This window comes from Veillonella dispar (genome assembly GCF_900637515.1).
GTDB lineage: Bacteria > Bacillota > Negativicutes > Veillonellales > Veillonellaceae > Veillonella > Veillonella dispar.
Window position 1 is genome coordinate 1,136,888 of sequence record NZ_LR134375.1, and the last position, 57,671, is coordinate 1,194,558.

At 37.0% G+C, this 57,671-nt stretch carries 59 protein-coding genes, 5 tRNA genes and 1 riboswitch (2 of these 65 running past the window's edge); of the genes, 2 read left to right on the plus strand and 62 right to left on the minus strand.

Annotation, left to right across the window (positions count from 1 at the left end; translation table 11 throughout):
- From miaB to EL171_RS05395, 31 genes are all read right to left on the minus strand, one after another.
- Positions 1–1,224: the 5' portion of a tRNA (N6-isopentenyl adenosine(37)-C2)-methylthiotransferase MiaB gene (gene miaB / locus EL171_RS05245; protein ID WP_039969212.1), read on the minus strand. Its footprint begins 93 nt before the window's first position; the window shows 1,224 of its 1,317 coding nt (coding positions 1–1,224); it begins with the start codon at positions 1,222–1,224; its stop codon lies beyond the left edge, outside the window.
- A gap of 8 nt (positions 1,225–1,232) precedes the next feature.
- The gene (locus tag EL171_RS05250; protein ID WP_005386717.1) at positions 1,233–2,108 is read right to left on the minus strand and encodes an Asp23/Gls24 family envelope stress response protein; all 876 of its coding nucleotides are present in this window, start codon (positions 2,106–2,108) and stop codon (positions 1,233–1,235) included.
- Positions 2,109–2,123: 15 nt separating this feature from the next.
- The gene (locus tag EL171_RS05255; RefSeq protein WP_005386718.1) at positions 2,124–2,951 is read right to left on the minus strand and encodes a PHP domain-containing protein; all 828 of its coding nucleotides are present in this window, start codon (positions 2,949–2,951) and stop codon (positions 2,124–2,126) included.
- 117 nt (positions 2,952–3,068) lie between these two features.
- Entirely contained in the window at positions 3,069–4,787 is a 1,719-nt protein-coding gene (locus tag EL171_RS05260) for a proline--tRNA ligase (protein WP_005386719.1), read from the minus strand.
- Positions 4,781–5,866: a flavodoxin-dependent (E)-4-hydroxy-3-methylbut-2-enyl-diphosphate synthase gene (gene ispG / locus EL171_RS05265; RefSeq protein ID WP_005386720.1), complete on the minus strand. Its 1,086-nt coding sequence runs from the start codon at positions 5,864–5,866 to the stop codon at positions 4,781–4,783. The genes EL171_RS05260 and ispG overlap by 7 nt, the downstream gene beginning before the upstream one ends.
- Before the next feature lie 18 nt (positions 5,867–5,884).
- A complete protein-coding gene (gene rseP, locus EL171_RS05270; protein ID WP_005386721.1) occupies positions 5,885–6,901 on the minus strand; it encodes an RIP metalloprotease RseP in 1,017 nt (338 codons plus the stop codon).
- Positions 6,902–6,909: 8 nt separating this feature from the next.
- Complete coding sequence (locus tag EL171_RS05275; protein ID WP_005386722.1) at positions 6,910–8,055, minus strand: 1-deoxy-D-xylulose-5-phosphate reductoisomerase; 1,146 nt, start codon at positions 8,053–8,055, stop codon at positions 6,910–6,912.
- Positions 8,056–8,073: 18 nt separating this feature from the next.
- Positions 8,074–8,898 carry a phosphatidate cytidylyltransferase gene (locus EL171_RS05280; protein ID WP_005386723.1) on the minus strand — a complete coding sequence of 275 codons (825 nt, stop codon included), beginning with the start codon at positions 8,896–8,898 and terminating at the stop codon, positions 8,074–8,076.
- Positions 8,899–8,901: 3 nt separating this feature from the next.
- Positions 8,902–9,666 carry an undecaprenyl pyrophosphate synthase gene (locus EL171_RS05285; protein ID WP_005386729.1) on the minus strand — a complete coding sequence of 255 codons (765 nt, stop codon included), beginning with the start codon at positions 9,664–9,666 and terminating at the stop codon, positions 8,902–8,904.
- Complete coding sequence (locus EL171_RS05290) at positions 9,647–9,898, minus strand: hypothetical protein (protein ID WP_005386730.1); 252 nt, start codon at positions 9,896–9,898, stop codon at positions 9,647–9,649. The genes EL171_RS05285 and EL171_RS05290 overlap by 20 nt, the downstream gene beginning before the upstream one ends.
- Positions 9,898–10,458: a ribosome recycling factor gene (frr, locus tag EL171_RS05295; RefSeq protein WP_005386731.1), complete on the minus strand. Its 561-nt coding sequence runs from the start codon at positions 10,456–10,458 to the stop codon at positions 9,898–9,900. Before frr ends, EL171_RS05290 begins: the two co-directional genes overlap by 1 nt.
- A 5-nt stretch (positions 10,459–10,463) precedes the next feature.
- Complete coding sequence (pyrH, locus tag EL171_RS05300; RefSeq protein ID WP_005386732.1) at positions 10,464–11,189, minus strand: UMP kinase; 726 nt, start codon at positions 11,187–11,189, stop codon at positions 10,464–10,466.
- Between the two features lie 62 nt (positions 11,190–11,251).
- Positions 11,252–11,932 (minus strand): translation elongation factor Ts, encoded by a 681-nt coding sequence (gene tsf, locus EL171_RS05305; RefSeq protein ID WP_005386733.1) that lies wholly within the window; start codon positions 11,930–11,932, stop codon positions 11,252–11,254.
- A gap of 115 nt (positions 11,933–12,047) precedes the next feature.
- Positions 12,048–12,761, minus strand: coding sequence for a 30S ribosomal protein S2 (rpsB, locus tag EL171_RS05310; protein WP_005386735.1), 714 nt, complete (start codon positions 12,759–12,761; stop codon positions 12,048–12,050).
- A gap of 283 nt (positions 12,762–13,044) precedes the next feature.
- A complete protein-coding gene (gene rpe, locus EL171_RS05315; RefSeq protein WP_005386737.1) occupies positions 13,045–13,695 on the minus strand; it encodes a ribulose-phosphate 3-epimerase in 651 nt (216 codons plus the stop codon).
- Position 13,696: 1 nt separating this feature from the next.
- Positions 13,697–14,560: a ribosome small subunit-dependent GTPase A gene (rsgA, locus tag EL171_RS05320; RefSeq protein ID WP_005386738.1), complete on the minus strand. Its 864-nt coding sequence runs from the start codon at positions 14,558–14,560 to the stop codon at positions 13,697–13,699.
- Positions 14,561–14,568: 8 nt separating this feature from the next.
- Entirely contained in the window at positions 14,569–16,494 is a 1,926-nt protein-coding gene (gene pknB / locus EL171_RS05325; RefSeq protein WP_039969392.1) for a Stk1 family PASTA domain-containing Ser/Thr kinase, read from the minus strand.
- 27 nt (positions 16,495–16,521) lie between these two features.
- Positions 16,522–17,223: a Stp1/IreP family PP2C-type Ser/Thr phosphatase gene (locus EL171_RS05330; protein ID WP_005386740.1), complete on the minus strand. Its 702-nt coding sequence runs from the start codon at positions 17,221–17,223 to the stop codon at positions 16,522–16,524.
- On the minus strand, positions 17,216–18,262 hold the full coding sequence (gene rlmN / locus EL171_RS05335; protein WP_005386741.1) for a dual-specificity RNA methyltransferase RlmN: 1,047 nt from the start codon (positions 18,260–18,262) through the stop codon (positions 17,216–17,218). The genes EL171_RS05330 and rlmN overlap by 8 nt, the downstream gene beginning before the upstream one ends.
- An 18-nt stretch (positions 18,263–18,280) precedes the next feature.
- On the minus strand, positions 18,281–19,636 hold the full coding sequence (rsmB, locus tag EL171_RS05340) for a 16S rRNA (cytosine(967)-C(5))-methyltransferase RsmB (RefSeq protein ID WP_005386742.1): 1,356 nt from the start codon (positions 19,634–19,636) through the stop codon (positions 18,281–18,283).
- Positions 19,629–20,411, minus strand: a complete 783-nt coding sequence (locus tag EL171_RS10065) for a DUF116 domain-containing protein (protein ID WP_039969215.1) — start codon at positions 20,409–20,411, stop codon at positions 19,629–19,631. Before EL171_RS10065 ends, rsmB begins: the two co-directional genes overlap by 8 nt.
- Complete coding sequence (gene fmt / locus EL171_RS05350; protein WP_050755795.1) at positions 20,395–21,405, minus strand: methionyl-tRNA formyltransferase; 1,011 nt, start codon at positions 21,403–21,405, stop codon at positions 20,395–20,397. Before fmt ends, EL171_RS10065 begins: the two co-directional genes overlap by 17 nt.
- Positions 21,398–21,886 carry a peptide deformylase gene (def, locus tag EL171_RS05355; RefSeq protein ID WP_005386746.1) on the minus strand — a complete coding sequence of 163 codons (489 nt, stop codon included), beginning with the start codon at positions 21,884–21,886 and terminating at the stop codon, positions 21,398–21,400. The genes fmt and def overlap by 8 nt, the downstream gene beginning before the upstream one ends.
- A 13-nt stretch (positions 21,887–21,899) precedes the next feature.
- Positions 21,900–24,083: a replication restart helicase PriA gene (priA, locus tag EL171_RS05360; protein WP_005386747.1), complete on the minus strand. Its 2,184-nt coding sequence runs from the start codon at positions 24,081–24,083 to the stop codon at positions 21,900–21,902.
- 62 nt (positions 24,084–24,145) lie between these two features.
- On the minus strand, positions 24,146–25,336 hold the full coding sequence (metK, locus tag EL171_RS05365) for a methionine adenosyltransferase (RefSeq protein WP_005386748.1): 1,191 nt from the start codon (positions 25,334–25,336) through the stop codon (positions 24,146–24,148).
- Positions 25,337–25,385: 49 nt separating this feature from the next.
- A riboswitch (SAM riboswitch) is annotated at positions 25,386–25,486 on the minus strand.
- A 44-nt stretch (positions 25,487–25,530) separates the two neighbouring features.
- A complete protein-coding gene (locus EL171_RS05370; protein WP_005386749.1) occupies positions 25,531–27,195 on the minus strand; it encodes a SulP family inorganic anion transporter in 1,665 nt (554 codons plus the stop codon).
- Positions 27,196–27,259: 64 nt separating this feature from the next.
- Positions 27,260–28,453 carry a bifunctional phosphopantothenoylcysteine decarboxylase/phosphopantothenate--cysteine ligase CoaBC gene (coaBC, locus tag EL171_RS05375; protein WP_005386750.1) on the minus strand — a complete coding sequence of 398 codons (1,194 nt, stop codon included), beginning with the start codon at positions 28,451–28,453 and terminating at the stop codon, positions 27,260–27,262.
- Positions 28,454–28,507: 54 nt separating this feature from the next.
- Positions 28,508–28,723: a DNA-directed RNA polymerase subunit omega gene (rpoZ, locus tag EL171_RS05380; RefSeq protein WP_005386751.1), complete on the minus strand. Its 216-nt coding sequence runs from the start codon at positions 28,721–28,723 to the stop codon at positions 28,508–28,510.
- Between the two features lie 4 nt (positions 28,724–28,727).
- Positions 28,728–29,357: a guanylate kinase gene (gene gmk, locus EL171_RS05385; RefSeq protein ID WP_005386752.1), complete on the minus strand. Its 630-nt coding sequence runs from the start codon at positions 29,355–29,357 to the stop codon at positions 28,728–28,730.
- 8 nt (positions 29,358–29,365) lie between these two features.
- Positions 29,366–29,635, minus strand: coding sequence for an extracellular matrix/biofilm regulator RemA (remA, locus tag EL171_RS05390; protein WP_005386753.1), 270 nt, complete (start codon positions 29,633–29,635; stop codon positions 29,366–29,368).
- Positions 29,636–29,649: 14 nt separating this feature from the next.
- Positions 29,650–30,531, minus strand: a complete 882-nt coding sequence (locus EL171_RS05395; RefSeq protein ID WP_005386754.1) for a YicC/YloC family endoribonuclease — start codon at positions 30,529–30,531, stop codon at positions 29,650–29,652.
- A gap of 127 nt (positions 30,532–30,658) precedes the next feature.
- Here EL171_RS05395 and EL171_RS05400 point away from each other — a divergent pair, with 127 nt between their 5' ends.
- Positions 30,659–32,374 (plus strand): Rqc2 family fibronectin-binding protein, encoded by a 1,716-nt coding sequence (locus EL171_RS05400; RefSeq protein WP_005386755.1) that lies wholly within the window; start codon positions 30,659–30,661, stop codon positions 32,372–32,374.
- Positions 32,375–32,413: 39 nt separating this feature from the next.
- Here the strand turns inward: EL171_RS05400 and EL171_RS05405 are convergent, their stop codons facing one another.
- From EL171_RS05405 to EL171_RS05465, 13 genes are all read right to left on the minus strand, one after another.
- Positions 32,414–32,881: a hypothetical protein gene (locus EL171_RS05405; protein ID WP_005386756.1), complete on the minus strand. Its 468-nt coding sequence runs from the start codon at positions 32,879–32,881 to the stop codon at positions 32,414–32,416.
- Between the two features lie 11 nt (positions 32,882–32,892).
- Positions 32,893–33,384, minus strand: a complete 492-nt coding sequence (gene coaD, locus EL171_RS05410) for a pantetheine-phosphate adenylyltransferase (protein ID WP_005386757.1) — start codon at positions 33,382–33,384, stop codon at positions 32,893–32,895.
- A gap of 4 nt (positions 33,385–33,388) precedes the next feature.
- Positions 33,389–33,940, minus strand: coding sequence for a 16S rRNA (guanine(966)-N(2))-methyltransferase RsmD (gene rsmD / locus EL171_RS05415; RefSeq protein WP_005386758.1), 552 nt, complete (start codon positions 33,938–33,940; stop codon positions 33,389–33,391).
- A 67-nt stretch (positions 33,941–34,007) separates the two neighbouring features.
- A complete protein-coding gene (locus EL171_RS05420) occupies positions 34,008–35,006 on the minus strand; it encodes an NAD(P)H-dependent glycerol-3-phosphate dehydrogenase (protein ID WP_005386759.1) in 999 nt (332 codons plus the stop codon).
- A gap of 3 nt (positions 35,007–35,009) precedes the next feature.
- Complete coding sequence (gene plsY, locus EL171_RS05425; RefSeq protein WP_005386760.1) at positions 35,010–35,606, minus strand: glycerol-3-phosphate 1-O-acyltransferase PlsY; 597 nt, start codon at positions 35,604–35,606, stop codon at positions 35,010–35,012.
- Positions 35,606–36,940, minus strand: a complete 1,335-nt coding sequence (gene der, locus EL171_RS05430) for a ribosome biogenesis GTPase Der (RefSeq protein WP_005386761.1) — start codon at positions 36,938–36,940, stop codon at positions 35,606–35,608. Before der ends, plsY begins: the two co-directional genes overlap by 1 nt.
- 114 nt (positions 36,941–37,054) lie before the next feature.
- On the minus strand, positions 37,055–38,953 hold the full coding sequence (locus EL171_RS05435; RefSeq protein ID WP_005386763.1) for a bifunctional 4-hydroxy-3-methylbut-2-enyl diphosphate reductase/30S ribosomal protein S1: 1,899 nt from the start codon (positions 38,951–38,953) through the stop codon (positions 37,055–37,057).
- Positions 38,944–39,564: a lysophospholipid acyltransferase family protein gene (locus EL171_RS05440; protein WP_005386764.1), complete on the minus strand. Its 621-nt coding sequence runs from the start codon at positions 39,562–39,564 to the stop codon at positions 38,944–38,946. Before EL171_RS05440 ends, EL171_RS05435 begins: the two co-directional genes overlap by 10 nt.
- A 1-nt stretch (position 39,565) precedes the next feature.
- Positions 39,566–40,240 (minus strand): (d)CMP kinase, encoded by a 675-nt coding sequence (cmk, locus tag EL171_RS05445; protein WP_005386765.1) that lies wholly within the window; start codon positions 40,238–40,240, stop codon positions 39,566–39,568.
- 8 nt (positions 40,241–40,248) lie between these two features.
- The gene (locus EL171_RS05450; protein ID WP_005386766.1) at positions 40,249–41,496 is read right to left on the minus strand and encodes a BaiN/RdsA family NAD(P)/FAD-dependent oxidoreductase; all 1,248 of its coding nucleotides are present in this window, start codon (positions 41,494–41,496) and stop codon (positions 40,249–40,251) included.
- On the minus strand, positions 41,493–42,221 hold the full coding sequence (locus EL171_RS05455; RefSeq protein WP_005386768.1) for a pseudouridine synthase: 729 nt from the start codon (positions 42,219–42,221) through the stop codon (positions 41,493–41,495). Before EL171_RS05455 ends, EL171_RS05450 begins: the two co-directional genes overlap by 4 nt.
- Before the next feature lies 1 nt (position 42,222).
- Positions 42,223–42,732, minus strand: a complete 510-nt coding sequence (scpB, locus tag EL171_RS05460) for an SMC-Scp complex subunit ScpB (protein WP_039969221.1) — start codon at positions 42,730–42,732, stop codon at positions 42,223–42,225.
- A 12-nt stretch (positions 42,733–42,744) separates the two neighbouring features.
- The gene (locus EL171_RS05465) at positions 42,745–43,470 is read right to left on the minus strand and encodes a segregation and condensation protein A (RefSeq protein WP_005386781.1); all 726 of its coding nucleotides are present in this window, start codon (positions 43,468–43,470) and stop codon (positions 42,745–42,747) included.
- Between the two features lie 166 nt (positions 43,471–43,636).
- Between EL171_RS05465 and EL171_RS05470 the strand changes: the two genes are divergently transcribed.
- Positions 43,637–45,469 carry a phosphoethanolamine transferase gene (locus EL171_RS05470; RefSeq protein ID WP_005386790.1) on the plus strand — a complete coding sequence of 611 codons (1,833 nt, stop codon included), beginning with the start codon at positions 43,637–43,639 and terminating at the stop codon, positions 45,467–45,469.
- Between the two features lie 122 nt (positions 45,470–45,591).
- On the opposite strand, the gene EL171_RS05475 is transcribed toward EL171_RS05470, so the two are convergent.
- The 18 genes from EL171_RS05475 to obgE all read right to left on the minus strand — a co-directional run.
- Positions 45,592–46,047, minus strand: a complete 456-nt coding sequence (locus tag EL171_RS05475; RefSeq protein ID WP_005386803.1) for a 2-thiouracil desulfurase family protein — start codon at positions 46,045–46,047, stop codon at positions 45,592–45,594.
- Positions 46,048–46,119: 72 nt separating this feature from the next.
- Positions 46,120–46,208: transfer RNA gene (locus EL171_RS05480), tRNA-Leu, on the minus strand.
- Between the two features lie 14 nt (positions 46,209–46,222).
- Positions 46,223–46,297: transfer RNA gene (locus EL171_RS05485), tRNA-Cys, on the minus strand.
- 9 nt (positions 46,298–46,306) lie between these two features.
- Positions 46,307–46,381, minus strand: a tRNA-Gly gene (locus EL171_RS05490).
- Positions 46,382–46,388: 7 nt separating this feature from the next.
- Positions 46,389–46,464, minus strand: a tRNA-Phe gene (locus EL171_RS05495).
- A 5-nt stretch (positions 46,465–46,469) separates the two neighbouring features.
- Positions 46,470–46,545: transfer RNA gene (locus EL171_RS05500), tRNA-Asp, on the minus strand.
- A gap of 50 nt (positions 46,546–46,595) precedes the next feature.
- Positions 46,596–47,192 (minus strand): MBL fold metallo-hydrolase, encoded by a 597-nt coding sequence (locus EL171_RS05505; protein ID WP_005386804.1) that lies wholly within the window; start codon positions 47,190–47,192, stop codon positions 46,596–46,598.
- Between the two features lie 12 nt (positions 47,193–47,204).
- Positions 47,205–48,692, minus strand: coding sequence for a TrkH family potassium uptake protein (locus EL171_RS05510; RefSeq protein WP_005386805.1), 1,488 nt, complete (start codon positions 48,690–48,692; stop codon positions 47,205–47,207).
- Between the two features lie 12 nt (positions 48,693–48,704).
- Positions 48,705–50,045 carry a Trk system potassium transporter TrkA gene (gene trkA, locus EL171_RS05515; protein WP_005386806.1) on the minus strand — a complete coding sequence of 447 codons (1,341 nt, stop codon included), beginning with the start codon at positions 50,043–50,045 and terminating at the stop codon, positions 48,705–48,707.
- Positions 50,046–50,050: 5 nt separating this feature from the next.
- A complete protein-coding gene (locus EL171_RS05520; RefSeq protein WP_039969222.1) occupies positions 50,051–50,959 on the minus strand; it encodes a CvfB family protein in 909 nt (302 codons plus the stop codon).
- A gap of 1 nt (position 50,960) precedes the next feature.
- On the minus strand, positions 50,961–51,323 hold the full coding sequence (rsfS, locus tag EL171_RS05525; RefSeq protein ID WP_005386808.1) for a ribosome silencing factor: 363 nt from the start codon (positions 51,321–51,323) through the stop codon (positions 50,961–50,963).
- Between the two features lie 12 nt (positions 51,324–51,335).
- Complete coding sequence (locus EL171_RS05530; RefSeq protein WP_005386809.1) at positions 51,336–52,457, minus strand: LCP family protein; 1,122 nt, start codon at positions 52,455–52,457, stop codon at positions 51,336–51,338.
- 12 nt (positions 52,458–52,469) lie between these two features.
- Positions 52,470–53,039 (minus strand): bis(5'-nucleosyl)-tetraphosphatase (symmetrical) YqeK, encoded by a 570-nt coding sequence (yqeK, locus tag EL171_RS05535; RefSeq protein ID WP_005386810.1) that lies wholly within the window; start codon positions 53,037–53,039, stop codon positions 52,470–52,472.
- A 3-nt stretch (positions 53,040–53,042) separates the two neighbouring features.
- Positions 53,043–53,657, minus strand: coding sequence for a nicotinate-nucleotide adenylyltransferase (gene nadD, locus EL171_RS05540; protein WP_005386811.1), 615 nt, complete (start codon positions 53,655–53,657; stop codon positions 53,043–53,045).
- Between the two features lie 139 nt (positions 53,658–53,796).
- Entirely contained in the window at positions 53,797–55,056 is a 1,260-nt protein-coding gene (locus EL171_RS05545) for a glutamate-5-semialdehyde dehydrogenase (protein WP_005386813.1), read from the minus strand.
- A gap of 9 nt (positions 55,057–55,065) precedes the next feature.
- Positions 55,066–56,187: a glutamate 5-kinase gene (proB, locus tag EL171_RS05550; RefSeq protein WP_005386814.1), complete on the minus strand. Its 1,122-nt coding sequence runs from the start codon at positions 56,185–56,187 to the stop codon at positions 55,066–55,068.
- A 67-nt stretch (positions 56,188–56,254) separates the two neighbouring features.
- Positions 56,255–56,539, minus strand: coding sequence for a ribosome assembly RNA-binding protein YhbY (gene yhbY / locus EL171_RS05555; protein WP_005386817.1), 285 nt, complete (start codon positions 56,537–56,539; stop codon positions 56,255–56,257).
- A gap of 8 nt (positions 56,540–56,547) precedes the next feature.
- Positions 56,548–57,671, minus strand: partial view of a GTPase ObgE gene (gene obgE / locus EL171_RS05560; protein WP_005386821.1) — the 3' portion only. It continues 148 nt past the right edge of the window; only the last 1,124 of its 1,272 coding nucleotides appear in the window; the start codon falls outside the window, past its right edge; it ends in the stop codon at positions 56,548–56,550.

The window sequence follows — 57,671 nt, forward strand, 5'->3', positions numbered from 1 at the left end:
CGGGAATAATACCATTTTATTGCCCGATGTGCGACCAAACCACATATCTTCATCACGAGGACTTGGCCCCTCTACAATAATATCAAACACTTGCCCTTCCATAGGTTTATTTAGTTCATAAGAGATTTCATTTTGCACATCCATCAATGTTTGTAAACGTACCCGTTTAACCTCTTCTGGAACTTGATCATCCATAGTCGCTGCTGGCGTTCCAGAACGTTTAGAATAAATGAATGTATAAGCCATATCATAGCGTACATCTTTTAACAATTGTAATGTAGCTAGGAAGTCTTCCTCTGTTTCCCCTGGGAAACCTGCGATAATATCTGTAGTAACTACTACATCTTTAATTTTCTCACGACAGTAAGAAAGTAATTCTTTGTAATGTTCTACTGTATAATGACGGTTCATTTTTTTTAAAATACGGTTTGAACCGGATTGAATTGGTAAATGTAAATGGGTAACGATATTGGAAGATCGCCCAAGTGCATCTATCATAGATTTAGTCATATCTTGAGGATGACTCGTCATATAGCGAATACGTTCAATTCCTGGAATACCATCGAGGGCATCAACTAATGTACCAAAATCAGTACCATCTTTGAAATCTAAACCGTAAGAGTTTACATTTTGTCCTAATAACGTGATTTCTTTAAACCCTTTTGCACCTAGTTCAGTAACCTCTTTTACAATGGCTTCTACAGGACGACTTATCTCTCTACCACGAACGTGAGGAACAATACAATAGGTACAGAACTTATTGCAACCATTCATAATAGGTACCCATGCATAAAAGGTGCCATTAGGTTTCGCTTCCAATTCAGGTAGTACAGAATTATCCATATCCACATTGATTTGATGTGTATGACCGCGTTGAACCTCTTCAATCATTTCATTAATATGTTGAATATTATGAGTACCTAATACAATATCAATATGTGGAGCCCGTTTAAACATTTCCGCTTGATTCTTCTGAGCCATACAACCTGTAACAGCAAGAATCAAGTTTTTGTTTTTACGCTTTAGTCTCATTAGCTCACCTATGCGGCCATAGACCTTTGTTTCTGCATTCTCACGAACTGCACAAGTATTTAATAAAATTAAATCTGCAATTTCTACGTCCTCTGTAGGTGTATAGCCTACAGATTCTAACTGATGCGATAAGCGCTCAGAATCAGCAGTATTCATTTGACAACCATAGGTGTAAATATAATAAGACTTCATTCTAACTCCTATACTTTAACAATCTTACGTTTTGTTTCTATAATATTCTTAACTTTTATAGACATACGTTCAATAGACATGCCTGTAATATACTCAATTTCATTTCGAACAGACTTTTGTACCTGTTGCATCAATGCTTTAACAGGATAACCATGTTCAATAACAACAGCCATATCAACAACTAAACCATTTTGGCCTTTGTCACTCTTTTTGAAAGAAATAACACTTGATTCATCAACACCAACAACTTTTTTTAAGCCATTGCGAATCAATTTAATAATTACATCATCATCGAAGGTAAGACGTCCATAATAGCTGAAAGCAGGACGAACTACAGAACGTTCAAAACCTTCTGATCCAATTTGACCCAATGTATCTTGATCTTGTTTTTTCAAAGTACGGCGACGCCACATGGTTTTAATTGGATCAATCAAATATCCTCTAAAGTGAGGTTTCAATTCCATTGTTGGAACTGGAATAATATGTTTACCTTCTTTAAGACGAGCATGTTGTGCTTTTTCAATTTCTTTAGGTGTAGCTACATCTTCAATGCGAATGTATCGATCTGGATCTTGCAAGCCTAATGCTTTCGTAATTTTCTTAACCATATTATCGGATGTACCAATAATCATAAGCTTATTAGGATTAATTTTATCTAATTGTTCACGCACTGATTTTACTTGTACTTCATCTTGGAAAATAGCACGACGAACAGCTTTTAATCGGCTAGATTCCTTCTTTGCAGAAAAGCCAGCTACAATCTTATTATCATGAATTAAAATGCCATCATCAATGATACATTCAATATTATTTTCATGAGCAACTACGAGCGCACGATGGCTTTTACCAGTGCCACTACTACCTACAAATGCAACGACTTCCATAGTCAACCTCATTATTTATAACAAACTAATAAATTCTGATACATTCTCAGCGGATACCAAGTAATCGCCAAATTGATCTGGTGCTTTTCCTGGAATACCATGATAATCAGAACCACCTGTAATAAACAAGTTATGTTCTTTAGCTAATGCTTTATATCGTTTCACATCATCATCGTTATGTTTAGTATGGTAAACCTCCATACCATCAAAATCATAGGCTAACATTTCTACTACATATTCATCACTAGTTACTAGTTTAGGATGAGCCATAACGGCAAGGCCACCAGCTTTATGAATAATATCAATAATATGCGGAACCGCAACCTTTACCTTAGGTACATAGCATGGACTATCTTTTCGAAGAATACCTTTGAATACCTCATTAATATCCTTAGCATAACCACCATCAATTAATAACTGTCCAATATGTGGACGCCCATAAGCTTGCGTCTTAGGGAATTTTTTAAGTAGGTCATCTTTTGATATAACATATCCAGCATTATTACAACGTTTGATAATCTCATCAATCCGTTCTTCTCGTTTTGCTTTAAAATATTGAATAAAGTCTTTTAATTCTTGATTTGTTTCATCAAAACGATATCCCAGAATATGAATCGATTTATCTTTATAGTCAGCACTAAATTCGCAACCATTAATAATTTTAATAGTTTTCTCTGGATCTAATTGCTTTTGAGCGGCACGCAATGCTTTTATGCCATCAATTTCGTCATGATCTGTTAACGCCATCATAGATAGTTTACATTCTAAGGCAAGACGTAATAATTCTTCGGGACTTTTAACACCATCAGAATAGATAGAATGCATGTGAAAATCAACAAGCATAGAGCACCTCCCATTACAATTATCCTATCTTTTAATTATGACTGATTTAGCTAATTTATTCAAGATGAGATAGAAAAATTGCGACCCTAATGAGCATTCACTAGAATCGCAATTTAATTATAAATCTTGAAGTAATTCAGTAACCTTAGTCGCTACAGAATCGATTGCACATGTAATCGCTTCACCAGACTTACGGATTTGAATTTCTACTTCATTATTTTCAAGTGTATTTTTACTTACTGTAATTCGAAGTGGATAGCCAATTAAATCAGCATCTTTGAATTTTACACCAGCTCGATCCTTACGATCATCAAGTAACACATCTACACCTGCATCTTGTAATGCAGTATAAATTGTTTGACTTGTAGACATCAAAGCTTCATCTTTTGCATTAATAGGTACAATAACGGCTTCAAATGGAGCAATAGCACGTGGCCAAATGATACCATTTTCATCGTGGTACTGCTCAATAGCTGCAGCTAATGTACGAGATACACCAATACCATAGCACCCCATAATCATTGGATTAGGGCGACCATTTTGATCTAAGAATGTAGCTTGTAAAGCTTCAGAGTATTTTGTACCCAATTTAAATACTTGACCCACTTCAATACCTTTAGCATGCTCTAATGTACCACCACAAGTTGGACAAACATCATCATCTGTTATTAAACGAATTGGTGCAACAATGATATCTTCTACATTAAAGTCACGTTTAGGATTAATGTTAATATAGTGTGCATCTTTCTTGTTTGCACCACCACAAACATTGTACGTTTCCATAACAGATTCATCCACAACAATAGCAAACTCTTCTGTTTGTTTTAACCCAACAGGACTTATAAAGCCAGCTGTCAAACCTACTTTTTCCAATTCTTCTGGTGTAGCCATTTCAGGCTCTACGGAACCCAATACAGCATGTTGCACTGCTACTTCATTTACTTCATGGTCACCGCGAACAATAGCTAACACAATTTTACCATCAATAGAAAATACTACGGCTTTAATCGTTTTATGTAATGGTAAATTAAGCATTTCTGCAACATCTTCAATAGTACTTGCATTTGGAGTGTCCACAACAGATAACTCTTGAAGTGCTTCTTCATCCTGTTTCATAATACCAGGTTTACCAATTTCTATATTGGCAGCATAGTCACATTTTGTGCAATACACAATATCAGCTTCACCAGCTTCAGCAATTGCCATAAATTCATGTGTTCCACTACCACCGATGGCACCACTATCAGCTTCTACAGGACGGAATGTAAGACCACAACGCGTAAAAATACGTGTATATGCATCATACATAGATTTATAAGATTCGTCTAAACCAGCTTCATCTACATCAAAAGAATATGCATCTTTCATAATAAATTCGCGACTACGCATCAAACCATAACGTGGACGACGTTCATCACGGAATTTACTTTGGATTTGATATAAATTTACTGGTAATTGACGATAGGAGTTAATCTCATTTTTTACAAGAGTTGTAATCATCTCTTCATGAGTTGGCCCCAAGCAGAATTCATTATCATGACGATCATTAATACGCATCATTTCTGCGCCATATGCGTTCCAACGGCCAGACTCTTTCCAAATTTCTGCAGGTTGTAAGATAGGCATCATGATTTCTTGAGCACTAGCACGATCCATTTCTTCTCGTACAATGGCTTCAATTTTTTTGATACTTCTCCACCCTAATGGCAAAAAGCTATATAAACCATTTGCAGTTTTGCGCATAAAACCTGCGCGAAGCATAAGCTGTTGGCTAACTACATCAGCGTCAGATGGAACCTCACGCAATGTAGGTGCATATAATTTAGTGGCTAACATAAAGACTCCTCATTTAAGCTTTCTAAATATTGATCAATTTCTCTAAATAATGTATCTACTAATTCAGCTTCTGGCACAGTCTTGATAACTTCACCCTTTCGGAAAACAATACCCTGACCATTACCACCAGCAATACCAAAATCAGCTTCACGAGCCTCACCGGGCCCATTTACAACACATCCCATAACCGCAACTTTAATCGGTGCTTTAATAGATGCTAAGCGCTCCTCTACAATTCCCGCCATGTCAAACAGATTGACTTGGCATCGGCCACATGTAGGGCAGGAAATCATTGTAGCACCAAAGTTGCGTAATCCCAAGTTACTTAAAATACTTCGGCCTACTTCTATTTCATGTATTGGGTCACCCGTTAAAGATACCCGTAATGTATCACCAATGCCGTCTAATAATAAAGCACCAATACCCATAGCAGACTTAATGGTACCTTGTTTTATCGTCCCAGCCTCAGTAACACCTAAATGTAAAGGATAAGGAATCTTATCGGATAACTTACGATAGGCTTCTACCATTAAAGGAACTTCCGTTGCTTTAATGGATAATTTCATTTGGCGATAGTCAAGCTTTTCAAGAATTCGCACATGTTCTAATGCAGTCTCTACCATGCCATCTGCTGTAGGATGACCACCATGAGCATCGAGGATATGCTTTGGTAAAGAACCAGCATTGACACCTATACGAATTGGAATTTGTTTAGGTTTAGCTTTTTCAATAACAGCTAATACTTTATCCTCTCCGCCAATATTTCCTGGGTTAATACGCAATCCATCAACATTATTCTCAATAGCTTCTAAAGCTAATTTATAGTCGAAATGAATATCAGCAATTAAAGGAATATCAATACCAGCACGAACTGCTTTTAAAGCTTTTGCAGATGCCATTGTAGGTACTGCAACACGTACTAATTCACAACCAGCCTCAGCTAAGCGATTTATTTCAGCAATAGCCTTTTCCGTGTGAACCGGATCAGTGGTAATCATAGATTGAATGCTTACCGGTGCATAATCACCTATTTTAACTGTACCTACATAGATACCATTTGTTGGTTTACGTACAATCATTGTAATCTCCCATCTATCTTATAGTAATCGGAATATATCCTGAGTTGTTACATATAAGAATAATGCTACCATCAAAGCAACACCAACCATTTGAATATACATAAGTGCCTTAGCAGGTAACTTACGACCTGTGATAGCTTCAGCCAAAATAATAATTAAATGACCACCATCTAATACAGGTAATGGCAAAAGATTAATAACCCCTAAGTTAATACTTAAAAATGCTGCAAAACTTAATAGTGGCGCAAAGCCAGATTGTGCAATAGTACCAGCCATTTGTGAAATCCCTACAGGGCCAGATAGCTCTGCTGCCTGTGTGCCTCGAATCATATCATATAAGCCACTTAGCATAGCAACAATTGTTTGACCTGTACGAGTAACAGCTAGACTGAAAGACTCGCCTATGCTATAACTTTCTCGTGTAAAACTAGGATAAATACCAATTTTAGGACTATCTTGTTCCATTTTTGGAATCACTGTAGTTTCTACAGTTTCTCCGTCTCGATCTACCACAACGGTAACACCATGGTTGGCAGTACCTTGTAAGCTAGGACGGATTTCATCCCACGTTGAAATCTTTTTACCATCAATAGTAAGAATTCTATCATTTGATTGTAAATGAGCTTGTTCAGCGGCACTACCAGGGATGATATTACCAATAACAGGATCATTTGTATAGGTAAGATTACCTACTGTTGCATTGAGGCCAAAGAATAAAACAATGGCCAATAAAAAATTGAATACTGCCCCTGCAGAAATAACAATAAATTTCTTCCATGCAGGTTTAGTATAAAATGACCGTTCATTTAACGGCTCGTCAGGACTCATGCCAGCAATACGATTAAAACCACCAAGAGGAATGATACGAATAGAATATAAGGTTTCCCCTTTTTGGACTTTAAATATGGCCGGTCCAAAACCTATGGCGAATTCATCTACTTGCATGCCCGACATTTTTGCTGTAATAAAATGGCCTAACTCATGAATAAACACGATTAAACCAAATACAAATATTGTGGCTAATGCCGTTGTCATATATACTCCTATACCATCAATGATGTAGCCTTTTCACGAGCCCATCTATCGATAGCTAATAAATTGTCTAACGTAAAGTCATCTTCAGGTCCCATAGATTCTAGAACTGATGTAACGACTTTGTAAATATCACCAAAGGCGATTTTATCATCTAAAAATGCATAAACTGCTGTTTCGTTTGCAGCATTAAATACGGCGGGTTTAAAGCCACTTGCTCGTCCTACTTCATATGCAAGACGAAGAGCAGGAAAATCATCATATCGTGGTGGTAAAAACTCTAATTGTAAGGCTTTAGTAAAATCAAGATGATTCATACTTAAAACTTCACGTTTTGGATATGTCAAAGCATATTGAATAGGCTCGCGCATGTCTGGATTCCCCATTTGAGCTAATATAGCCCCATCTTTCATGCGTATCATAGAATGAACGATACTTTGAGGATGTACCACAACATCAATATGATCAAAATCAAAACCAAAAAGCCAATGAGCTTCGATTACCTCTAAGCCCTTGTTAAATAGAGATGCAGAGTCGATAGTAATCTTATTGCCCATATTCCAAGTTGGATGTCGCAAGCAATCTGCAGCTGTGGCAGTTTGAATCTTATCAGAATCCCAAGTCCGTAAAGGACCACCAGAAGCTGTAACGATTAAAGAATCAACATTATCGCAATCTTGTCCTTCTAAGCATTGGAAAATAGCACTGTGCTCACTATCAATAGGTAAAATTTGTACGCCATACTCTTTCGCTAAGGATGTAATCAATGGGCCACCGGCTACTAATGTTTCTTTATTAGCAAGACCAATGGTCTTACCTTTTTTGATGGCCTCCACAGTAGGTTCAATACCAGCAGCACCTACAATAGCAGTTACAACCATAGTAGCTTCTTGAATTGTTGCTGCCGCAATGAGCGCTTCCTTGCCACCTACAAGTTTTGTAGGACCTGTATAGCGGCCTTGTAGCTCTTTAAAAGCATTTTCATCAACTAGTCCGGCTACTAATGGCTGATATTCTTTAATTTGTTGTTCTAAGAGGTCAATATTATGATGTGCCACTAATGCAACCACCTTGAATTGATCTGGATGTTGAGACACTACATCTAGTGTCTGTGTACCGATTGAGCCAGTACTGCCAATAATACTTAGGTATTTCATAAGCTTACCTCTATTAGATTAGTACGAAAAGAGTAATATATATATCAATGTAATAGGAGCCGCAAATAATAAGCTATCAAAACGATCCAATACACCACCATGACCTGGTAGTAAAGTACCAGAATCTTTCACATTACATAATCGTTTAATCTTTGATTCAAATAAATCACCTAATGGTGCAAGTATACCGCTAATCATACCAACATGAATGCCCATCCACCATGGAATGCCTACGATATACGAAAATACTGCGCCTGTAATAATACAGCCGATAAAGCCACCAATAAAACCCTCTAGTGTTTTATTGGGACTAATGGATGGAACAATTTTACGTTTCCCAAAGGCACGACCAGCAAAATAAGCAAAAGTATCACTAGCCCATGTTGTAAACAATACTAGCCAAAGAGTAATTGTTCCCCAATTATATAATTCAAATGGCATTGATAGAGACATGTATATAGAGTCATGACGAATCATGAGCAAAGAAATCATGCCAATACCAACATATAATAAGCCAAATACACTAAATGAAACACTAGCTAAGGAGTATTTGTTTTCACCAAATGTACATAACATATAATTAGCTGATAAACTCAATACTAATATAGCTATTGCTAGAATATACTGATGACATGCAAAGGCAATCATCAAAAATAAAATACTAATATAGCCCCATAAAATGGACATACGCACATGTTTAGCTTTACCTAGTAAAACAAACTCACGCCAGCCCAACAGAGCTAATAATGTAATAAGAATATCATATACAGGTCCGCCTAATGTAATGGCCCCTAAGGCAATAATAAAACCTATAACAGCGGTTATAACACGTGTTTTTAACATTTTTTATTCCTCATCACGTAAGCCACCAAACCGGCGTTCTCGTTTTTGATATGCTGCAACAGCCTCTAATAATGTTTCCTTAGTGAAATCTGGCCAATGTAAATCAGTAAACCAGAATTCAGCGTAAGCTAGCTGCCACAATAAAAAGTTACTAATTCTAAAATCACTACTTGGACGAATTAACAAGTCTACATCACTAAACTCTTTAGTGAAAAGTTGGGAACTAACATAGTCTTCTGTAATCTCGTCTGTAGTAATAGTTCCATCCACAACAGAATTTGTAATATCGCGGATAGTTCTTACTATTTCATCACGCCCCCCATAGTTTATTGCTAACTGTAAGGTAAGGCCTGTATTATTCTGAGTTAATAATTCGGCATCGTGAATAATCTTTTGAAGCTCATCTGAAAGAGCACCGATATATCCAATAAAGCGAATACGCACATTATGTTCATGCATATACTTAACATTATTATTTAAGTATTCTTTTATGAGAGCCATAAGTAAAGAAACTTCCTGTTCAGGACGCTTCCAGTTCTCTGTGGAGAAGCCATATACCGTAAGAGCTCTAATTCCAATCTCATCTGCAGCAATAACAATCTGCTTTAATACGTCGGCTCCTGCGCGGTGTCCCATTGATCGTGGCATGCCTCTTCGTTTTGCCCAACGACCATTGCCATCCATAATAATAGCAACATGTTTTGGTATCACATTACTATCAATAACAGGCGTATCAGATGGTTTACGGTTAAATAATTTCTTTAGCATAGTCTACCTCGATAGAATTTCCGAAGTCGCTGGCAATCATTGGTCTATACACTAGTATATGTAAACACTCATCAACCTTGGTAATACGTGCTACATAAAATCCTTTATCAGCAATATCAAAAAAGCGATTAAAGGATCCCCCAATCATTACCTTAAAAGGAATATGGGCAGCCTGCAAACGAGACTTTGCAAGCTGCCATGGCATTCCAATAAGGCTATTAGAATCTAACATTATACTTCTAATACGTCCTTTTCTTTTACTGCTTTTAACTCATCAATCTGCTTAATTTTAGCATCTGTAAGTTTTTGAATTTGATCTAAACCGTCTTTAGCATCATCTTCAGTAATTGTTTTAGCTTTCTCTTCTTTTTTCAATGCATCATTTACATCACGACGAATATTTCGTACTGCAACTTTAGCATCTTCAGCTTTTTTATGAACAACTTTAACGATTTCTTTACGACGTTCCTCAGTCAATTGAGGAATAGTCAATCGAATTTGAGCACCATCATTACCAGGATTTAAACCAAGATCAGATTGTAAGATTGCTTTTTCAATAGCACCAATCATAGTTTTATCCCAAGGTGCAATAACAATCATACGAGGCTCAGGCACGGAGATATTTGCAACTTGGTTAATTGGAGATGGGCTACCATAATAGTCAACCATTACTTTGTCAAGCAATGCTACACTAGCACGGCCTGTACGAATAGATGCAAATTCATGTTTTAAAGCCTCAATAGACTTATTCATGCGTTCTTCTGCTTGTTGCAACAATTCTTTAATTTCCATTTGAATTATTCTCCTCGAACTATGGTACCAATCTCTTCACCTTTAGCGGCTTTAGTAATGTTACCAGGAATGTCCATGCTAAATACAATAATAGGGATATTATTATCTTTACATAAAGTTGTGGATGTTGCATCCATAACCTTTAATTCTTTTGTGATGATATCATTATATGTTAACTCATCAAATTTAACGGCATTAGGATTCGTTTTAGGATCAGAATCATATACACCGTCAGCAAACTTCTTCGCCATCAAAATTGCATCTGCTTCAATTTCAGCAGCGCGCAATGCAGCAGTCGTATCTGTAGAGAAGTATGGTTTACCAAGGCCTGCACCGAAGATAACGATACGTTTTTTCTCTAAGTGACGAATTGCACGACGACGAATATAAGGTTCTGCAATTTCTTGCATTTCGATAGCAGTTTGAACACGAGTGTCTACGCCTGCTTGTTCTAATGCATCTTGCAATGCTAAGGAGTTCATTACTGTTGCTAGCATACCCATATAGTCAGCAGTAGCACGATCCATACCTTGGTTACTACCAGCCAACCCTCTCCATAGGTTACCACCACCAACAACAATTGCGATTTCTAAATCAGTGGATTTTGCTAAAGCTGCAATCTCTTGAGCAAATTCTTCAACAACATCAGGGTTAATACCAAAACCTTGGTCACCTGCTAATGCTTCACCACTTAACTTCAAAACAATACGTTGAAAGTTTCTCTTTGCCATGTTTTTACTCCTCTATTGCAAAATAAGAGAACACTGTACGGTGTTCTCTTATTGTTTCTTAACTATTTACCAACAGATGCCATTACTTCAGCTACGAAGTCATCTTGGCGTTTTTCAATGCCTTCACCTAAACCGTAGCGAACAAAACGACGTACGTTGATGTTTTCACCGATTTTTGCAATACTTTCATTAATTACATCAGTAACAGTTTTGTCACTATCTTTAATGAATACTTGTTCTAATAGGCAGTTTTCTTTATAGAATTTTTCAATACGACCAGCAACCATTTTTTCCAAAACAGCTTCAGGTTTTGGTTTACGGCCAGCTTTAACGTCTTCTTCAGCTTCTACTTTAGCTTGTTCCAACAATACTTGTTTTTCGTGTTCGATTACTTCAGCAGGAACTTCTTCACGGTTCAAGTATGTAGGGTTTACAGCTGCGATTTGCATAGCGATATCGCGTGCCAAGTTTTGGAAATCATCAGTTTTAGCAACGAAGTCAGTTTCGCAGTTAACTTCTACCAATACACCGATACGACCACCAGCGTGGATGTAAGATTGTACTACACCTTCAGCTGCGATACGACCAGCTTTTTTAGCTGCAGCAGCCAAACCTTTTTCACGAAGAAGGTCAACCGCTTTTTCGATATTACCGTCAGTTTCAACCAATGCTTTTTTAGCGTCCATCATACCTGCGCCAGTCATGTCGCGCAATTCTTTTACCAAAGCAGCAGTAATTGCCATTATTTTGTTCCTCCTAGTACTAATTAAGGTAAGGATATAGTCCTTACCCTAATTATATATGTTATAGATTTATCTTTCAAATGCTAATCAGAAATGATTAAGTAGCTTAACAGAATTATTCTGCAGCTTCAGCACCGTCTAAAGATTCGCCTTGACGACCTTCAAGAACAGCGTCTGCCATTTTACCAGCCAACAATTTTACAGCGCGGATAGCGTCATCATTTGCTGGGATTGGGAATTCTACTTCATCAGGATCGCAGTTAGTGTCAACTGTTGCAACAACTGGAATACCCAATTTTTTAGCTTCTGCAATAGCGATTTTTTCTTTTTTAGGATCAACTACGAAAAGAGCACCTGGCATTTTAGGCATATCTTTGATACCGCCAAGATATTTTTCCAATTTTTCCATTTCATGACGAAGACCGATAACTTCTTTTTTAGGCAATACTTCGAAAGTACCATCTTCTGCCATAGCTTCCAATTGTTTTAAACGTTTAATACGAGTTTCAATTGTTTTGAAGTTAGTCAACATACCGCCCAACCAACGTTCGTTAACGAAGAACATGTTAGCACGGATAGCTTCTTCTTTAATAGCTTCTTGAGCTTGTTTTTTAGTACCTACGAACAAGATTACTTCGCCTTGGGAAGCAACTTCACGCAAGAAATTGTAAGCTTCTTCTACTTTTTTAACTGTTTTGGACAAGTCAATGATATAAATACCATTGCGTTCAGTGAAGATGAATTTCGCCATTTTAGGGTTCCATCTTCTAGTCTGATGACCAAAGTGTACACCAGCCTCTAATAATTGTTTCATTGATACTACTGCCATTGTGGCACCTCCTGTTAATTAACCTCCGCCGCTTCATCCTTCGGGTCACCCAAAATTAGGCACAGTACCGAAGTCCACCGACGTGCATATTTTTCATACCCAGTAATTTTACCAAAAAATTATTCTAAAAGCAAGCAAGGAGTGAGGATTTATTTAAGAAAACCTCACTCCTTATGTTTGATTATAAAATTATTTTTCTAGAAGCTATTATTTCCAAACATAGTACTGTTTAGATACTACACATAATATTAAGATAGTAAACTCAAAATAACAATTATTATAACTAGTTATTTCGAATGGCCGCAATCATTTGTGCTCGATCATCAGCGCCAAACACAGCGGAACCTGCAACTAGAATTGTAGCACCTGCTCGTTTAATAGGTACACAAGTAATATCATTAATACCGCCATCTACTTCAATAACTGCAGTTGTGTTGTCCACTTCTTCTAATAGCATTTTAGCTTGTTTAACTTTTTTAATAGCGTTTGGAATAAAGGATTGACCACCAAAGCCAGGATTTACGGACATAATTAAGATCATATCAAGATCAGCTGCTACATCCTCCAATAAAGATACTGGTGTACCTGGATTAAGTGATACCCCTGCTTTCATACCACATTGTTTGATATGTTGAATCAATCGATGCATATGAGGCACTGTTTCTTGATGGAATGTAAAATACTCTACACCAATCTTTGCAAACTCTTCTACGTAATCACCAGGATTAGTAACCATTAAATGAACATCAAATGGTAGTTGTGTATAAGGACGGATTGCTTTTACTATAGGTGCACCAAAGGTTAAGTTTGGTACAAAATGACCATCCATAATATCAATATGCAATAAGTCCGCTCCGGCTAATTCAATGGATTTTATTTCTTCACTTAATGTTGCAAAATTTGCAGAGAGCATAGATGGTGCAATTTTAATCATTTTAAAACCTCTTTCGTTGACTTTCTATGTCATTACGTATAGACATATATGCATCATATCGTCCTTGATGAATATGGCCAGCCTCTAAAGCATCTTTTATGCCACAAATAGGTTCATGTTCATGATAACAAGGATTAAATTTACATGTATCAACATAATCACTAAATTCAGGGAATAACGTAGGTAACCGTTCTAATGATACATCATTGAACTCAATGGCGCTAAAGCCTGGTGTATCCATGATAAAGGAATTTGAATCCAAACTATATAAGGAAGCATGACGAGTAGTATGTTTACCACGCTTAATTTTGTCACTAACCTCTCCCGTTTGGAATGCAAACTTAGGGTCCACTGCATTTAATAAACTACTTTTACCAACACCAGAAGGACCTGCAAATGCAGTTACCTTATGTTCTAAGACATGACGTAAGTCATCAATACCAGTCATATTATATGTTGATGTCATCAATACTTCATAGCCGATAGATTGATAAAGTTTTACCATATCTTCCGTATCTGAATCCATCAAATCACATTTGTTGATACATAATACAATAGGAATATCTGCATGCTCAATCATAACCAGCATTTTATTGAGCAATAACTCATTAATATCTGGCTCATGGGCAGCTACCACCAATACAACTTGGTCAATATTGGCTACCGCAGGTCTTACCATAGCATTATGACGATCATGGATGGACTCAACGAATCCATCCTCTGAAATCGTAACACGGTCACCAACAAGTAAACTGTAGCGACCTTTCTTTAATCTGCCTCGAACTTTACATTCATGAACAGTACCGCTATCGTCTTGTACGTAAAAGTAACCATTCATATTTTTGACAACAATGCCTGTAATCATAATTCCCCTTATAATGCTGTTTCTTGTACTAATGCACCATTGAGATAAACCTCAATACGTACATTACCTACACCAGACACTTTTTTAACGATACGATCACCAGGTTTATTTGTATCATCATAAATAACAGCAGAACCTTCATCATCCTTTACAACAATTTTAAGTTCTTGATTTTTAGACCCCGCTGGAACTGTAATATCTACAGTACCAGTTGTTTTATTACTGCTACTATCCGACTTTTTATCAGATTTCTTTTTATCATCTTTATATTCAGTCGTTAAGTTTACCGTAGATCCTTCATCAATTTCATCGCCAGCTTTAATGCTTTGCTCAGTTACAATAGATTTTTCTTCTACTGAACCAGCTACTTGATTAACGCCAAGATGAGCATTGCTCAATGTATCTCGCGCATCTTTTAAGGTCATACCAATAACATTTGGCATTTGAATCTTTTTAGCTTTTGCTTTATTTACAACGAGATCAATTGTAGTGCCTTTAGAAACTTTAGAATCACCAGATGGACTTTGAGCAATAATAACGCCATCAGGTTTATTATCAACAGATTGTTGAGTTACTTTACCCACAACTAAACCTACATCTTTGAGACGTTGTCGTGCTTGTTCTACAGTTAAACCGGATAAGTCTGGTACTGTAATATCACCAACACCTTTAGAAACGACAAGGTGTATTGTTCGCTGTTCTTTAACCTTTTCCCCAGCCCCTGGAGTCTGAGAAATAACTTGACCTGCTGGTACATCAGGGTTTGTAACTTCACTTGTAGATACGCGCAAATGTTTATCTTCTAAAATATTTTTAGCTACAGATACTTGCTTACCTACAACATTAGGTACATCCACTGTTGTATTGCTCCAGAAGTTACCATAACTCAAGAAGGCACCTAAGAATGCTACTAAGAAAATAACAGCAGCACCTAGAACAATATATTTTTGTGGAATCGATGCTATTTTGCTTAACATACTCTTCTTTTTACCCTCATCTTTTTGCTCTTCTTCAATGGTGCTGAAATCCTCCATAGCTTCAGGATCGACAGCTGGAATCATTTGCGTAGCAAAATCATATGGTTCATGACGTTGTGTTTTTCCCATTGTAAATCCTTGGGACAATCGTAAATCACTAATCATATCAGAAATAGAATCAAAACGATCCGCAGGATTTTTAGATAGAGCCTTCATCACAACTGCTTCTAAAAGCGGTGGAATGGACGGATTATATCGGGTTGGAGGAGCTACTTTTTCACGCACATGTTTTAATGCTACTGCGATTGGTGTTTCCCCTTCAAAAGGAACCCTTCCAGTAAGCATTTCATATAAAACTACCCCTAAAGAGTAAATATCAGTATTTCCATCCACAGGTTTACCACTAGCTTGTTCTGGTGATAAATAATGGGCTGACCCTAAAATAGAGTTCGTATACATCACGGTATTGGTAGCATTCATGGCTCGAGCGATACCAAAGTCAGTAACTTTTACACGACCAGTACGAGTGATAATAACATTATGTGGTTTAATATCACAATGTACTATTCCCATTGTATGTGCGTGCTCTAAGCCCTCAGCAATAGCAATTGTGAACTTAACAGCCTCATCTATGGATAGTCTGCCATGACGAGTAATGTATTCTTTTAATGTTTCACCATCTACATATTCCATAATGATATAGTGTAAGTCTTGATCAAACCCTACATCATACATGTTTACAATATTAGGATGATTTAGTTTGCCTGCCGCTTGTGCTTCTCGTTTAAAACGCGTAACAAACTCATCATCATTGGCAAAGTTAGCATGCAATACTTTAATTGCTACTTGTCTACCTAGTAAGGTATCTTCTCCAAGGTATACGTCTGCCATTCCGCCAACGCCAATTTTATCAACTATTCGGTAGCGGTTATCTAGAAGTAAACCTTTTATATTCATAGTACTCATTATTTCTCCATTTCTAGATTAGATTGTTCCCACCACAATGGTCACATTATCTCCTGCTCCGACATCATATACGGATTCCATTAATGACTCTATAACTTTCATATCATCATCAGTAGATTGTAAAGCACTAGCAATTACATCATCTGATACATATCCGCATAGTCCATCAGTGCAAAGTAAAATACGATCACCTGGAAGAATGGATTCTACACCACTATCTACCTCTAAAGTATTATCAACACCGACTGCACGGGTTAATAAGTTTCTTTGAGGATGATTTAGCATTTCATCCTTTGTAATCTCTCCAGCAGCTAATAATTCTTGTACCATAGAATGATCTGTAGTAATTTGTCGTAAAAGACCATCTCTATATACATACAAACGACTATCACCAACACTTGCCCAGTATAATTGGTTACCATTAATAGCTGTAACAACAGCAGTAGTACCCATACCAGCAAGACGTTCTTCATGAGCTACGCGATTGGCTATACGTTCATTTGCATGAATAATGGCATCGCATAAGTCTTGTTGACCAACCGTTTGAAGGGAGGCCAAATATTCTTTTATTTCATCAACAGCATAGGTACTAGCGATTTCACCACCACTATAGCCACCCATGCCATCAGTGACAGCACAAATAGGACCGTCTATAAAAAATCGATCTTCATTGCGCTGACGCACAAGTCCAATTTTACTTAAACCAACAAAATTATTCATGATTCTCCTTTTTCCGACCGTGAGCTGCTTTTAGCTGCCCACATGCGGCTTGGATTGCATCGCCCATCTCTTTACGTACCGTTACAGATACGCCATAGGAAGCAACGATGTCTTTAAATGTATTCATATTCGTAATAGATGGTTTATATAATTCAATATGTTCATTGCCATTAACAGGAATTAAATTAACATGGCAATTTGGGAAATCCTTACAGATTTCTCCCAAAGCATGAGCCTCCTCCATAGATGCGTTTATAGAATCTATAAGGATATACTCAAAGGTAATACGACGTTGAGTCGTATCATAATAATATTTTACCGCATCTAAGACTTCCGTCAATTCATAACGAGCCCCAACAGGCATAATACTACGACGCACTTCATTATTTGTAGCATGTAATGAGAGTGCTAATGTTATAGGCAATCCTTCATCAGCTAGCTTATAGATGTTAGGAACCCATCCACAGGTAGAAATCGTCATCTTACGATAACTAATATTACAAATTACAGGATCGTGTAACAGTTGTAAAGCTTGTAACACATTATCATAGTTTTGTAACGGCTCACCTGCGCCCATAACGACAACAGAATGAATTTGCTCTTTAGTAAGAGCCCCGAAGATAACAACTTGACCTATGATTTCAGCCGCTGTCAAATCACGGTACAAACCGCCTTGTGTAGAAGCACAGAATACACATCCCATAGCACAGCCTACTTGGGATGAAACACATACGGAATAACCATAGTGTTGTTCCATTAGAACGGCTTCTACTCGGCTTTGATCTATCATTTCAACGAGTATTTTACGAGTCTTCCCATCTGGAGAAACAGACTCTGTAATTAATGTAGGTAAAGAAATAATACAGTTATCACTTAACCATTGACGCAATTCTTTTGGAAATTGTGTCATGTCTTGAAAATCAAACACATATCTATGATAGATATAGTCGATTAACTGTTTCGCTCGAAACTTTTGTATATTATGGGTCTTAAAGATAGATTGTAATTCTTCTAAAGACTTACCCAATAATTCTATCATGGTACTCCATTTCTATTATTATGATATGCGCTTCATACGAGCCATGAAGAATCCATCCATATGATCTCGCGGTGGATATGTTGTAATCATACCATCGGTAGATGGTGGTAATCCTTCATAGGATACAGGGTCAATAACAAAGTTCTTATGAGTTGCTAAGAATTTTTCCAATACATCCTCATTTTCACCGCTATTGATCGTACATGTAGAATATACTAAATATCCGTTAACTTTGACCATTTCAGCGGCTTTTTCTAATATTTCAAGCTGTAATGGAGGCAATTCAGTAAGTAAGGATTCTGTTTTTCTCCAACGCATATCTAATTTTTTTTGTAAAATGCCAAGTCCAGAACAGGGTGCGTCAACTAAGACACGATCAAATTGTTCCTTCCAATTATCAGGTAAATAACGACCATCTTGGAGCTTAGTAGAAACAATAGATACGCCCAATCGCTGAGCATTGTGATTCATAAGATCTAATTTATGATCGTATATATCACAACTCATAATGGCGCCTGTATTATTCATAAGACTTGCCATATGCATAGACTTACCACCTGGCGCAGCACAACAATCTAATATGCGCTCTCCTGGCTGCGGATCTACTACATGAGCCACTAACATAGATGCTTTATCCATAAAGGTAATGTGCCCATCGATAACAGGTTTTGCTTTTTCTAAATGGCCTTGATGCGCATTAATATAAACTACTTCTGGAATATATGTATCCTGCTCAACGGTCCAACCTAAATCTTGTAATTCTTTTAGGCAATCCTCAATAGATATTTTTATCGTATTGATACGTGCCGTCAATCTAGGTTGTTCATTAAACCAAGCGCAAAGATCTATAGTCTTATCCTTACCCATTTCATTCATCCATAAATTAACCAGCCATAATGGTTGATTATAAATGAAAGAAATTTCTTCAGCCTCAGATTTAGCAAGTTCACCAATAGAAATACTATCACTTTCACGCAAAACGGAACGTAACACTGCATTTACAAAACCAGATAAACCTCTAGTTAAGTTTTTAGCCAATTTAACAGATTCATTGACAGCTGCACTTTCAGGTACCTTATCCATATAGATAATTTGGTAAATACCTAGTCTAAGAATTTCTACAACCATTGAAGATAATTTCTTGAGAGGTCGTTTTGCAAAGTGAATAATAATGGCATCAAGATAATTTTTTCTACGAATAACACCATATACCAACTCAGTAAAAAATCGTCTGTCTAAATCGGATAGATGATATTTCTGTAAATACTCCTGTAACTTGATATTCGCATAAGCACCATTACGATTAATATCACTCAAAGCTTTCACTGCGAGCAATCGAATATTTTGTTGTTCATAACTTTTTACTTCAGTCATCGTTTTTCCTACCAATTAATTGTTCAACTGCTGCACGAACTCGTTCAGGATCCACTGTAGTATTGCAACATGGTCCATTAGGTCTTTCATTTAAAACACCAATGACAGGTATAGGAAATACATCGGCCATACCACTTGCTAAATCACGTTCACAAGCAATGGCTACAATAGCCTTAGGCCTTGCTTCTTTTACCTTCATTCGCGCTAATGTACCACCTGTAACAACTATAAATTGACAACCATAATCTTTGGCAACTTGTAATAAACTTCCAACCTGGCATCTACCACACTGCTTACAATTATATACATCATGTGTAACCTTATGAACACAAGAGCTTTCCTGTAAACAATGCGGTGTTAATAACAATATGCGTTTTGGATCAACCGTATACATATCTAGCATCACGAGATGATTAATCAAATCTATCATAGACTGACGAAGCTGATCCTTAGTAACCCCTCTCACTTTACCAATCAATAAGGATAATGGAAATAATCCATATATAAACTGATTGGCTAGCCTTAAAACAATAGGATGTAACCGTATTATACCGAAACTAGCAATAATCAAGGATAAACACAATAACCATATAGCACCAATACATACAGAAAAAACAACTGTAATAATTATGGGGGCAATAGGATGTAATTGTGTAAGCCCAGGTTCTAACACATACATTAGAAAACCTAGTACCGCTGTAAGCAAAGCACATGTAATTGTTGATAATATAAGGTATAACGGATACTTTTCGTACTGCTTACATTGAGTCTCCAAAAACGATACCTTCCTTTATCTGATGTCCATTAATAAAATCGGTAGCAGAAATACGCTTTTTATTTTCCGGTTGTACTTCTGTTAATAGAAGTATATTTCCATCACCACAAAATACACCTAACCCGGCTGTTTTAGATACGATTGTACCAGGAACAGTTGTGGCTGAAATAGCAATTGGTACATGTTTACCATGAACATCTATCAAACAGTGAGTCGTATCACTGGGAACCACTTCTCCAGACCATACTTTTAAACGTTTTCCATCGAGATATGTATAACATCCAGGAGTTGGATTAAGTCCTCTAATGAGATTTACAATTTCATTAGCAGGCTTAGACCAATCAATGTGTCCCATTTCTTTTGTAATTTTGGCAGTGTGTGTAGCCATTGTATCATCTTGTGGAATTGCCACAATTTCCCCATTAACCCAACGAGTTAATACGGGAACAATCGTTTCGCCACCAAGTACAGCCATACGTTCAAATAATTGCCCTGTCGTTTCACCAGGTAAGATATCGGTTTCCACGATATCGATAATGTCACCAGTATCAAGACCATCATCCATATGCATAATGGTAACACCTGTTTTAGTATCCCCATTTAAAATGGCATAATGAATCGGCGCAGCCCCTCTATACTTAGGTAAAATAGATGCATGGACGTTAATACATCCATATTGAGGTAAGCGAATAAGCCATGGCGGTAAGATTTTACCGTACGCAATAACCACTACTACATCAGGTTGTAACGCTTCAAGTTCCGCTTGTACTTGTTCATCACGTAAGGTGACAGGTTGGAACACAGGTAAATTATGTTTCAGCGCTGCTACTTTTACAGGTGGCATTTGAACTTGTTTACCGCGACCTTTTTGTTTATCAGGCTGGCAGTATACACCAACTATAGAGTGTCCAGCCTTAATTAATGCTTCTAAAGTAGGAACGGAAAAGTCTGGTGTCCCCATAAATACGACGCGCAATTGTTTTTGATTAGACAATTTCTTTCTCCTCAGGATGATCCGTAATCAATCGTAAGTTAGTTGCTTTTTCAATAAACAAATGCCCTTCTAAATGGTCAATTTCATGTTGAAAAATACGCGCCAAGAATCCTTCAGCTTTAATTGTTACCTTTTTATTATGAGGGTCAATTCCTTTAACTGTGATTTTATCGAATCTTTCAACATCACCAAAATAACCAGGTACACTCAAACATCCTTCTGGTCCCACTTGGGAGCCTTCAGCATGAGTGATTTCAGGATTAATTAAGGCAATGAGACCACTACCAGCATGATCATCTACGACGATAATTCGTTTAGATACAGCTACTTGAGGTGCAGCCAGTCCAACACCTTCGGTTTCATACATTGTTTCAGCCATATCATCGATAAGGGCTCTAAGTTTTTTATTAACATGTTCTACAGGTTCCGCAATTTGTTTTAAAACGGGATGACCTGCTTTCACAACGTCTAATACTGCCATTTATACTCCTATACTAAACTGGATCTACATCAATCAAAAGTCCTTCTTGTGTAAAGATCCATGAATTATATATATATTCTTTTAAATTTGATAAATCGGTACCGCGAATCATAATCGCTAAACGATACATGTCTCGTACCTTTTTAATACTCGCTTCATAAGGTCCATTGATGAGAATATCGCTATCACCTTTATGAGTCTCTAAATCGCTTACAATGCGATTAGCAATGGTCTCCAAGGTGTCCATATTCTGATGACGCACTACCATATGTATCATCTCTCTAAATGGAGGATATCCTAAGGCTTTACGATTTTGGATTTCTTCATTGTAAAAGCCTACATAATCATGAGCCTTACTCTTTATTATAGCATAATTTAAAGGATTATATGTTTGTATAACTACACTGCCCGTTTTATCACCTCGACCAGCCCTACCAGAAGTCTGGGTGAGCAGATCAAAAGTTCGTTCAGATGCAGTATATACAGGAATATTTAAAACGGAATCAGCCGTTAAAATACCAACAGCTGTTACATCTTTAAAGTCATGCCCTTTTGATACCATTTGAGTTCCCAATAAAATATCATATTTATGGGCCCCAAAATCATGTAAAATATCTTCTGCTAATTGCTTATTCTTTGTCACATCTTGATCAAGTCGAGCAATACGTGCAGATTTAAAGTGCTGTCGTAATTCTTCTTCAACCTTTTGTGTGCCTGAGCCAAAGAACTTAATACGTTTGCTATGACATTTTGGGCATACTGTAGGAATTGGTTCATGATGTTCACAATAATGACAACGCAATTCCTCACCAGCTTGATGATACACCATTGCCACATCACAATGTGGACACATAATGGTTTCTCCACAGTCTCTACACATAACAAATGTATTGTAACCACGTCTATTTAAAAGAATAATCATTTGATTATGTTCGTTCAATGTTTTTTGAATCAAGCTACTCATAGCATCAGAAAAAACAGAATAGTTGCCATGAAGAATTTCTTCCTTCATATCAACAATCGTTACCTTTGGCATGGGTTGTTCAAAAATTCGATGAGGCAACTCTAGCAAATGATACTCCCCTTGCTTAGCTTTATAATAAGAAGTAACAGCTGGTGTAGCGGAACCTAATATGACAGGACAACCATGTGCTTCTCCACGCCATAAGGCAACGTTACGGGCATGATAACGAACCATATCCTCTTGCTTATAAGATGTATCGTGTTCTTCATCGACTACGATAAGACCAATATCCTCTGCTGGAGCAAAAACTGCTGATCGGGCACCAATAATAATATGACTATCCTTGCGACGTAAACGCTCCCAGTTATTATTACGTTGTTGGACCGTCAATTTACTATGAAATACTACAACTTCATCACCAAAGGTTTCTACAAAGCGCCGTACAATTTGATCTGTCAAAATAATTTCTGGAACCAGTATAATAGCGGTCTTATCTTGACTTATACAGCGGGCTGTGGCTTTTAAATACAGTTGCGTTTTCCCACTACCTGTTACACCATGCAATAAAAAGGTTTTATGTTGATGTGAATTCATCGCCTCTTGAATAGGCTTATATACCGCTTGTTGTGCATCAGTTAATGGTATATTAACTTCTTCTGTAAACAATTCATCAAAGGTAGTCTTTGTAGCTTTAAATCTAGATTCATTGGTAATCCCCTTAGCTTCACTCACTTGTTTAATGACCATACGAGAAAATCCTTTGGCCAATAATAAAGCTTTTGATGCACCACCTACTTCAAGTAAATATTTGGCTAACTCTCGTTGCTTCTTTTTTCGCTCACTAAATTGTTCTACAGAAAAAGCAGGCGTAACAACAAGCCATTCTTCCTTAGGCGCTTCATAGGATTTAAGGGTTTTATTAACTGTAAACAAACGCAATGCATCGCCATAAGAGAATAAATAATATTCATTTAAACGACGTGCAGTATCCATCATTTCAGGTGTAAACCACGGTTCATTGTCTAATACTTGAACAATATTTCGTAATTTAAATTCAGGGGGTTCTATTAATTCTTCATAACCAATTAGAATACCCTCTTCACGACTATTGCCTAATGGAATAAGTACACGTGTGCCAGGTAAGACATTTCCAAACTTTTCAGGCATTAAGTAGCTTAATGGTTTATGAAGTTGTTTAGCAGGTCTATTAATAATAACTTGTGCGACACGCATACACTATTTCCTTTCATTTATTATAAAAGGTCTCAGTAGAAATTCTACTAAGACCTTTTGTATTATAAGCCAGCTTCAGCTTTTAAAATTGCTGCTTTGTCAGTACGTTCCCAAGGTAAATCTACATCAGTTCTACCGAAGTGACCATATGCTGCAGTTTTGCGATAATGAGGTTTTAACAAATCAAGCATTTCAATAATACCTGCTGGACGAAGGTCGAAATGTTTCTTAACGAGTTCTTGAATTTTAGTTTCCTCAATATGACCTGTACCAAAAGTATCAACTAAGATAGATACAGGATGAGCAACGCCGATTGCGTAAGCAACTTGTACTTCACATTTATCAGCAAGACCTGCTGCAACAACGTTTTTAGCTACATAACGAGCAGCATATGCTGCAGAGCGGTCTACCTTAGATGGATCTTTACCAGAGAAAGCACCGCCGCCATGACGAGCCATACCGCCATAAGTATCTACGATGATTTTACGGCCAGTCAAACCAGCATCACCATGAGGGCCACCGATTACGAAACGGCCAGTTGGGTTGATGAAGTATTTTGTATTTTCATCAACAAATTCAGCAGGCAACGCTGCGTCGATAACAAAGCGTTTCAAATCTGCTTTAATTTGTTCTTGAGTTACTTCAGGGCTATGTTGCGTAGAAATAACGATTGTATCAATACGTTTTGGTTTACCATCAACATATTCAACAGTAACTTGAGTTTTACCATCTGGACGAAGGTATGTCAAAGTACCGTCTTTACGAACTTCTGTAAGACGACGGGATAAACGATGAGCCAAAGAAATAGGCATTGGCATAAGTTCAGGTGTTTCATTAGATGCATAACCAAACATCATACCTTGGTCACCAGCACCAATTTTATCTAGTGCTTCACCATTACCATCTTTAGATTCAAGAGCTTCATCTACGCCCATAGCGATATCAGCAGATTGTTCATCGATAGAAACTAATACACCACAAGTATCGCAGTCAAAACCAAATTTAGCACGTGTATAGCCGATATCTCGAACAGTATCACGTACGATGCGAGGAATATCCACATAAGTATTTGTAGAGATTTCACCTACTACATGAACTAGACCCGTAGTAACTAAAGTTTCACAAGCTACACGAGCAGTTGGATCTTTTTCAATAATCGCATCCAAAACAGCATCAGAAATTTGGTCAGCTATTTTATCTGGATGGCCTTCAGTAACAGATTCAGAAGTAAAAAACATATGTTTTTCAGCCATTTTATCCTCCTAATACGAAAAAAAGCCTCTCATGTACTCATGAGAGACCCTCCCATCTAACGACATTTGTCATAGGAATTAGCACCTTTTCCTCTTGGAATGGTTGCTGTAGCTTCACAGGGCCTATCCCTCCACTACTCTTGATGAGTTACAGAAATATTATAGTGTATTTGCATTGATAAAGCAAGTCATTATTATATTTCTTTCGCCTCTAGTAAAGCCAAATCGTGTTCAGCTTTGTGAAGAGCACTATCAAATTTTCGATACATGTGATGGCGACCAAGAATATCTAAAAAATCAGACTTATACATTTCGCGACGTATATCATAACTTACATCACTTAGTAATACCTCGATACCTCTCTTTTGGAGTTCTTCAATGATACTACGTAATATACGTAAGCCCGTTAAATCTACAAATGGTACTTTCACAAAACGAATTATCAAATATTTAGGATCTTTATGAATCGAATTTAATGCCCGATCAAAAGCACTTATAGCACCAAAAAATAACGGCCCTTCTACTGTATATACCATGATATCAGGGTGTATTGTGATTTCATGTTTAATCTGCTCAGATAATTCAGCACAACTTGCTTCGTGCACGTCAATAGTATTAACCATTTTACGCATGAATTGTAATACAGCCAGTACTACACCTACGTTTACGGCTACAACCAAATCTGTGAAAATGGTTAAAAAGAATGTGAGAAGCAAAATAACTTGATCTGGTCGTGGCGCTAAAATAAGCATGCGAACAAATCGCGGCGCATCACTCATATTATAGGCAACAACAAAAAGAATGGCAGCCATTGATGCTAACGGAATATAAACAGCATAAGGCGCTAAAAATAACAAAATAATGCATAGTGTTATGGCATGAATGATACCAGCTAATGGAGAATTACCACCTTGGCGAATATTGGTAGCAGTACGCGCAATCGCTCCTGTAGATGCAATACCACCAAATAAAGGGGCAAATACATTAGCCAGTCCTTGTCCAAACAACTCAGTATTTGATTCATGCTTTGTACCACTCATACCATCCGCTACAACTGCAGATAACAAAGATTCTATAGCACCCAGCATAGCAATGGTAAAAGCAGGTCCGATTAAAGTTAATATTTTATCAAAGCTTAGAATCGGTATAGAAAATTCTGGTAAACCTTGAGGAATGCCTCCAAAAGCACTACCAATCGTCAATACACTGGGAAATTGATAAACAGCTTGAATAATCGTAGCTACAACCATGGCCACAATAGGAGCTGGCACTTTTTTGATATACGGAATTTTAGGTAATATCAATAATAAAGCTAAACTTAATACGGCTATACCTAATGTCGGTAAATCTGAGTTTGGCAAAGATTGAATCATAGCCCACAATTTCTCATGAAAATGAACCATATAAGGTAATTGGGGAAATCCAAAGAAATACGGCCATTGACCAACCCAAATCGTAACCCCAATACCAGCTGTGAACCCCATAATAACAGGAGCCGGAATAAATCGGATAACTGTACCTAACTTCGCTACACTCATCAAGATAAGCATAATACCAGCCATCATAGTAGCAATTTGTAAACCTTCGAACCCATAGTTTACAACTATACTACTTAATAGGACGATGAAAGCCCCTGTAGGACCAGCAATCTGTACAGGTGAACCACCAAATAAGGAAACGAATATACCTGCAATAATAGCAGTATAGATACCCGCTTGCGGCGCAACTCCACTGGCGATAGCAAAGGCCATGGCTAATGGTAGTGCTACAACTCCTACCACCAAACCAGCAATAATATTATTGCTCCATTTATCTTTGCTTAACGAGCCATCCAAATAAGCTTTTTGAATAGCAAACATGTAAATAACACTTCTTTCTATGTACAACAAACTACAAAATTTAAGATACAATTATGTATCAGTGCTATTTATTTTTTACTAATTCCACAACTTCTTTCATAATGTTATGTGCTAACTCAGATTTTTTCATATTAGGCATTTCTTTTGGATCTTTATTAGGATATAAGAAGTAGCCTTCATTTGTATCTACATTAAAACCAGCATTAGACTTACTTACATCATTGGCTACAAGCATATCTAGATTTTTTCTAGCTACCTTATCTTGACCATACTCGATTACATGTTCTGTTTCTGCTGCAAACCCAACAAGAATTTGATGTTTCTTTTTAGCACCTAAACCTTGTAGGATATCTGGATTCTTAACAAGTTCTAATGTCATAGACTCCATTTTTTTGATTTTTTGCTCTGCTTTATGAAGGACTCTAAAGTCAGATACTGCAGCGGCCATAACAACTACATCTACCGTATCGTATCGAGATTCAACAGCATGTTGCATAGATAAGGCAGAATCAACAGGAACAAAATCTACTCCACTTGGTACAGCTAAAGATGTAGGAGCACTAACTAAAATAACATTAGCCCCCATGCGTGCTGCTTGTTCAGCAATGGCGTACCCCATTTTGCCGCTAGAACGATTCCCAATATAACGAACAGGATCGATGTTTTCTTGCGTACCACCAGCGGTAACAAGTACTGTGGTACCTTCAAGCTCATTAGATTTACACATCTGCGATTCAAGCCATTCTACAATGGCTTCAGGCTCTGGTAAACGACCCACACCAGTGATACCACAGGCTAGCCAACCTTCAGCCGGTTCCATAATATGGTACCCCAAAGCCTGTAATCCCTCTAAATTTCGTTGCGTAATGGGATTATTATACATTTCGGTATTCATAGCCGGACAAAGATATTTTGGCGCCTTAGTAGCCATTATTGTTGTCGTTAGCATATCATCTGCAATACCGGCATAAATTTTGCCAATCACATTTGCTGTAGCAGGTACAACCACATATGTATCTGCCCATGTTGCTAGTGCAATATGCTCCACATCCCATTGGTGTACTTGTTCAAACATGTCGATAGCTACAGGATGTCCACTAATTTCACCAAATGTAAGTGGTGAAGCTATATGAGTGGCGTTTTCAGTCATAACAACCTTTACTTCAGCACCCTTTTTACGAAGTCGGCTTACTACTTCAATTGCCTTATACGCTGCAATACCTGCAGATACAGCGACAATGATATGTTTTTCGCGCATGTTCTTCTCCTTTTAAAAATTCCTTGTATCAAGGATACAAGGAATTGATTAATCTTATTTAATGCCTTCTTTTGTGCGTTTATAAGTCACTTCACCTTCGGCAATTTCATAGAATGCCAAGGATACAGGCTTGTCAGTTGCATGTGTAGATTCAGCTAAGCATTGTTCGCCATCTGTTAATTCACGAGCCCGTTTAGCTGCCAATGTTACCAAAGTATATTTGCTATCAACTTGACTTTCCAATTTTTTCAATGGAGGTTTTACCATCATACTATCACTTCTCCTTAGACTCTTGATACTGTTTATAAATAAATTGAATTTGCTCTTTATTACGACTAATCTTACAGGATTCTGCCCGTAAAATAGAAGCAACCTTCTCTGATGCCTCTCCGAGATCATCATTTACAACTATATAGTCATATCTATGAGCTAATGCCAATTCAGAACAAGCTAATGACAGCCGTTTATCAATAACTTCTTTCGCATCTGTACCGCGGTTATGTAAACGTTCAGATAACTCAGTTAAAGACGGTGGCACTATATAAATAAATACAGCATCACTAAAACGTTCTTTTACTTGCATAGCACCTTGAATATCAATTTCTAACAGTACACTTTTACCTTCATCTAATAAATCCATTACATGTTGCTTCGGTGTACCGTAGTAATTATCATATACTTTTGCATATTCTAAAAATGCATCTTCACTTAATAGAGATTCAAACTCTTCTTTTGAGCGAAAGAAATAATTGACCCCTTCCACTTCACCAACACGTGGTGCCCGTGTTGTCATAGAAACGGAATAAACTAGATTAGGCATTTCTTTTCGAATATTCGCACAAATCGTACCTTTACCTGCGCCAGATGGCCCGGATATAACGATTAATAATCCTCTGTCTGACATATGTACTCCTATGATTCTACTGTATCTTCGTCTACATCATATTGCACAAGTCGATGTGCTACGGTTTCTGGTTGAATTGCAGATAATACAATTTGACCACTATCCATAACTAATACAGCACGAGTCTTACGACCATATGTAGCATCAATGAGTAGGCCCTTATCACGTGCATCTTGAACCATACGTTTAATTGGTGCAGATTCAGGACTAATGATAGCCATAACACGGTTAGCAGATACCATATTACCAAAGCCTATATTCAATAATTGAATACTCATTTATGGACCTCCTATTACTCTACATTCTGTACTTGTTCTCTAATTTTTTCTAACTCACATTTAAGTTGAACCACAAACTCTGTAATACTTGAATCCATAGCTTTGGAACCAATTGTATTCACTTCACGATTCATTTCTTGCAAAATAAAATCCACCTTACGACCGATGGAATTCTCATCTACAAGTGTGTTTTTTAATTGTACCACATGTGAGGTGAATCGGACAATCTCTTCCGTAATATCAGTCTTATCAGCTAGTAAAGCTATTTCCTGCAAAAAACGATCTTCACTTATACTCGCTTCCAAAGAAACTAAGTACTCTTGAATTTTACCTTTTATATGCTCGCGATACGCTTCTACGGCTCCCGCCTTATTCTCATCAATATGTTTGATGACATTTTCTAAGGTAGAGATACGTGATAATAAATCTTGTTCAATATGTTTACCTTCTACCGTACGCATTGCTATTAGAGCATCTAATGCTTGAGTTGTAGATTCTTTTACTATTTCTGAAAGCACATCTTCTGCAATCGGTGTATCTTGTTGTTGAATCCATTCATTAGAAACAGAGTTGACCGCTTGCAAAGGAACCTTTTTAGGGTCATCATAAAACTCTTCTTGAACAAGTAATTCTTGTATCTGCTTTCTCAACACACTATTTATTGTAAAGGTCTTAGGTCTCTCTCCCGCATCCTGAATAGAAACAGATACTTCGACCTTACCGCGGGTAATTCGATCTTGTACTAATCCGCGAATAATGGTTTCAAAAGGGTTTATTTGCTTTGGACTACGTATAAATAAATCAAGAAATCGCGCATTTACGGACTTTATTTCTACCGTGCAGGTAATGCCATCTTTGGTTGCCGTGCCAGAACCAAAACCGGTCATACTTTTCATGTGATATCCTCCTTAGCAGTTTTTATTATTGTACCACGAATTATACATTCCGTGTTTAAATACTAAGAATTATATGTACATTATGTTATACTAAACTATACTTCTAAATAAAATTGAAAGGAGTACTATGAATTTAGACGGACTTACCATGTCTGTTCTCGCTAAAGAATTAAACGAGCGATTACAAACAGGTCAAATACAAAAATTATATCAAATAGATAAAACTACATTACTATTTAAAATTCGAGCCCTTAACGAAGATCAAAACTTGATTGTTACCGTTGGTGCAACCCCTGCAATGTATCTTAGCAAACCGCTCCAGGATTTACCAAAAGAACCAAGTTCACTATGTATGTTTTTACGTAAACATATTGAAGGTAGCCGCATTGTAAAGGTGGAACAAATTAATGGGGACCGAATCATGTGTATCCAAACGGATAAGCTTGAAATGGATGGATCTATTACAAGTACATTTATCTATGTAGAATTAATGGGCAAATATTCAAACTGTATCTTTGTGCAAGATGGAGTCATTTTAGAATCCTTAATTCACGTATCCCCTTTAATGAATCGTGAACGGTCTATTAGTCCTAAGCTTGACTATGAATTACCACCAAATGCTAATCGTGTAAGTTTGATGGACTTCGATTATGAAGAAATAAGAAATCTACTGACTTCCTTTGGTAATGGTAATGTACAACAATCTATACGAGCTATCTTTAACGGTTTTGGTAAACCTTTATTAGATGAAGTATTATGGACTGCCAATCTAGATGGTGATGAATCTATAACTGATTTAAGTCCAGATCAAATAGATACATTAGCTAAGGCATTATATGAGCTAAAAGCAAAACTCCAAGACAGTCATGGCTTGCTTACTTTAATCAATGAGAATAATAAAAAAGCACACGCTACCTTTACGTTACACAATTATAAAGTAGTAAAAGAATATAGTACGATTTCAGAGGCTCTAGAAGAATCGATTCACAATACAAAATCAATTCACACTGCTGATAAAGAATTAGAAAAGATTTTAACAGCGGCTATCAAGAAAGAAGAAGTTCGTCATCAAAAAATCAAAGATGAATTAGATGACACCAATAAAATGGATACCTATAAACTATATGGCGATATCTTAATGATTAATGCCCACTTACAGGTACAATATGAACCTTCTATCCAATTAACAAATCTTCTTTCTGAAGAAGGAGAGTTATTAACAATCCCCTTAAAGCCAAATCTTACGATTGTAGAAAACGGACAATGGTATTATAAGCTCTATACAAAATTAAAAAATCGTATGGTCAGCGGCGAATATCAACTTAATGCTAGTACTACAAAACTGGAATATCTCAAATCGATTTTATATAGTATTTCATTAGCCACTACCCGTGAAAGCTTAGAGGAAATTCGAAAAGAATGTATGGATGCGGGCATTATAAAAAAATCCAAGAAACCACTATCTTATAAGCTAGGTAAATCGAATTACATTCATTTAACCATTGATGAAGGCGAAATATTTATTGGTCGTAACAATCAACAAAACGAATATTTAACCCATCGATTTGCAAAACCAACCGATATTTGGTTCCATACACAAGATATTCAAGGTTCTCACCTCATATTAAGACTTAATGTAGAGCCTGATGATATGATTTTATCAAAGGTTGCTCAATATGCAGCATATTTTAGTAAGGCTCGCGAGACTAGTAAGGTGCCTGTAGACTATACATATATTAAAAATATCAAAAAACCACCTGGGTCTCCTCTTGGATTTGTTATCTTTAATACTCATCAAACAATGATTGTAGAGCCTAAAAAACCCGATAATTATACTGAATAAAAAGAAGCGAAGGAAATCCTTCGCTTCTTTTTATTTATATTATTGGTTTTCTTCTGTACGTTGTTCAGTTTGTTTCAAACTTTCACGATTTTGACGTAAGCTTTCCAATGTTTTCTCTAAGTTGTTTTCCACATATTTAAGAACATCACCAGCATATTGAATAGAGCTAGATTTCAATTCTTCAGAGGATTGGTTAGCTGCATTGATAATTTGATTTGCTTGTTCTTGCGCTTGTTTTACAAGTTCGCTTTCAGCAGTTAATTTAGCAATGTAGTCTTTAGCTTGATCAATTAGAGTTTCAGCTTGACGTTGAGCATCAGCTAATACTTTATCTTTATCAGCTACAATACGACGAGACTCTTCAAGTTCCAATGGTAAGGACTCTTGAATAGAATCAATAATACGCATAATTTCGTCTTCCTCAACCATACGTTTAGTAGTCATAGGAATACGGCTGCTAGATTCAATAAGAACCTCTAAATCTTCTAATAATTTTTCTGTTTTCATACAATTCACCCCTATTTATTATGGACCGTATTAAAGCGTTCTTCAAGTTTTTCCTTAACATCATCCGGAACTAACCCATCTAGCTTACCGCCAAATTTTGCAAGTTCACGAATACCTGTGGAGCTGACGAAAGAGTATTTATTATTAGTCATAATAAATACAGTTTCAATATCATCATCCAAATATTTTGCAAACAAAGCACGTTGAAATTCATATTCAAAGTCACTTAACGCGCGCAAACCACGAATGATTATAGTAGCATTCTTAGATTTAACATATTCGTTAAGCAAACCGCCTGTACAATCAATCTCAACATTAGGAATATGTTTGACAGAATTTCGAATCATCTCTACCCGTTCTTCCATGGTAAACAAGGAATTTTTATTCGGATTTGAGCTAACAGCAATGATTAATTTATCAACTAATCGACTGCCGCGTTCAAAAATATCAACATGTCCATTTGTAACTGGGTCAAAACTACCCGGACACACACCTATACGCACAGGTTTAGCTCCTTTCAGCTATGTTTACAAAATAGGAAACCATCGTATAACCAAATTTCTGTTCTTTTATACATTCCCATGATTCAGGCAAGGTAAATGCCTCGTCCTTATGGTGTTCTAAGAGTAAAACACCGTCAGGCTTTAATAAATCATAGGTCACAACCAAATCTATGGTGTCTTGTATAAATCCATTTTCATATGGTGGATCAGAAAAAATATAATCGAACTGTTGTCCCATTATATAGTTTTTTAATTGTGAAAGTTTCCTCGGAATGATTTCTAACCGATCTTCCACATGACAGTGTTTTGCATTCTCTAAAATCAATTTTCCTGTTTTAAAGTCTACCGCTACCGCATGTGCTGCACCACGACTTAAGGCTTCAATAGCTACTGCACCTGTACCAGAAAATATATCTAATACATGAGTACCAAATATACCTCTATTAGATAATACATTAAACACACTTTCACGAACACGATCAAGTGTAGGTCTAGTATCTACCCCTTTAGGTGCTTTTATAGTATGTCCCTTTGCAGTTCCGCCAATAATTCGCATACAACCCTCACAAGATTATACTCATTAATTATAGTATATAAATAACCAAATTAAAAGTATCTTTTATTTATGATACTTCAATTTTAATATCTCGTCCCATCAATTCAGCTAATGCCAAAGCTGGAGATTTTTCTTCATATAAAACTTCATATAAAGCCTTGGTTATAGGCATTTCAATATGATGTTCACAAGCCATCTTATAAACAATGTCCGTAGCAAAGAAGCCTTCTACAACCATATTCGTATGATTAATGATATAGTCCATTGTTTTTCCATCTGCTAATTGTTGACCAGCTGCTCTATTACGGCCATGAGGACTCATACAGGTGGCAATCAAATCCCCCATACCAGCAAGACCAGCATAGGTTTCCTTTTGTGCCCCTAAGGCTACACCAAAACGAGTCATCTCATGTAAACCACGTGTTAAGAGTAAGGCTTTACAGTTATCACCTAACTTTAATCCGTCAACGATCCCTGCGGCAAGAGCAATAATATTCTTCGTAGCCCCAGCTAATTCAACACCAGTAATATCGGTATTTGCATAAATCCTAAAGTTTTGACTACATAATGTTTTCTGTAACATAGTGGCCACTTCAAGATTTTCTGTACTCAATACAGAGGCAGCAGGCAAATCACGACCAATTTCCTCAGCATGATTTGGACCAGATAAAACTGCGAGATTACATCCTACAGGGCCTAGAACCTCTCGCATAACTGTAGTCAATAACTTGCCAGTAGTACGTTCTACACCTTTTGAGCAAAGTATATAGGATTGTTCTTTATGCGCATATGGTTTAAGAGACTCTAAGCTAGTGCGTACATGTACAGACGGTGTAACCATTAGAACGATATCAGCCGCATTGATACAAGTAGCAAGATCTGAGCTATATAGTAATTCCTTTGGTAATGTTACACCTGGTAAGTACTCTTTATTCTCTAAATCTTCTGCTAATTGTTTAGCAAATTCTGGGCGTCGACAATATAAAGTTGTAGTATTTCCAGCTAATACGGATTTAATAGCAAGAGCAGTACCCCAGCTACCAGAGCCGACAACAACAACATTCATAGATTAATCCTTTTTGATACGTTCTACTTTTAACTCATTACCTGCTAGTAAACGTTTAATATTATCCCAATGTCGAACAATGACAAATAAAGCTGCCAAAGCGCCAAAGCCTACGAACCAATAAGATTCTCCTGTAAAATACATTAAAATTGGTACTAAAGCTGCTGCTATAATAGATCCTAGTGATACGAGCTTAGTAAAATAGACAATCACGCCCCATACCAAGAAGGCAATCAAAGCCACTAATGGTGATAAAGCAATTAGAACTCCTAGTCCTGTAGCTACCCCACGACCGCCTTTAAAGCCTAAGAAAATAGACCAGTTATGGCCCATCATAGCAAGGATACCACCTAAGATCATATACATAGGTCCATAAGAGGACAACAATACAACCCCAGCTGCCCCTTTTAAAGCATCACAGAGAAATACTGGTAATGCAGCTTTTAGACCTATAACGCGATACGTATTAGTAGCACCTATATTTTTAGAACCGTATTGACGTACATCTGTATTAAAGAAGGTCTTGCCAATAATTAGGCCACTAGGAATTGAACCAATAAGGTATGCCAACACAGCATATACAATAATCATAATATCCATTAGTCTTCATCATCTCGTTTCTTACCACGCAATACTAAACGAATTGGTGTTCCTTCAAAACCGAAAGACTCACGCAATCTATTTTCTAAGAAACGCATATATGAGAAGTGAATTAACTCTGGTTCATTTACAAACAAAATAAATGTAGGTGGTTTAACACTAGCTTGCGTCATATAGTAAATTTTTGGAATTCTGCCATTACGAGAAGGTACAGGATTTACTGTTTGAGCATCTTGTAACAATTGATTTAATGTACCTGTAGACACGCGACGATATTGTTGTTCAGATACAAACTTAAGCATATCTGCTAAACGGTGTATACGTTGTTTTGTAAGTGCTGAAGCAAATAGAATTGGAGCAAATTGCAAGAAACCTAATTCATCATAAATATCTTCAGTAAAGCGCAATGTTGTTTTGTCATCTTTTTCAATAAGATCCCATTTATTAACAACAATAATTACACCCTTACCTGCTTCATAAGCATAGCCAGCAATTTTCTTATCTTGTTCTGTAACACCATCTTGCGCATCAAGAACAAGAACGACGATATCTGAACGGTCTACAGAGCGCAAGGAACGAACAATACTATATCGTTCAACAGCTTCTTCGATTTTAGACTTACGACGCATACCTGCTGTGTCAATAAGAACAAACTTTTGATCGCCATGAGTCCAATATGTATCGATAGAGTCACGTGTTGTGCCTGCTACATCAGATACGATTACACGATCTTGACCCAATAAGGCATTAGTCAAAGAAGATTTGCCTACATTAGGACGACCAATAACTGCGACATGAATGGTATCTTCGTCATCAACATTTGTCCCAACTGGAGGGAAATGTTTAACCGTATCATCTAATAAGTCGCCTAAATTCATTAAGTTCTTAGCGGAAATACCGATAGGATCGCCTAAGCCAAGATTGTAGAATTCATAAATATTAGGTTCCTGATTAACACTGTCAATTTTGTTAACAACTAATACTACAGGTTTACCACTAGCACGTAAGATATTAGCTACCTCTTCATCAGCAGGTACAATACCTTGTTTGCCATCTACCACAAATAAGATTACATCTGCCTCTTCAATAGCCAATTCAGCTTGTAATCGCATCATCTTAGGAATGACATGACTATTATCTGTAATAAATTCGATGCCGCCTGTATCGATCATTGTAAATTCACGATTTAACCACTCTGCGTCAAAGTAAATACGATCCCGTGTTACACCAGGGATATCTTCAACGATAGAGATCCGTTTATTAACAATGGCATTAAAAAGTGTAGATTTCCCTACATTTGGACGACCTACAACGGCCACTAATGGTTTTGCCATGGTTTCACCTCATTATCTAATCTAATACATTACTATATTTTATCATATTCTACGTATAGTACGCAAAAAGGCTAACCAAGGAAACCTTGGTTAGCCTTTATATTAGACAATGAATTATTCAGCGTCTTCTGCAGTTTCTTTTGCTTCCATCAATTCAGTTAAAGCCAAGCCCAATTTCTTTTCATCTTTGTTAAGAGAAATGATTTTAACTTCAACTTCTTGACCACGGTTTAAGTAATCTTCAACTTTCGCATTACGTTGTTTTGTAATTTGAGAAATGTGAAGTAAACCTTGGATGTCGTCGTTAACAGCTACGAATGCACCATAAGCTACCAAACGAACAACTTTACCGTTGATAACATCGCCAACGTGCAATGTTTCTTCAGCTACGTCCCATGGGCTCTTAGATAAAGCTTTTAAGGACAAGGATAATTTGTTGCTTTCAGCGTCGAAGGATTGTAATTTAACTTCGATTTCTTGACCAACGGAAAGAACATCTTCCACTTTTTTGATTTTTTGCCAAGAAATGTCGGAAATGTGAAGTAAACCTTCAATACCGCCGATATCTACGAAAGCACCATAAGGCATGATTTTACGAACGATACCTTTATAGTTGTCGCCAACGTTGATGTTTTTCAATGCTTCAGCTAATTTAGCTTGACGTTCTACTTCCAATACTGCACGACGGGAAAGAACCAAACGGTTTTTCTTTTCGTCGATTTCAAGTACTTTAGCTTCGAATTCTGTACCAACCAAGTTGTCCAAGGATTTTACGAAATGAACATCACCTTGGGACAATGGAATGAAACCACGAAGGGATTTAACTGTTACTACCAAACCTGCTGGGATAGCATCAATACCTTTACATACGATAGCTTCATCTTTTTCTTGTGCTTCGATAACATATTGCCAATCTTCATCTTTAGCCAAGCGAGTCATGGAAAGATAAATAGGATTATCTTCTTTGATGTGGTTCATGATAACTGCTTTAATTTCATCACCATTTTTCAACACATCTTTGGCAGATTCTGGTGCTGGATAAGAAATTTCAGTTCTGTTCAAAATGGCTTCAGTTTTGTAGCCAAAAGATACATATGCGCGTTCATCTTCAACTTGAACTACTGTACCTTCTACAACGTTCCCTTTCTTAAATTCTTCTTGACCTTCTGCTGCTAATAATTCTGCAAAATCTTTCATTGTCTCAATGACCTCCTTAATAATCCAGTCGGGAGTCGATGCTCCTGCTGTAACTCCTACCGTCTGTACTCGGTTAAACCATTCCAGTTGTAATTCAGTAGAAGTTTCAATGTGATATGTTGTACATCCAACGTCACGACAAACCTCTGCCAATCGGTTTGTATTGCCGCTGTTCTTACCGCCTATCACTATCATAAGATCTACATTACGTGCTAAGTCAACGGCAGAGTTCTGTCGTTCTTGCGTTGCATTGCATATCGTTTTGAAAATCTTAAGATTCTTAGATTTTTTCTCTAATATCTCTATTATACTGTTAAATTTGAATTGTGAAAAGGTAGTTTGTACAACAACGCCCATTTTTTCCACAATTTGTAGTTTTTCGGCGGATTCTTCATCTTCGATGATTATTCCTCTGTTATTTGCCCATAAATTGATGCTTTTAACCTCAGGATGGTTTTTTTCGCCTAAAATCACCAATGTCATGCCATCTTCAATGACAGACTTAGCATCTTGTTGTGCTTTTTTTACATGAGGACATGTAGCATCTAAAATATGTAAGCCCTTTTCTTCGGCTTCAGCGTAAATGGCAGGACCTACACCATGAGATCTAATAATCATAGTTCCTTCATCGATATCAGCAACCTCTTGAATCGGGCTTACCCCTTTACTTTCTAAGCGCCCTACAACTTGAGGATTGTGAATGATAGGACCTAATGTATAACTTTTACCCTCGCTATTGGCAGCTTCATCAGCCATTTCAACAGCTCGTTTTACGCCATAGCAAAAGCCGTAGTTTTCAGCCAAAATTATTTCCATAAAGTCTCCTCTATACGATTTTCATGATACGAATCTATCATGCGTTGGATTTCACCTTTCACACGATCATTAACTTCTTTTATTGCTTCCGGTGTTGGCTTTGCCTTACTTACAGGAACTTGTTTACCAATAATACATGCGACTTGATTTTTCTTCATATTATGAGATCCAATAATCGCAACTGGTGTAATGCCAATACCCGTACGCAACGCAATGGATGCGGCTCCGTCATGGAATCTTCCAAGTTTCCCATTCTTTTGTCGATTCCCTTCGGCAAATATACCTAGCACCTTATTATCTTTCAATAAGCCTAATGCATGACGAATAGCCACCTTATCAATAGCTCCACGGTTTAGAGGAAACGCACCAAGCCAAGTACAGAAAAATCGAGAAATAGGATTTACGAATAACTCCTGCTTTGCCATAAAGTGCACATGTCTTGGTAATGCATACCCACAAATAGGTGGATCATTATTACTTAAATGATTTGGTACAACAATAACGGGACCTTCCATAGGGAAATTATCACGACCGTATACCTTTAATCCATAGCCGACTTTATAACGCAACCAAAAAGCAGTACGCCAAAGCCATGTAGAAAATTTATTCATCTTAGATTCGCTCCTGTACTAGATGCAATATATGTTTCACTGTTTCATCAAATGTCATATTACTAGAATCCACAACAATGGCATCCTCAACACATACGAGTGGAGATTCATCACGATTTTTATCCATTTCATCACGACTTTCTACGTTCTTTTTAATGTCTTCTAATGGTTGCTCATTAGAAGTACCTTGAACTTCAAGCCATCTACGTTTAGCTCGTGCATCTACAGAAGCAGTTAAATATATTTTCAATTCTGCATTCGGTAATACAACAGAACCTATATCACGACCATCTAAAATAACACCACCAACAGCTGCCATTGCTTGTTGACGTTCAACTAGGTATTCACGTACTCCTTTATAAGAAGCAATGGTTGATACATTTTCATTGATTTGTTGTTGTCGAATTAAATCAGTTACATCTTGACCTTTTACATACACTTTACAAGCACTTGCCGTAGGCTCTAGTGTTAAATCTAATGAAGGGAGTAAAGCCTCAACCTCCTTTTGATTGTTAACATCTACATGACTATCAAGAACAGCCCATGTAACACCTCGATACATAGCACCTGTATCAATATATAAATAACCTAATTCATTAGCCACTACTTTTGAAATACTACTTTTACCAGCCCCTGCAGGACCATCAATAGCAATGGCAATTTTTTTAGTATTCATAATAACCTCTATTCTTCATCACCATGTACAGCATGCATAGCCGCTACATAACCAGTAGAAAAAGCTGCTTGTAAATTATAGCCACCCGTAAAGGCATCAATATCCAAAACCTCACCGGCGCCATATAAACCTTTCACTAATTTAGATTCCATTGTTTTTGGACTAAATTCTTTTAACGAGATTCCCCCTGCTGTCACAATGGCTTCTGCCACCGGACGCAATTCTTTAACGGTTAATGTCATATGCTGTAATACATGACATAAACGCAAACGTTCTTCTTTTGTGATTTGATTAATTGGTTTGCTTGGATCTAATTCAGCAAGCTTTATAACAATAGGAATAAGATTTACCGGCAGTAAATCCTTCATTCCATTAGCCAATTGTTTCTTAGAATATAAATCAAAATCTTTTTGTAATCGCTTATCTAATACTTCTGCAGTTAATGCAGGCTTAAGATTTATTTCAATAGTAATTTGAGGATTTTTCTTACGCAATAATTTGCCTACCGTATGACTTAACGACAAGATGGTAGGACCTGTAAGGCCGAAATGGGTGAACATCATTTCCCCGAATTGCTTGGCCTGTACCTTATTTTTAGAAATAACGGATACCTCAACATTACGAAGGCTAAGCCCCATAATATCCTTCACCCATGATTCCTCAGTTACAATTGGCACCAACGATGGTCTAATATCCGTAATGGTATGCCCTATTTTCTTAGCTAAAGTATATCCATCACCAGTCGAACCTGTTAAAGGATAAGAAGCACCCCCAGTACAGATGATAGCAGCATCACAAGCATATTGTTCTTTATCTGTTGTAACACCCACTACTCGATCATCTTTTACAGTAATAGATGTAACAGGTTCATTTAAATGAACTTGAACATTATACTTTTTCAAGATTTTCATGAATGTATTGCGTACTTCTAGAGCGGAATCAGATTCAGGGAATACGCGACCACCACGTTCTACCTTAGTTTTCAAACCCCAACTATGTAATAGTTCAAGCAAGTCTTCATTACTAAAGCGTTCATAAGCACCGTAGAGGAACTTGCCATTACCTGGCGTATTTTTAATGAACTCAGTCATATCTGCATTATTTGTAATATTACATCGACCTTTACCGGTAATCCCCATCTTCTTACCAACCATATTCATTTTTTCAAGTAATATGACACGAGCACCTTCACGACCTGCTATAACAGCCGCCATAAGACCTGCCGCACCACCACCAATGACTATGATTTGTTTCATTTCTTATCAGTCCCCAACGCTTTAAGTGCTTTAACCTCTCTAATAGTAAGTTGACGAGAAGCACCACGTTTTACACCACCCAATGTGAGACCTGCATAAGCAATACGTTTTAAGTTATGAATGCGATACCCAAAGTGTTCAAACATACGACGAACTTGGCGATTACGACCTTCATGAATTGTAATCTCTACTTCATGAACACCGTTATGATCGTCAAAACCTAAGTCTACAATTGTAGCAGGTGCTGTCATTCCGTCTTCAAGTTTAACGCCATTGGCAATGACTTGTAAATCTTCATCACGAACGCGACCTTTAATGCGCACTTCATAGGTTTTTTCTACACCTTTAGATGGATGTGTTAAGTTTTGTGCTAACTCACCATCATTGGTAAGTAATAGTAAACCTTCCGTATATAAATCGAGACGACCAATAGGATAAATGCGTTTAGATTCATTTTTAATATAATCTAAAACAGTTTCTCGACCTTGAGGGTCAGATACAGATGTAATGACGCCCTTCGGCTTATTTAATAAATAATATACAGGCTTTTCTTGCGCCAATAATTGACCATTAACCTTAACCTTATCTTTTTGAGGGTCAATTTTAACGCCCAGCTCAGTTACCTTGCGGCCATTAACCTGAACTTTCCCCTCTGTAATTAATTCTTCTGCCTTACGTCGTGATGCAACACCACAACTAGCAATAAATTTTTGTAATCGTTCCATATTATCCTTCTGTTTCCGAAACTTCTTGATGTAAAGCTTCAATAGATTCTACACCAGCACTTCTTAAAAACTCGTCAGTTGTGCCATAAAGAATAGGTCTTCCTACAGTGTCTTTATGACCTAGCTCAGCAATAAGAGATCGAGTGAGTAATTGTTTAATAATCTTATCGCTATTTACACCGCGGATTTCTTCAATTTCAGCTTTAGTTATAGGTTGTTTATAGGCTATAACAGCTAATGTTTCCATCGCTGCATTAGATAATTTATCTTCTCGCTTACGTATATGACCTACATAATCAGCGCTTTCCATAGCGCTAACTAACTCAACACCAGCCCCTGATACTCTCAATCGGATACCTCGATTTTGGTCTTCAAGCTCACGTTGTAATGTGTCTATATAGTCCTGTACTTCCTCTGTTGAAAGTCCAAATACTTCTCCAAGCATATCTATTGATATAGGCTTTGCCGATGAAAACAATACGGCCTCTAAATGCATTGTTGGTAAGCTCATATAGCCCCCTTTCTATACGGTACCTTCTAAGGCTGCAGTGAATACAATATCATCCTCTTCATAGCTCATTTCCATAATTTGTTGTTTCAACAATTCTAAAACAGCCATAAAGATCGTTACCATTCCACTCTTTGTTTCAATTGCCACTAATAACTCTCTAAAGTGTAAACTTTCACCACGACGTATACGACTAGATAAAGACAGAATCATATCTTCTAAGCTATAACTGTCTTTTTCAACCTTTACTTCACGAATAGGTTCCTCTTCAGGTAATTCCTTAGCTCGCTTTAAGGTTTGATAAAAAATTTCGTATAATTGGGAAAGTTCTAAATTATATACATTATCTAATCCAAGTACGCTTGTTTCTTCAGGTCTACTAAATATATTGGCAGAAACAGCTGTACGCTCCATTAATAGAGCTGTAAAATCCTTGATTTTCTTAAACTCTACTAATTTTGCTACCAATTCATCACGTGGATCCTCAGCTTCATCTGGCTCAGGTTCAGCTTTAGGCAGTAACATACGCGATTTAATCTGCAATAAGGTAGATGCCATTACAAGAAACTCACTACTATAATGAATATCAAAGTGATTCCAATTATCTAAATATTCCAAGTATTGACTCGTAATTTCAACGATAGGAATATCGGTGATTTCTATTTTATGTTTTTCAATGAGATGTAAAAGCAAGTCTAAAGGACCTTCAAAAACATCTAACTTATAATTATAATCTCCCATAAACCCCAATCCTTAGAAAATATACTTTAACTATATAATTATAAAGCATTTATAGTAGTACTTTCAAATAATTGTTTTTTTTACAGTCATCTGCTATCTTTATTATAGTAATTATTATATATTATGAAAAAAATTTATTGTGTATTCCTACAAGAGGGGATTTATTATGTTATCTAGTTTAAAGCAAATTGGGAGAAACCCCATCTTTCGCTTTGGTATCATTAGTATTGTTTTATATATAGCTCTATTTTTCATCTATGAACCTATTACACTAGGACTAGATGTTGAAGATATAACGATTTTAGCAGTACCAACAATTGTAGGTACTTTTTTATTTCAATACTTTATGGGGTGTACCGTTTTTCATAGACCATTTTTAGGATATGGATTAGTTGGTATTCTTTGGGCTCTTACATTCCCACTCCTTTTCCACTGGTCCTATGTTAAACCTTTATATTTCTATGAATTCGCTAATGACTTCTTATTTGGCCTACTCATTTTTATGGGCTTATCTGGAATTCAATTCTTACTAAATCAAACGAATCGCCTTCATAAAACCACATCATTAATCATGGCAATCATTACCATGATATTAAGTCTTATTCCATTCTTACAAATTGGATACTACTTAACTACATGGCATTGTTTAACGCCAGCTAGTTTACTAGCAGTATATATGACGAACCCAGAAGAAGCCTTTGGTTTCTTAAAAAATGCTGCCGGTATCCCTGGTCTTATCGCTGTTGGTATAGGTCTTATATTATGGACGTATCTACTCTACTGGTCTAATCTAGGAATGAAAGCAGTAGTAAACTTAAATACTACACGACCTATGCGCTCTACATTGCTAATTGCATCTATAGTAGCATTCTTAGTATATGTACCATTCTTCTTATTCCCTAAAACATGTATTGTAGCAAACTGGATTGCTGCTGGCGATTATGTAAAACAGATGCAACAATATAATGATAACCATCATTTAGTTTTCGATTCCTTTAATTTAGATACAAAGGAAACCTCTGCCAATAAAACACCAGGTACGATCATATTAGTAATTGGTGAGTCTAGTTCTCGTGATTATATGAAGGTTTATAATCCAAACTTCCCTTATGACGATACACCATGGCAAGGTAATATGCGCTCTGATAACAAAGATTTTGTGTTCTTTGATAACGCATATTCATCCTATGTACAAACAGTACCTACTCTAGAACGCGCTTTATCTGAACGCAATCAATATGATGATAAACCATTCCTTGATTCAGCAAACATCTTAGACGTAGCTAAAAAGGCTGGTTATACTACTTCTTGGTTTAGTAACCAAGGTGTATTTGGTGAATACGATACAGCCATTTCTCTAATGGCAAAAACAGCAGATACTACAAAATGGTCTCACGAATCATATGCATTCTCTGATCGCTATGATGAATCATTATTGCCTTTATTACAATCTGTAGACCCTACGAAAAATAACTTTATCGTTATTCATATCATGGGTAGCCATATTTATTACAATGACCGTTACCCTCATGAGTTTAGTAAATGGAAACAAGGCCCATACCCAGATGGCCAAGAAGCATATGCTAATAGCCAACTGTATACGGATTGGTTATTACAACAAATCTATACGTATGGTAAGGAAAAATTAAACTTACAAGCTATGGTCTATTTCTCTGACCACGGTGAAAGTTTAGATAAATCTCATAACCCAGATACATTTGACTTTGTTATGACTCACATTCCATTCTGGATTTATTTATCTCCTCAATATCGTGCAGCGTATCCTCAAACTGCAGAGGAACTTACTAAGCACGAACATCAATACTTTACAAATGATTTACTATATGACACATTAATCGGTCTTATGCATGCACCTAACCAACGTTATGATGCAACACGAGACTTCAGTAATGATAAGTATCGATTTAATTTACATAACCTTACTACCTTACTAGGGGAACAACCATTAACTAACGATCCTGTAAATGCAGGTAAATAATCTAGACTATTTCTTGAACTGAGTTAATCATATTAATCTGTTATCAGTAAAGCATATAATTATGTAATGATAGCCAGTTAAGGTTATAGTAAAGAAAAAACAAAAAAGAGATGAGTTAAAACTCATCTCTTTTTTTCTTCTATTAATAAATCAATATCATCTTCTGTATACACTTCAATATTATTCTTTAATAGAGCCTCTACAGTGCATCCATGACCATCCCGTAGGGTTTTACTAAAGGTGCCATCATAAATGCGCTTATAGCCACAACTAGGGCTTTTTGCTTTCATTAGAGCCCGATTACACTCATTTTGAAAAGCTATATCTAATGTATTCTGAGCACCTATAAGGAATTCTTTAGTTACATCAGTCCCATTAGCCGTACATATACGTTCTCCTTGTCGCTCTGCAGGATCACGCGGTGTACTAAGTCCACCTAATACTTCTGGACATACAGGTACTAAATCAAACATTTCTTTTAACAATGGTAATTTCCCTATATAATTATCTTTTCCATCATAACGACATGATACGCCGCATAGACATTCACTAATTAGCAATTTAGGTTTCTTATTCATAGTATTATTTAATATGTAGTATTAAAACTTAATTTACATAAGAAAAAAAGACTAACCGAAGTTAGTCTTAATTGGTGCCGAGGACCGGAATCGAACCGGTACGGTTGTTTCCAACCGACGGATTTTAAGTCCGTTGCGTCTGCCTGTTCCGCCACCCCGGCATGGGTAACGTTTGTGGAGGCGGCACCCAGAATCGAACTGGGGAATAAAGGTTTTGCAGACCTCTGCCTTACCGCTTGGCTATGCCGCCATATAAAGTTGGAGCGGGAAACGAGATTCGAACTCGCGACCCCCGCCTTGGCAAGGCGGTGCTCTACCGCTGAGCTATTCCCGCATGTACATGGTGCCTCAGGACAGAATCGAACTGTCGACACACGGATTTTCAGTCCGTTGCTCTACCAACTGAGCTACCGAGGCATGAATGGCGACCCCGATCAGATTTGAACTGACGATCTTCGCCGTGACAGGGCGACATGTTAACCGCTACACCACGGGGCCGTATCCAAAGTACTTGCTTAGTATATCGGTTATCAGGACTTTTGTCAACACTATCCTACAATATTTTTGATGAATTCTTCTTCATCTTTTAATGTTGTGGATTCTTTATGTCCTGGGTCGATTATTAAATCCTTAGACAAGGTTAATATATACTTCAAACTAGTAATCAAATCTTCTGGATTACTATTATAATTGTCAGTATTCCCTACATTTTGTTTGAATACAGTATCCCCTGAAAATAGATGTCCTTCTATTTCAAAACAAACAGAACCAGCACTATGACCAGGTGTGTGATGGACAATAACTTCAAAGGGTCCTAATTGTAGTTTACCTGTTACTAAATCGTTACAATTAGTATACATTTTCTTCTTGTAAACACTTGGTCTGCGACGAATTAATTGTAATAATTCTTGATCTAAAGGATGTAAATAAGCAGGAATATTATAATGCTCACATACCTCATCTAGAGCTGACACATGGTCACAATGACCATGTGTCAATAGAACTGCTATTGGTTCAGAATCCCCTACCATTTCAATGATATGCTTACTATGAAATCCAGGATCAATTATTAAAGATTTACCCTCTTTAACGAGTACGTAGCAATTCGCTTTATAAAGCCCTAGAGGGCGTTTTATAATATTCATATTATTCGCCCCCTATAGAACACGATACCGCTTGGAAGATTGTTTTTTTATAAAATACCCTTCCCAGAATTGAGGATGAAGCATAACAAGAATGGTAAATAATTCTAAACGCCCCAATATCATATCAACAATAGCTATACATTTTGCTGAGTCAGGCATAGCACCAAAGGAATCAGTGGGACCAAATCCACCAAAACCAAGGCCAACATTACTTAAGAATGCTGTTATCACTTGCATAGAATCATATGTGGATAAACCAGTGCAAGTCATCAAAAAGACAGAAATAACATAAATCATTAAGTATAAAAATAAAAATTGTTGTGTCATTTGAATCCACTTGGTAGGCATTGGTTTACCATTGATGCGTACAACTTGAACCATATCTGGATGAATCGATTTACGCAGGTAAATGATACTACTTTTAATTAAAATAATGAGACGTATAATTTTAACGCCCCCTGTGGTAGAACCACTACAACCACCAAAAAATGATGAAATAAAGAGCATCATCTGAGCTGCAGCAGGCCATAAATCATAATCACTTACAGCAAATCCACTACCAGTTTGAATCGATACAAGATTGAAGGACGCATCCCTAATAATTTGTATTGGATCATTTATAGTAGATTGTAAGGCTAATGATAATCCAATAATTATAATGCCTATTAGAATTACAAGCCAATACATGCGTGTTTCAAAATCATCAATTAAAATACGAATCCCTTTATGAAGAGCATTATAGTATACAGAAAAATTTCCGCCTGCTAATATCATAAAGAAAATAAATACAAAGCAAATATAGTTATTCTGCTCATAAACAAACGTACCAGCTGATGTAGGTGTAAAACCACCTGTAGATATAATAGAAAATGCATAATTAAGTGCATCAAATGGTTCGATTCCACCCGCCCATAGCATGAGGAAACAAACTCCAGTGAACACAATATATAACCGCCAAAGTTTTGTAGCCATTGATTGAATACGAGGCATAACTACACCTGGTTTTGGTACCGAAGCTTCTGCATTAAACATATGAGCTGCGTCAGCACCAAGATTTTTCAAGAAGGATAAAATAAGGACGATAATCCCCATCCCACCAATCCAGTGCATAAGTCCACGCCATAATACAAATGTATTCGGTAAATCATCTACACTATTAATAATAGTAGCACCAGTTGCAGTAATCCCAGATGTAGCTTCAAACAGCGCATCAAACACATTGACTAAAATACCACTACCAAGAAATGGTAAGGAGCCTAAGATAACGGTTAATATCCATGTAGCTGATACTACTAAATACCCATCGCGAAGACTAAAACTTTGACTTTCTTTGCCATAATAAGATAAAAGTCCACCTAAGCCGAATGAAATACCGGTGGTAATCAAAAATGACCAATATGCAGTTTCAAATACGACACTATATATAAAGGGTATCAATGTAAAAATCCCAAATATATATAATAGCCGCCCCACTAAGGACATGACAATTTGAATGCGCATAGTCCCTCCAAACTAGGTTAGATATTTAAGTAATTTACTTACTGATTCAGGTAACGCAAAGAGAACAATGTGATCTCCATCTAAAATCTCAGTATTACCACGTGGCACAATGGCTTCATCACCACGCAAAATAACACCTACTAAAGCCTTCCCTGGTAAACGTATATCTTTCAATTGTTTACCGGCTACAGGTGATTCACTTGTAATAGCAACCTCAATAGATTCCGCTTTCCCACCTTCAAAGGTAGAGATTGATAAAACACCTTCTCCGCTTCGAACAAAACGTAAAATTTGACTAGCTGTAAATAAACGTGGAGAGAATACGACATCAATGCCTACTTGTTCCATAAGCATAATGTATTCAGGTCGCCCTACACGTACTACAGTCTTAGGGATCCCCATATGTTTACCTACAAGAGCGACTAACAAGTTAAGCTTGTCATCATCCGTAAGTGCAATGATAACATCACTATCAGCAATCTCTTCTGCTTCTAAGAGATCGAAATCCGTAGCATCCCCATTAATAACAATTGTCTTATCCACAAGGTTTGCTAGCTGTTCACAACGGTCAAAATTCTTTTCAATAACTTTAACCGAAAATCCAGCTTGCTCCAAAAGGACCGTTAAATTTCTACCTAAAAGGCCAGCTCCAATGATAACAGCTCTTTTATAGAATGTATTATGATTATGGAACCAAAGACTTTCTACCTCTTCAACGGCTTCTTTCAAGCCTAAGAAGAATACACTATCATCAGGCTGTAGAATACTTTCACCATGAGGAATAATCATTTCACCATAGCGTAAAACACCTACTAGTAAAACACCTTCAGGGAATTGGATTTCTTTTAAAGGTTTTCCGATTAATGGAATATCATCTGTAATCTTAAATTCCATGAGGCGCACAGCGCCTTGACCAAAGTCCTCAACATCAATAGCTGAAGGCGTTTCTAAAATTTGTAAAAGCTCTTGAGCCGTAACCATTTCAGGATTAATGAACAAATCTACGCCTAATTTGGCACGCATCTCATCATCCATATGTTCTGCTACAGTATTATCCCGAACACGAGCAATCGTTGTAGGAACACCTGTAATCTTAGCTACAGCACAGGATAGCATATTTACTTCATCAGAATCGGTAACAGCAATAAACATTCCTACATCTTCCATACCGATTTCATTGAGCAATTGTATATCACTGCCGTTACCTTGAACAAGGCTAACATCTAAGGTATTTTCAAGATTTTGTATGCGTTCTGATGACCGATCGATAACGTACACATCATGATCATCTTGTATCAGGCGTTGTGCCAAGGAATAGCCAACCTTACCAGCACCTACAATGACAATTTTCATCGTCTTTATTCCTCTTCTTGTGATTCATTACTAACAGGAGGTGTCCATTGACGTCCTATTTCAGTTAATAATGTCCAACCATCATCTTGAACAATCTTTTTCTCTTTCATCAAATGCCCTAAAGCACGTTTAAACGCGGCTTTGCTGATGTTAAACTTATCTTTAATCAACATAGCAGAAGATTCATCACTATACGGCATCTTACCACCACGGTTAAGAAGATATTCCATAATAATATCTCCATCAGATATGAGGGCCTTTTCCTTGGTAGGGCGCATGGATACATTGATTCGGCCATCATCACGTTTAAAGGTAACGCGACCTTCAACCATCTCCCCAACCTTTAGTTTTCTCGTCATTTCTGAGCGATGTAAAAAGGCTATCCATCGTTCTGGAGTAATAAAGAATGCCCCATCACTAGTTAAGTTATAAATAGCACCCTTAACTAGTTGTCCTACCTTAGCCTCTGTAGCGGCCTTAGAAGCACGACGCATTTCATCATCTACATCCATAGATACTGCAAATCGACCAGATTTATCAGTATATAGGCGAACCCAAACCTTTTCACCAACTTGAGGACGTCCACGCATCTCAGCATGTGGCATAAAGATACCACGCTCAGTGCCAACCTCAACGAAACAGCCAAAGTTTGTAGTGTTGATTACCTCAACATAGCCAATTTGACCTACCTTCATCGCAGGTAAACGCATAGACGCAGTTAAACGTCCTTTTGGATCGCGATATAAAAATACCTCTACCTCATCACCAATAGCAACTGGAGATGTTTGTTGATCCTTATGAAGCAAAATATCATCATTTGTATTGCCTGTTTGACCATCTAGAAAGGCCCCTTGGTCACTAGTACGCAATACTTTTAATGTGGCAATTGTATTTTCCAACAATTCTGTAGCCATATTATACTCCTTCAAATGGAACTCGAACTGCATCATTCCACAACTCTTCTAAACCGTAGAATTCACGCAATTCATCACCACCAAAGACATGACAAATAACATCGCCAAAATCAAGTAAAATCCATTCCCCTTCACGGTAACCTTCTCTGTGGTTGACTGTCATGCCCAATTCTGCTGCTTTATCTTCCATTTCATCAGCAATACTTTGAGATTGCTTGATATTATTCGCACTAGCAATTAGGAAGTAATCACCTAACATAGATACACCTTCTAAATCGAGGATTTCAATATCTCTACCTTTTTTATCGAAAGCAGCTTGTGCTAATTGTAATACGATTTCTTTAATTTCTTCTTTATTTTTCATACTATTCCCCTTTTACCGTTTTTTACTACTCTCATCACCAGGTTCTGTTGGCTTTGTAATAGTCCCACCATTATGTTCTGATTCAGGCGCAACCTTGGCTGTACTATTAGTTGGAGCTGTTACAAATTGTGTCATTTCATTAGCTGGTAAATTTCCCATCGTAATGCCTACTAATCGTTGTGCTTCCGTAGGATTTACCTTCCAATATGTCATATCTCCTACTAGCTCTTTTTCTCCAGGAAGAATGTAGAAATGGATTTCTTCCTTATTGATTTTGCTAGCATTATACACAAGCTTAATAGCATCTAAAGTAGAAATATTGCTATCATAATGATCCCAAATACGCCAAATATGCCATGCATTTGTTAAGAAGAATGCATTATGCTCTTCTTCTACCCATAGTTTTAAAAAGCGTTCTTGTCGTTGTACACGTGTAAATGTATCATGTTTTGGATCAGAATATCTTAAATAAGCCAATGCTTTATCACTATCTAATGTTTGATAGCCTCGTTGCAAATCGATATCTTTATTTCCGTCTGCATCCACGTGTTCCATATTTTGTTCTACATAGATTTGTTGATTTCCTAATACATCATTCGTTTTTTTGAAAGCATTTTGGTTAACGACAACATAATATGGTATAGAAATATGGAACATATCTTCAATAACAGCTTTTGTTAAATCAATACCACCTTTTTCATAGATGCTATTGAGCATTGTTGCATCAGTCTGATCTCTGTTATCAATTTTACTATTACTAGGGATGCCAATAACATCCATAGTCTTTTGATCTAAATTAATAGACAACAAGAATAAGCTATCACTTTGACTTGGATTATTATCATCAGTACCGACAACAAGAATATATAACGGTTTATCTAAGCCTTTTTGCTCTACAGATACAGTATTACCATCTTGTTTATTTCCATTATCTCCAGATGCATCAGTTGATTCGGTAGTACCTACAATAGCTCTATATGCATAAGATACACCAGTATACAAACCGTATCCTATACCGCCAAGTAATGCTACTAGTACAATAATAGCTAATATAATTCTAGGCCATTTAACAGATGACTTTTGTTGACGTCTTCTTCTTCGACGGCGAGCTCTTGCTCGTTCACGTTCTTCCATATATAAACTCCATTATTTACAAGATTGTAACACATCATTACGACCAAGAATGGTCAAAGGATAAATAGATTGTTTTTGCTCAATAAGATGAATAATAGTGTTATCAAAACCAAGCAATACAGCTTTATCTAAATTTTGATCCGCTACTTTACGCAATTCATCAACACCTGGAAAATCTCGATTAGGTTCTATATAGTCTGCTAAGAATATAACTTTATCTAGTTTAGACATATGTACCTTACCAGTCGTATGAACCCTAATGGCTTCCAAAACCTCATTATCAGATATGGAAAATTCTTGTTTAGCACGAATCATACCGGCTAGTCCATGTAAAAGATTACCATTGCTTAATAATTCTTGATCAGCCTCATAGGATTCAGCACTAACTAGCTTTTGCATTTCCTTCAGCGAAAGCTCCTTTGCACAATCATGCAACAATGCGGCTAATCTAGCCTTTTCCACATCAACGCCATAAAGTTCAGCTAAATGAGTGGCTGATTCAACAACGCCAAGAGTATGCTTAAAACGTTTTTTACTCAACCATTGACTCACGCTAACTTGTATTTCATCAAATGATAACATCCTTTATTCCTTCCCATAAATATGGTTTTCTTCTATATACTCCACTACACATTTAGGCAACATGTACCGAACAGTTTTTCCAGAACGTAACCGCTCTCGCAAATACGTAGCAGATAATTTCATCTCAGGAACCTCCATAAGATGTATTTTTTCTCGTGCTTTTGGTCCTAAAATATCTAATGTTTCATCAATTGCACTAGATCCATCAGGTCTTGTAGCACCAATAAAGTGGACCTCATTTAATAATTCCTCAATAAATTTCCACGTTGGCAACGCACGAATTGTATCCGTTCCCGCTATAAAGTAAAATTCAACATTTGGTCCATAGAGCATCTTAAAATGTTGAATCGTATCAACTGTATACGAAGGGCCTTCACGACGCATCTCTACATCAGAAATTTCAAAATTTGGATTATCTGACACGGCTGCTGCTGTCATAGCATATCGATGATGACTATCTATTACATCATGTTGCTTATGAGGTGGTATCCGTGCTGGCACGAAAATAACCTTCTCAAGGTTAAAACTTTCACAAGCCACCTCAGCAATCATTAGATGCCCTAAATGGATAGGATTAAATGTTCCACCTATGATACCTATACGACGTTTCTCTACCATAATAATGTCACACCCTTAATGACAATGACACAAATAATGATAAATAAGAGCAGTGCTTTTCCATAGGATATCCATTCGTATCGACCTTTTGGGGTCTGAATATATCTGTAGTATGCCCTTATTAAGTAATATACTGTCTTCACTTTCGAACTTGGCCTTCTCCAAATACAAAGTATTTATATGATGTTAGTGCTTGTAATCCCATTGGCCCACGAGCATGGAGCTTTTGAGTACTAATACCGATTTCAGCACCAAAACCAAATTCAAAACCATCAGTAAAACGCGTAGAAGCATTATGATACACAGTAGAACAATCTACTAAGTTCATGAATACTCTTGCACGCATCGGTTCATCTGTTACGATAGCCTCTGAATGATGTGTAGAATAACAATTAACATGATTAATGGCTTCTTCAAGATTTTCAACAATACGTACATTTAAGTCCATATCGTTATATTCAGTATGGAAGGAATCCTCTGTTAAAGGAATTGTATTCTCCATATATTGAGCCACAGCTGTATCACCGTGAATTCGGACGCCATATTCTTGTAGAACCTCATCAAGACGTGGTAAAAACTCACCAGCCACCGCTTGGTGTACTAGCAATGTTTCCATAGAGTTACATACAGACGGACGTTGTACCTTTGCATTGATTGCAATTTCTAATGCCATATCGAGATTCGCATATTCATCTATATATGTATGACACACACCACTACCGGTTTCAATAACAGGAATACTACTTTCCTCTACAACACGACGAATCAGTCCAGCTCCACCACGAGGAATGATGACATCAATATATTCACGTTGGTGCAATAATACACCAACCATATCCCGATCAAGAACTTCCACAAGTTGAATAGCATCTGGCGTAATACCTAAAGATTCTAAGGTATTACGCATAATAGTCACGATAATTTGGTTGGTATGGAATGCCTCCTTACCACCTCGCAGTATCGTAGCATTCGATGTTTTTAAACAAAGCACACCAGCATCAATTGTTACATTTGGACGAGCCTCAAAAATAATGCCAATAACACCAAAAGGTACCGCTCTTTTTTCAATAGTCAAACCGTTAGGCCGTGTAATTGTTTCTATAACCGAACCTACTGGACTTTCAAGAGCAGCTACTTGACGAACACCTTCTGCCATTTGAGAAATACGGCTAGGTGTCAATGTTAGTCGATCTATCATGGTTTGAGGCACATTATAATCACCAGATTTATCTAAGTCTAACTGATTAGCAGCCATAATTTCATCGGCTTGTGCTTCTACAGCATCAGCGATTGCTAATAATGCAGAATCTAATGTACCTTGATCAATTTGAGCTAATTCAAAGGATGCCGCTTTAGCTCTTTGACCCATATCTTTACAAATTTCTTCATACTGGTTCATAGGATATCCTCAATGTAATAAAACTAGATTATTACGATGTACTGCTTCATCATAGGTTGTATTAATACCTAAAATTTGAGCTATATCATTTGTATTATGACCTTTAATGGCCTTCATATCTTCGATGCCATAGTTGATAAGTCCACGGCCAATTTCTTTACCATCATGATAAATAGAAATTGTATCACCAGGTCCAAATGACCCATCTACATCAATAATACCAGCTGGTAAAATGCTTGCCCCTTTATCTAATACAGCACGTGCACAACCATCATCAATAGTGATTGACCCTTTCAATCGTTTACCAAAGGCAAGCCAATGATGTTTACCTGATAGCCCAGCATCATGCGCTTCAAAGAGAGTACCAATTTGTTCGCCCTTACATACACGACGAACAGAATCTTCCACTTCACCAGATGTGATTACCATCGGTACGCCTGAGTTTGTAGCCATATGAGCCGCTTTAATTTTAGTATACATACCACCAGTACCCATGTTAGATCCTGCTCCACCTGCAATGGCATAAGTTTCATCAGTAATTTCAGAAACTGTTTCTATTAACGTAGCATCTGAATTAGTTGCTGGATTAGCTGTATATAATCCTTCAATATCGGATAAAATGATAAGCAAATCAGCATCTACAATACCTGCTACGGTAGCAGATAAAGTATCATTATCTCCGATTTTAAATTCTTCAATGGCAACCACGTCATTTTCATTAATGATAGGAATAACATTGAGTTGCAATAACGTATGTAATGTATTACGCAAATTAAGATAACTATGGCGACCAGTACTATCTTCTTTTGTTAAAAGAATTTGACCTACTGTACGACCATATTCACGAAACATACGCTCATACATATGAATAAGGATGCCTTGTCCTACTGCTGCAGCAGCTTGTTTTAATACAAGGTCTCTAGGTTTTTCCTTAAATCCTAAAGGGGCCAGTCCAGCACCTGTTGCACCAGAAGAAACGAGGATAACCTCTTTACCTTGGTTAGCTAAATCTGATAGTTGGCGTACTAATCGTTCAATGCGTTCTAGGTTTAAATGACCATTAGCATAACAAAGCGTACTACTGCCTACTTTAACTACTATTCTTTTTGCGTTGATGATAGCACTGCGCATAGAATAACCTCCTAGGGCTAACAGGTTATGTAGACCCCCATATAATACATGTTAGTAATATGACGATTTATTTAGGTAGAATAATTTTTGGTTCTTTTTTAGCTTTATATAATACACCGTTAAAGCCGATAACTTGGACTAATTCGGCACCAAGCATATCAGCTAACTCTTGGAAAATCGTCTTATCTTCAGGGCTATTGTTGAGTAATTTTACCTTGATTAATTCACGAGCCATTAATGCTGCGCGAGCACTATCAATAACACTATTTTCTAAACCATTTTTACCAATTTGAACTACTGGTGGCATTGTTGCTGCCAAAGAACGTAAATACCGTTTTTGTTTTCCTGTCATTATTACTCCTACTCTTGGAATGTAAAGCGTTGATCGCCAATTACAACTTCATCACCGTCTTTACAACCTTTTTCCTTCAATTTAGCATCGAGCTCCATAAAACGCCAAATGCGTTGGAATCTACGAAGAGATTGATCATCACTTAAGTTTGTCATTGCCACTAAGCGTTCAATACGTTTACCTGTAATATAGAATGCAGCATCATCACCACGTGTAATAACGAATTCCACATCAGGTTTTGCTTCGTATACTACTGTATCATCAGTTGCTTCCGGTTCTGGCTCATAATTTTCTACATAGTAGTAAGCTCGTTCCATAAGCTCTGGTAAACCTTCACCACTTAATGCATTGATAAGGAATACTTCATATCCTTTATCTTCAAAATATTTTTTTGTATCAGGAATTGTTGTATCATCAAAGACCATATCAATCTTATTGAGTGCAACAATTTGTTTTTTATTGGCTAATTTTTCAGAATATTTACGAAGTTCTTCATTAATAGCATCAAAATCAACCTTTGGATCGCGTCCTTCCATACCAGATACATCAAGGACGTGAATTAAAATATTAGTCCGTTCTACGTGACGCAAGAAGTTATGTCCTAGGCCAACACCTTCGCTAGCCCCTTCAATAAGACCAGGAATATCGGCTAATACAAAACTACGGTCACCAGAGATGGTTACTACCCCAAGTACAGGTGTCAATGTAGTAAAGTGGTAAGCAGCTACCTCTGGTTGAGCTTTAGAGACCTTACGTAAAATACTAGACTTACCAACAGATGGATAGCCTAATAAACCAACATCTGCCAATACTTTAAGCTCTAGTTGCAACCAGAACTCTTCACCAGGTTCACCCTTTTCTGCGAATGTAGGTGCACGGTTAGCACTTGTTTGGAAGCGTGCATTACCACGGCCACCACGACCACCTTTAGCAATAACAAAAGTATCGCCGTCGTTAACGAGGTCACAGAAAATTTTACCTGTTTCTTCTTCTTTAATTACAGTACCCAACGGAACTGGAATAATGAGTGGCTCAGAACCGCGACCATGCTTGTTGGAGCTTTCACCATTACCACCAGCAGGTGCCTTAAACTGACGTTTATATCTAAAGTCTACAAGAGTATTAATATTCT

What these genes read in the sequence shown, in the direction of transcription:
- EL171_RS05250 (WP_005386717.1), bottom strand. Translation starts at nt 2,108, where the DNA reads ATGGAAGTCGTTGCATTTGTAGGTAGTAGTGGCACTGGTAAAAGCCAT.
- EL171_RS05255 (WP_005386718.1), bottom strand. Translation starts at nt 2,951, where the DNA reads ATGCTTGTTGATTTTCACATGCATTCTATCTATTCTGATGGTGTTAAA.
- EL171_RS05260 (WP_005386719.1), bottom strand. Translation starts at nt 4,787, where the DNA reads ATGTTAGCCACTAAATTATATGCACCTACATTGCGTGAGGTTCCATCT.
- ispG (WP_005386720.1), bottom strand. Translation starts at nt 5,866, where the DNA reads ATGATTGTACGTAAACCAACAAATGGTATCTATGTAGGTACAGTTAAA.
- rseP (WP_005386721.1), bottom strand. Translation starts at nt 6,901, where the DNA reads ATGACAACGGCATTAGCCACAATATTTGTATTTGGTTTAATCGTGTTT.
- EL171_RS05275 (WP_005386722.1), bottom strand. Translation starts at nt 8,055, where the DNA reads ATGAAATACCTAAGTATTATTGGCAGTACTGGCTCAATCGGTACACAG.
- EL171_RS05280 (WP_005386723.1), bottom strand. Translation starts at nt 8,898, where the DNA reads ATGTTAAAAACACGTGTTATAACCGCTGTTATAGGTTTTATTATTGCC.
- EL171_RS05285 (WP_005386729.1), bottom strand. Translation starts at nt 9,666, where the DNA reads ATGCTAAAGAAATTATTTAACCGTAAACCATCTGATACGCCTGTTATT.
- EL171_RS05290 (WP_005386730.1), bottom strand. Translation starts at nt 9,898, where the DNA reads ATGTTAGATTCTAATAGCCTTATTGGAATGCCATGGCAGCTTGCAAAG.
- frr (WP_005386731.1), bottom strand. Translation starts at nt 10,458, where the DNA reads ATGGAAATTAAAGAATTGTTGCAACAAGCAGAAGAACGCATGAATAAG.
- pyrH (WP_005386732.1), bottom strand. Translation starts at nt 11,189, where the DNA reads ATGGCAAAGAGAAACTTTCAACGTATTGTTTTGAAGTTAAGTGGTGAA.
- tsf (WP_005386733.1), bottom strand. Translation starts at nt 11,932, where the DNA reads ATGGCAATTACTGCTGCTTTGGTAAAAGAATTGCGCGACATGACTGGC.
- rpsB (WP_005386735.1), bottom strand. Translation starts at nt 12,761, where the DNA reads ATGGCAGTAGTATCAATGAAACAATTATTAGAGGCTGGTGTACACTTT.
- rpe (WP_005386737.1), bottom strand. Translation starts at nt 13,695, where the DNA reads ATGATTAAAATTGCACCATCTATGCTCTCTGCAAATTTTGCAACATTA.
- rsgA (WP_005386738.1), bottom strand. Translation starts at nt 14,560, where the DNA reads ATGATTACAGGCATTGTTGTCAAAAATATGAATGGTTACTTTTACGTA.
- pknB (WP_039969392.1), bottom strand. Translation starts at nt 16,494, where the DNA reads ATGAATATAAAAGGTTTACTTCTAGATAACCGCTACCGAATAGTTGAT.
- EL171_RS05330 (WP_005386740.1), bottom strand. Translation starts at nt 17,223, where the DNA reads ATGAATAATTTTGTTGGTTTAAGTAAAATTGGACTTGTGCGTCAGCGC.
- rlmN (WP_005386741.1), bottom strand. Translation starts at nt 18,262, where the DNA reads ATGATAGAATTATTGGGTAAGTCTTTAGAAGAATTACAATCTATCTTT.
- rsmB (WP_005386742.1), bottom strand. Translation starts at nt 19,636, where the DNA reads ATGACTGAAGTAAAAAGTTATGAACAACAAAATATTCGATTGCTCGCA.
- def (WP_005386746.1), bottom strand. Translation starts at nt 21,886, where the DNA reads ATGGCAGTATTAGACGTTGTGAAAGCAGGTCATCCCGTTTTAAAACAA.
- priA (WP_005386747.1), bottom strand. Translation starts at nt 24,083, where the DNA reads ATGCGTGTCGCACAAGTTATTATTAATAGACCTGCTAAACAACTTCAT.
- metK (WP_005386748.1), bottom strand. Translation starts at nt 25,336, where the DNA reads ATGGCTGAAAAACATATGTTTTTTACTTCTGAATCTGTTACTGAAGGC.
- EL171_RS05370 (WP_005386749.1), bottom strand. Translation starts at nt 27,195, where the DNA reads ATGTTTGCTATTCAAAAAGCTTATTTGGATGGCTCGTTAAGCAAAGAT.
- coaBC (WP_005386750.1), bottom strand. Translation starts at nt 28,453, where the DNA reads ATGCGCGAAAAACATATCATTGTCGCTGTATCTGCAGGTATTGCAGCG.
- rpoZ (WP_005386751.1), bottom strand. Translation starts at nt 28,723, where the DNA reads ATGATGGTAAAACCTCCATTGAAAAAATTGGAAAGTCAAGTTGATAGC.
- gmk (WP_005386752.1), bottom strand. Translation starts at nt 29,357, where the DNA reads ATGTCAGACAGAGGATTATTAATCGTTATATCCGGGCCATCTGGCGCA.
- remA (WP_005386753.1), bottom strand. Translation starts at nt 29,635, where the DNA reads ATGAGTATTCAATTATTGAATATAGGCTTTGGTAATATGGTATCTGCT.
- EL171_RS05395 (WP_005386754.1), bottom strand. Translation starts at nt 30,531, where the DNA reads ATGAAAAGTATGACCGGTTTTGGTTCTGGCACGGCAACCAAAGATGGC.
- EL171_RS05400 (WP_005386755.1), top strand. Translation starts at nt 30,659, where the DNA reads ATGAATTTAGACGGACTTACCATGTCTGTTCTCGCTAAAGAATTAAAC.
- EL171_RS05405 (WP_005386756.1), bottom strand. Translation starts at nt 32,881, where the DNA reads ATGAAAACAGAAAAATTATTAGAAGATTTAGAGGTTCTTATTGAATCT.
- rsmD (WP_005386758.1), bottom strand. Translation starts at nt 33,940, where the DNA reads ATGCGAATTATTGGCGGAACTGCAAAGGGACATACTATAAAAGCACCT.
- EL171_RS05420 (WP_005386759.1), bottom strand. Translation starts at nt 35,006, where the DNA reads ATGAATGTTGTTGTTGTCGGCTCTGGTAGCTGGGGTACTGCTCTTGCT.
- plsY (WP_005386760.1), bottom strand. Translation starts at nt 35,606, where the DNA reads ATGGATATTATGATTATTGTATATGCTGTGTTGGCATACCTTATTGGT.
- der (WP_005386761.1), bottom strand. Translation starts at nt 36,940, where the DNA reads ATGGCAAAACCATTAGTGGCCGTTGTAGGTCGTCCAAATGTAGGGAAA.
- EL171_RS05435 (WP_005386763.1), bottom strand. Translation starts at nt 38,953, where the DNA reads ATGGAAATAATTTTGGCTGAAAACTACGGCTTTTGCTATGGCGTAAAA.
- EL171_RS05440 (WP_005386764.1), bottom strand. Translation starts at nt 39,564, where the DNA reads ATGAATAAATTTTCTACATGGCTTTGGCGTACTGCTTTTTGGTTGCGT.
- cmk (WP_005386765.1), bottom strand. Translation starts at nt 40,240, where the DNA reads ATGAATACTAAAAAAATTGCCATTGCTATTGATGGTCCTGCAGGGGCT.
- EL171_RS05450 (WP_005386766.1), bottom strand. Translation starts at nt 41,496, where the DNA reads ATGAAACAAATCATAGTCATTGGTGGTGGTGCGGCAGGTCTTATGGCG.
- EL171_RS05455 (WP_005386768.1), bottom strand. Translation starts at nt 42,221, where the DNA reads ATGGAACGATTACAAAAATTTATTGCTAGTTGTGGTGTTGCATCACGA.
- scpB (WP_039969221.1), bottom strand. Translation starts at nt 42,732, where the DNA reads ATGAGCTTACCAACAATGCATTTAGAGGCCGTATTGTTTTCATCGGCA.
- EL171_RS05465 (WP_005386781.1), bottom strand. Translation starts at nt 43,470, where the DNA reads ATGGGAGATTATAATTATAAGTTAGATGTTTTTGAAGGTCCTTTAGAC.
- EL171_RS05470 (WP_005386790.1), top strand. Translation starts at nt 43,637, where the DNA reads ATGTTATCTAGTTTAAAGCAAATTGGGAGAAACCCCATCTTTCGCTTT.
- EL171_RS05475 (WP_005386803.1), bottom strand. Translation starts at nt 46,047, where the DNA reads ATGAATAAGAAACCTAAATTGCTAATTAGTGAATGTCTATGCGGCGTA.
- EL171_RS05505 (WP_005386804.1), bottom strand. Translation starts at nt 47,192, where the DNA reads ATGAATATTATAAAACGCCCTCTAGGGCTTTATAAAGCGAATTGCTAC.
- EL171_RS05510 (WP_005386805.1), bottom strand. Translation starts at nt 48,692, where the DNA reads ATGCGCATTCAAATTGTCATGTCCTTAGTGGGGCGGCTATTATATATA.
- trkA (WP_005386806.1), bottom strand. Translation starts at nt 50,045, where the DNA reads ATGAAAATTGTCATTGTAGGTGCTGGTAAGGTTGGCTATTCCTTGGCA.
- EL171_RS05520 (WP_039969222.1), bottom strand. Translation starts at nt 50,959, where the DNA reads ATGGCTACAGAATTGTTGGAAAATACAATTGCCACATTAAAAGTATTG.
- rsfS (WP_005386808.1), bottom strand. Translation starts at nt 51,323, where the DNA reads ATGAAAAATAAAGAAGAAATTAAAGAAATCGTATTACAATTAGCACAA.
- EL171_RS05530 (WP_005386809.1), bottom strand. Translation starts at nt 52,457, where the DNA reads ATGGAAGAACGTGAACGAGCAAGAGCTCGCCGTCGAAGAAGAAGACGT.
- yqeK (WP_005386810.1), bottom strand. Translation starts at nt 53,039, where the DNA reads ATGTTATCATTTGATGAAATACAAGTTAGCGTGAGTCAATGGTTGAGT.
- nadD (WP_005386811.1), bottom strand. Translation starts at nt 53,657, where the DNA reads ATGGTAGAGAAACGTCGTATAGGTATCATAGGTGGAACATTTAATCCT.
- EL171_RS05545 (WP_005386813.1), bottom strand. Translation starts at nt 55,056, where the DNA reads ATGAACCAGTATGAAGAAATTTGTAAAGATATGGGTCAAAGAGCTAAA.
- proB (WP_005386814.1), bottom strand. Translation starts at nt 56,187, where the DNA reads ATGCGCAGTGCTATCATCAACGCAAAAAGAATAGTAGTTAAAGTAGGC.
- yhbY (WP_005386817.1), bottom strand. Translation starts at nt 56,539, where the DNA reads ATGACAGGAAAACAAAAACGGTATTTACGTTCTTTGGCAGCAACAATG.